The sequence below is a fragment of the Actinotignum urinale DSM 15805 genome, assembly GCF_000420445.1.
Classification (GTDB): Bacteria; Actinomycetota; Actinomycetes; order Actinomycetales; family Actinomycetaceae; genus Actinotignum; species Actinotignum urinale.
Window position 1 is genome coordinate 230,686 of record NZ_ATUY01000001.1, and the last position, 57,671, is coordinate 288,356.

At 51.4% G+C, this 57,671-nt stretch carries 49 protein-coding genes (2 of these 49 only partly in view); 17 read left to right on the forward strand and 32 right to left on the reverse strand.

Annotation, left to right across the window (positions count from 1 at the left end; all coding sequences use genetic code 11):
* A protein-coding gene (locus G445_RS10680; RefSeq protein ID WP_022865722.1) for a M23 family metallopeptidase crosses the window boundary here: on the forward strand, window positions 1–490 show its 3' portion. Its footprint begins 284 nt before the window's first position; only the last 490 of its 774 coding nucleotides appear in the window; the start codon falls outside the window, past its left edge; it ends in the stop codon at window positions 488–490.
* Window positions 491–746: 256 nt separating this feature from the next.
* On the opposite strand, the gene G445_RS0101035 is transcribed toward G445_RS10680, so the two are convergent.
* The 10 genes from G445_RS0101035 to rimM form a co-directional block, all read right to left on the reverse strand.
* Entirely contained in the window at window positions 747–1,709 is a 963-nt protein-coding gene (locus G445_RS0101035; protein WP_022865723.1) for a tyrosine recombinase XerC, read from the reverse strand.
* Window positions 1,710–1,718: 9 nt separating this feature from the next.
* On the reverse strand, window positions 1,719–3,008 hold the full coding sequence (gene dprA, locus G445_RS08995; protein WP_022865724.1) for a DNA-processing protein DprA: 1,290 nt from the start codon (window positions 3,006–3,008) through the stop codon (window positions 1,719–1,721).
* Between the two features lies 1 nt (window position 3,009).
* Window positions 3,010–4,737 carry a YifB family Mg chelatase-like AAA ATPase gene (locus G445_RS09000; RefSeq protein ID WP_169511045.1) on the reverse strand — a complete coding sequence of 576 codons (1,728 nt, stop codon included), beginning with the start codon at window positions 4,735–4,737 and terminating at the stop codon, window positions 3,010–3,012.
* 11 nt (window positions 4,738–4,748) lie between these two features.
* Window positions 4,749–5,141, reverse strand: coding sequence for a YraN family protein (locus tag G445_RS0101050; protein ID WP_211210489.1), 393 nt, complete (start codon window positions 5,139–5,141; stop codon window positions 4,749–4,751).
* Between the two features lie 293 nt (window positions 5,142–5,434).
* On the reverse strand, window positions 5,435–5,755 hold the full coding sequence (locus tag G445_RS0101055) for a DUF2469 domain-containing protein (RefSeq protein ID WP_022865727.1): 321 nt from the start codon (window positions 5,753–5,755) through the stop codon (window positions 5,435–5,437).
* A 36-nt stretch (window positions 5,756–5,791) separates the two neighbouring features.
* Window positions 5,792–6,478, reverse strand: coding sequence for a ribonuclease HII (locus G445_RS0101060; protein WP_022865728.1), 687 nt, complete (start codon window positions 6,476–6,478; stop codon window positions 5,792–5,794).
* The gene (gene lepB / locus G445_RS10685) at window positions 6,478–7,683 is read right to left on the reverse strand and encodes a signal peptidase I (protein WP_022865729.1); all 1,206 of its coding nucleotides are present in this window, start codon (window positions 7,681–7,683) and stop codon (window positions 6,478–6,480) included. The genes G445_RS0101060 and lepB overlap by 1 nt, the downstream gene beginning before the upstream one ends.
* Window positions 7,684–8,104: 421 nt before the next feature.
* Complete coding sequence (rplS, locus tag G445_RS0101070) at window positions 8,105–8,449, reverse strand: 50S ribosomal protein L19 (RefSeq protein WP_022865730.1); 345 nt, start codon at window positions 8,447–8,449, stop codon at window positions 8,105–8,107.
* 116 nt (window positions 8,450–8,565) lie between these two features.
* Window positions 8,566–10,389 (reverse strand): tRNA (guanosine(37)-N1)-methyltransferase TrmD, encoded by a 1,824-nt coding sequence (gene trmD, locus G445_RS11710; RefSeq protein WP_022865731.1) that lies wholly within the window; start codon window positions 10,387–10,389, stop codon window positions 8,566–8,568.
* Entirely contained in the window at window positions 10,389–11,033 is a 645-nt protein-coding gene (gene rimM / locus G445_RS09010) for a ribosome maturation factor RimM (protein WP_022865732.1), read from the reverse strand. Before rimM ends, trmD begins: the two co-directional genes overlap by 1 nt.
* A 248-nt stretch (window positions 11,034–11,281) precedes the next feature.
* On the opposite strand from rimM, the gene G445_RS11345 reads away from it, so the two are divergent.
* The gene (locus G445_RS11345) at window positions 11,282–11,431 is read left to right on the forward strand and encodes a hypothetical protein (protein ID WP_022865733.1); all 150 of its coding nucleotides are present in this window, start codon (window positions 11,282–11,284) and stop codon (window positions 11,429–11,431) included.
* A 41-nt stretch (window positions 11,432–11,472) separates the two neighbouring features.
* Here the strand turns inward: G445_RS11345 and G445_RS0101090 are convergent, their stop codons facing one another.
* Window positions 11,473–11,709: an RNA-binding protein gene (locus G445_RS0101090; protein WP_022865734.1), complete on the reverse strand. Its 237-nt coding sequence runs from the start codon at window positions 11,707–11,709 to the stop codon at window positions 11,473–11,475.
* The gene (gene rpsP, locus G445_RS0101095; RefSeq protein WP_026420834.1) at window positions 11,710–12,159 is read right to left on the reverse strand and encodes a 30S ribosomal protein S16; all 450 of its coding nucleotides are present in this window, start codon (window positions 12,157–12,159) and stop codon (window positions 11,710–11,712) included.
* A gap of 374 nt (window positions 12,160–12,533) precedes the next feature.
* On the opposite strand from rpsP, the gene G445_RS09015 reads away from it, so the two are divergent.
* Window positions 12,534–13,505: a cation diffusion facilitator family transporter gene (locus G445_RS09015; RefSeq protein ID WP_022865736.1), complete on the forward strand. Its 972-nt coding sequence runs from the start codon at window positions 12,534–12,536 to the stop codon at window positions 13,503–13,505.
* Between the two features lie 154 nt (window positions 13,506–13,659).
* Here G445_RS09015 and ffh read toward each other — a convergent pair whose 3' ends face one another.
* The 3 genes from ffh to G445_RS0101115 all read right to left on the reverse strand — a co-directional run bounded on the left by ffh (window position 13,660) and on the right by G445_RS0101115 (window position 17,577).
* Complete coding sequence (gene ffh, locus G445_RS0101105) at window positions 13,660–15,300, reverse strand: signal recognition particle protein (protein ID WP_022865737.1); 1,641 nt, start codon at window positions 15,298–15,300, stop codon at window positions 13,660–13,662.
* Between the two features lie 307 nt (window positions 15,301–15,607).
* Window positions 15,608–16,774, reverse strand: a complete 1,167-nt coding sequence (gene ftsY / locus G445_RS0101110; RefSeq protein WP_022865738.1) for a signal recognition particle-docking protein FtsY — start codon at window positions 16,772–16,774, stop codon at window positions 15,608–15,610.
* A gap of 116 nt (window positions 16,775–16,890) precedes the next feature.
* Window positions 16,891–17,577: a hypothetical protein gene (locus tag G445_RS0101115; RefSeq protein ID WP_022865739.1), complete on the reverse strand. Its 687-nt coding sequence runs from the start codon at window positions 17,575–17,577 to the stop codon at window positions 16,891–16,893.
* A 190-nt stretch (window positions 17,578–17,767) separates the two neighbouring features.
* On the opposite strand from G445_RS0101115, the gene G445_RS0101120 reads away from it, so the two are divergent.
* Entirely contained in the window at window positions 17,768–18,514 is a 747-nt protein-coding gene (locus G445_RS0101120; RefSeq protein ID WP_022865740.1) for an SDR family NAD(P)-dependent oxidoreductase, read from the forward strand.
* Window positions 18,515–18,673: 159 nt separating this feature from the next.
* Here the strand turns inward: G445_RS0101120 and G445_RS0101125 are convergent, their stop codons facing one another.
* From G445_RS0101125 to G445_RS0101175, 11 genes are all read right to left on the reverse strand, one after another.
* Window positions 18,674–19,426 (reverse strand): amino acid ABC transporter ATP-binding protein, encoded by a 753-nt coding sequence (locus tag G445_RS0101125; RefSeq protein ID WP_026420836.1) that lies wholly within the window; start codon window positions 19,424–19,426, stop codon window positions 18,674–18,676.
* Between the two features lie 31 nt (window positions 19,427–19,457).
* Window positions 19,458–20,309, reverse strand: a complete 852-nt coding sequence (locus G445_RS0101130) for an amino acid ABC transporter permease (RefSeq protein WP_022865742.1) — start codon at window positions 20,307–20,309, stop codon at window positions 19,458–19,460.
* Window positions 20,290–20,949, reverse strand: coding sequence for an amino acid ABC transporter permease (locus G445_RS0101135; RefSeq protein ID WP_022865743.1), 660 nt, complete (start codon window positions 20,947–20,949; stop codon window positions 20,290–20,292). The genes G445_RS0101130 and G445_RS0101135 overlap by 20 nt, the downstream gene beginning before the upstream one ends.
* Before the next feature lie 217 nt (window positions 20,950–21,166).
* Window positions 21,167–22,054 carry a transporter substrate-binding domain-containing protein gene (locus G445_RS0101140; protein WP_022865744.1) on the reverse strand — a complete coding sequence of 296 codons (888 nt, stop codon included), beginning with the start codon at window positions 22,052–22,054 and terminating at the stop codon, window positions 21,167–21,169.
* 742 nt (window positions 22,055–22,796) lie between these two features.
* Window positions 22,797–26,378 (reverse strand): chromosome segregation protein SMC, encoded by a 3,582-nt coding sequence (gene smc, locus G445_RS0101145; RefSeq protein WP_022865745.1) that lies wholly within the window; start codon window positions 26,376–26,378, stop codon window positions 22,797–22,799.
* Between the two features lie 233 nt (window positions 26,379–26,611).
* Window positions 26,612–28,048, reverse strand: a complete 1,437-nt coding sequence (locus G445_RS09020) for a bifunctional folylpolyglutamate synthase/dihydrofolate synthase (protein WP_022865746.1) — start codon at window positions 28,046–28,048, stop codon at window positions 26,612–26,614.
* Complete coding sequence (ileS, locus tag G445_RS0101155; protein WP_022865747.1) at window positions 28,049–31,267, reverse strand: isoleucine--tRNA ligase; 3,219 nt, start codon at window positions 31,265–31,267, stop codon at window positions 28,049–28,051. It lies immediately after the preceding gene.
* Window positions 31,268–31,642: 375 nt separating this feature from the next.
* Window positions 31,643–32,341: an AAA family ATPase gene (locus tag G445_RS09025; RefSeq protein WP_169511046.1), complete on the reverse strand. Its 699-nt coding sequence runs from the start codon at window positions 32,339–32,341 to the stop codon at window positions 31,643–31,645.
* A gap of 50 nt (window positions 32,342–32,391) precedes the next feature.
* Window positions 32,392–34,140 (reverse strand): alpha/beta hydrolase, encoded by a 1,749-nt coding sequence (locus tag G445_RS0101165; RefSeq protein ID WP_169511047.1) that lies wholly within the window; start codon window positions 34,138–34,140, stop codon window positions 32,392–32,394.
* A 55-nt stretch (window positions 34,141–34,195) separates the two neighbouring features.
* Window positions 34,196–34,531 carry a hypothetical protein gene (locus G445_RS11350; RefSeq protein ID WP_022865750.1) on the reverse strand — a complete coding sequence of 112 codons (336 nt, stop codon included), beginning with the start codon at window positions 34,529–34,531 and terminating at the stop codon, window positions 34,196–34,198.
* Between the two features lie 275 nt (window positions 34,532–34,806).
* Window positions 34,807–35,580, reverse strand: coding sequence for an SDR family oxidoreductase (locus tag G445_RS0101175; RefSeq protein ID WP_026420839.1), 774 nt, complete (start codon window positions 35,578–35,580; stop codon window positions 34,807–34,809).
* Window positions 35,581–35,822: 242 nt separating this feature from the next.
* Here G445_RS0101175 and proC point away from each other — a divergent pair, with 242 nt between their 5' ends.
* The 9 genes from proC to G445_RS0101220 all read left to right on the forward strand — a co-directional run bounded on the left by proC (window position 35,823) and on the right by G445_RS0101220 (window position 47,795).
* Window positions 35,823–36,665 (forward strand): pyrroline-5-carboxylate reductase, encoded by an 843-nt coding sequence (gene proC, locus G445_RS0101180; RefSeq protein WP_022865752.1) that lies wholly within the window; start codon window positions 35,823–35,825, stop codon window positions 36,663–36,665.
* Between the two features lie 122 nt (window positions 36,666–36,787).
* Complete coding sequence (locus tag G445_RS0101185) at window positions 36,788–38,293, forward strand: ABC transporter substrate-binding protein (protein WP_022865753.1); 1,506 nt, start codon at window positions 36,788–36,790, stop codon at window positions 38,291–38,293.
* Window positions 38,293–39,306 carry an ABC transporter permease gene (locus G445_RS0101190; RefSeq protein WP_022865754.1) on the forward strand — a complete coding sequence of 338 codons (1,014 nt, stop codon included), beginning with the start codon at window positions 38,293–38,295 and terminating at the stop codon, window positions 39,304–39,306. Before G445_RS0101185 ends, G445_RS0101190 begins: the two co-directional genes overlap by 1 nt.
* Window positions 39,303–40,148: an ABC transporter permease gene (locus G445_RS09030; RefSeq protein WP_022865755.1), complete on the forward strand. Its 846-nt coding sequence runs from the start codon at window positions 39,303–39,305 to the stop codon at window positions 40,146–40,148. The genes G445_RS0101190 and G445_RS09030 overlap by 4 nt, the downstream gene beginning before the upstream one ends.
* Window positions 40,145–40,930: an ABC transporter ATP-binding protein gene (locus G445_RS0101200; protein WP_026420842.1), complete on the forward strand. Its 786-nt coding sequence runs from the start codon at window positions 40,145–40,147 to the stop codon at window positions 40,928–40,930. Before G445_RS09030 ends, G445_RS0101200 begins: the two co-directional genes overlap by 4 nt.
* A 5-nt stretch (window positions 40,931–40,935) precedes the next feature.
* Entirely contained in the window at window positions 40,936–41,781 is an 846-nt protein-coding gene (locus G445_RS09035; RefSeq protein WP_084676352.1) for an ABC transporter ATP-binding protein, read from the forward strand.
* Window positions 41,782–41,807: 26 nt separating this feature from the next.
* On the forward strand, window positions 41,808–42,731 hold the full coding sequence (locus G445_RS09040) for a metallophosphoesterase (protein ID WP_022865756.1): 924 nt from the start codon (window positions 41,808–41,810) through the stop codon (window positions 42,729–42,731).
* A gap of 229 nt (window positions 42,732–42,960) precedes the next feature.
* Complete coding sequence (gene valS, locus G445_RS0101215; protein ID WP_022865757.1) at window positions 42,961–45,633, forward strand: valine--tRNA ligase; 2,673 nt, start codon at window positions 42,961–42,963, stop codon at window positions 45,631–45,633.
* A gap of 329 nt (window positions 45,634–45,962) precedes the next feature.
* Window positions 45,963–47,795 (forward strand): AMP-dependent synthetase/ligase, encoded by a 1,833-nt coding sequence (locus tag G445_RS0101220; protein WP_022865758.1) that lies wholly within the window; start codon window positions 45,963–45,965, stop codon window positions 47,793–47,795.
* Window positions 47,796–48,080: 285 nt separating this feature from the next.
* Here the strand turns inward: G445_RS0101220 and G445_RS0101225 are convergent, their stop codons facing one another.
* The 5 genes from G445_RS0101225 to tig all read right to left on the reverse strand — a co-directional run bounded on the left by G445_RS0101225 (window position 48,081) and on the right by tig (window position 53,385).
* Window positions 48,081–48,431: a chorismate mutase gene (locus G445_RS0101225; protein ID WP_022865759.1), complete on the reverse strand. Its 351-nt coding sequence runs from the start codon at window positions 48,429–48,431 to the stop codon at window positions 48,081–48,083.
* The gene (gene clpX / locus G445_RS0101230) at window positions 48,428–49,696 is read right to left on the reverse strand and encodes an ATP-dependent Clp protease ATP-binding subunit ClpX (RefSeq protein ID WP_022865760.1); all 1,269 of its coding nucleotides are present in this window, start codon (window positions 49,694–49,696) and stop codon (window positions 48,428–48,430) included. Before clpX ends, G445_RS0101225 begins: the two co-directional genes overlap by 4 nt.
* Before the next feature lie 357 nt (window positions 49,697–50,053).
* The gene (locus G445_RS0101235; protein ID WP_051126976.1) at window positions 50,054–50,713 is read right to left on the reverse strand and encodes an ATP-dependent Clp protease proteolytic subunit; all 660 of its coding nucleotides are present in this window, start codon (window positions 50,711–50,713) and stop codon (window positions 50,054–50,056) included.
* 116 nt (window positions 50,714–50,829) lie between these two features.
* Window positions 50,830–51,420, reverse strand: a complete 591-nt coding sequence (locus tag G445_RS0101240; protein ID WP_102165697.1) for an ATP-dependent Clp protease proteolytic subunit — start codon at window positions 51,418–51,420, stop codon at window positions 50,830–50,832.
* A gap of 360 nt (window positions 51,421–51,780) precedes the next feature.
* Window positions 51,781–53,385 carry a trigger factor gene (gene tig, locus G445_RS0101245; RefSeq protein WP_022865763.1) on the reverse strand — a complete coding sequence of 535 codons (1,605 nt, stop codon included), beginning with the start codon at window positions 53,383–53,385 and terminating at the stop codon, window positions 51,781–51,783.
* A gap of 145 nt (window positions 53,386–53,530) precedes the next feature.
* Here tig and G445_RS0101250 point away from each other — a divergent pair, with 145 nt between their 5' ends.
* A complete protein-coding gene (locus G445_RS0101250) occupies window positions 53,531–53,998 on the forward strand; it encodes a carboxymuconolactone decarboxylase family protein (protein WP_022865764.1) in 468 nt (155 codons plus the stop codon).
* A gap of 513 nt (window positions 53,999–54,511) precedes the next feature.
* Window positions 54,512–54,997 (forward strand): thioredoxin-dependent thiol peroxidase, encoded by a 486-nt coding sequence (gene bcp, locus G445_RS0101260; protein WP_022865766.1) that lies wholly within the window; start codon window positions 54,512–54,514, stop codon window positions 54,995–54,997.
* 416 nt (window positions 54,998–55,413) lie between these two features.
* Here the strand turns inward: bcp and G445_RS09045 are convergent, their stop codons facing one another.
* Window positions 55,414–56,904: an amino acid permease gene (locus G445_RS09045; protein WP_022865767.1), complete on the reverse strand. Its 1,491-nt coding sequence runs from the start codon at window positions 56,902–56,904 to the stop codon at window positions 55,414–55,416.
* 36 nt (window positions 56,905–56,940) lie between these two features.
* On the opposite strand from G445_RS09045, the gene G445_RS11860 reads away from it, so the two are divergent.
* Both G445_RS11860 and G445_RS09050 read left to right on the forward strand, forming a co-directional pair.
* Window positions 56,941–57,432, forward strand: a complete 492-nt coding sequence (locus tag G445_RS11860) for a hypothetical protein (RefSeq protein WP_306718255.1) — start codon at window positions 56,941–56,943, stop codon at window positions 57,430–57,432.
* Window positions 57,433–57,594: 162 nt separating this feature from the next.
* On the forward strand, window positions 57,595–57,671 hold the start of the coding sequence (locus G445_RS09050; RefSeq protein WP_022865769.1) for an ABC transporter ATP-binding protein. 1,429 nt of this gene lie beyond the right edge of the window; 77 of the gene's 1,506 nt are visible here — the first part of the coding sequence; it begins with the start codon at window positions 57,595–57,597; its stop codon lies off the right edge, out of view.

Consider the following 57,671-nt stretch of genomic DNA (forward strand, 5'->3'; position numbering starts at 1 on the left):
TATCGGTGATGAGATTATGAGCGCTGGAGATGGAATTGTGGTTTTCGCAGGTTTTCTTGTTAATCGTCACGTTATTTCGATTGAGCACGAGGGTGGCTTGCGGACAACATATGAACCTGTTGAACCTCGTGTAACCAAAGGTGATTATGTGACAAAAGGCCAAGTCATTGGCGTTCTGCAGACAGGGCTCCATGCGAGTGGCACGGCGGATAATACTGTAGATTCTGGGACACATATAGGCTCCGAAATATATACAGGTTCCGGGTTATACACAGGCTCTGGGACACACACGGGCTCGGTAACATACACGGGTTCTGGGACACACACGGGCTCGGTAACATACACAGGTACCGGAAAATACACAGGCTCCGAATCCCCTACTGCGGGAAATGTTTCAAGAATGACGGGCTTACATTGGGGAGCTAAACGCGGGGAAACCTACATTAATCCTCTCAGTCTATTGGGCAAACGCAACATTCGCTTATTTTAATGACGTACATACACTCCTCTAGCCTTGAAATTTTACTCATGTTCAAGTTTCAACATCACGAATTATTTAAACATTACTAATTGTTTCGACATCGATAATTATTTCAACATCACTAATTATTTCAACATTACTAATTATTTGAACATCACTATTGCGCCAACACATACGCAAGCTATTCAGTCCACAATCCTTAACGAATTACTTCACCACATCTAGATTCCCATATCGTGAAAAAGCGAACCGCAAGAACATTCAATTAGGCGCGAGGATGAGCCTGGTTGAATGCTTCTTTCAGACGTTCCGAGCTGATGTGGGTGTACCGCTGTGTTGTTCCCAGGGAGGAGTGTCCAAGAATTTCTTGCACAATACGTAAATCTGATCCCCCATCCAAAAGATGCGTTGCCGCAGAATGGCGTAATGCGTGAGGGCTAATATCTGGAACCCCGGCTTGTTCGGCAAGAGTGTGAACGACTTGCCGTATCGTACGCGGATTAACCCGAGATCCGCGAGCGCCCAAAAGTAAAGCCCTGGTTGGTTTCGTAATGAGTTTTTTCCTGTGAGGAAGATAGGCGTCAACAGCTCTCATTGCTGGGACGCCTATAGGAACAACCCGTTCCTTGTTTCCTTTACCGATAACTCGAAGCGTTAAATCTGGGCGAACACTATCAATATCAAGGTCGCACACTTCGCTAACACGCAAGCCAGCTGCATACATGAGTTCGAGCGCCACCCAGTTTCGGTAAAGCACCGCCTGTTGTACAGCAGTTAATGAACATTCGCCTTTCGCGGGCTTTTTTTCGGTGTTATTAGCCTGCTCTTTGGCATAGTTCAGCAGTATTTCCGCCTGATTTTTGTTGAGAACATGAGGGAGTTCATTTGCCACCTTTGGTGTTTTGAGGCGCCTGGCAATATCCGCGGGTGTGTAGTTGTTTTTATACAGCCATGTGCTGAAGGTTCGAATGGAAGCAACCTGACGGGCAACACTGGCAAGCGCTTTCCCTTCCGTCCAAGCTTCACCCAACCATCCACGAAAATCTGCGATATGTAGAGTCTCTAAATGAAGAGGTGCGTCATCGTCGTCGTGAATAAGGTCGGTAAGATAGGCGAGAAAAGATTCGGCATCATGAAGATATGCCCTGACGGTGTGCTCACTTAACCTACGACGAACCGCGAGTTCAGTCCGGTACCGTTGAAGAATATCTGTTCTCGTATCTACCATTCTTTAAGGCTACCCGTTTTGACGGCGCTGTGTGTTCGGGGAAAGCCTCCATCCGCGGATACTTTCTTCAGCGATGCCCGCCATGACTAGCAACCCTAAACCTGAGAGGGCCTCACGTATGCTGACTCCAGCTTCGGAAGCTATTTTGTCTGCCGGCCAGTAAAGCCGAGCGTGTAGGGCGTCTCTTACACGAACAGCTAAGCTATTACCCGCCATGGGGTCGTCCAACGATAGGTGCGAATCAAGTTTTTTCTCATTTGTTTGATTTGTAGGCTCTACTGCTCCTGCGCGCCCAACCATCTCAGCTTGTCCAGTACCCCCAACCATCTCAGCTTTTTTCATAAACGACTGGGATTGCTGGGAAACAGTTTGCCGAACGCCTTGCGTCCAACCACATAGTTCCACAACATCTTCGACGTTTCTTATCAGCGTTGCGCCATTTCTCAGCAGTTTAAAGCTCCCCTGATAGTGTGGATTATCCCAACGCTCAGGCAATGCCCCCACTTCTCTCCCGATATTGAGCGCGTGGTGGGCTGTGTTAATGGCTCCACTTCTGTAGGGAGCTTCAACAATAATGCTTGCCTTGCCAAGGGCGGCAATAATACGATTTCTTGCCAAAAAACGATGTCTATGCGGTGTGCTTCCCGGTGGAGATTCAGAAATAATTGCCCCACCCGTGCTGAGAATATTCTCAAACAATTCCTGATTGCTTAGAGGATAGAATTTATCGGCACCCGAAGCGAACACTGACAGTGTTGGTTTACCAGCTTTTAAGGCTCCCCGGTGAGCGGCGTCATCTATTCCGAAAGCTCCTCCCGAACACACCAGCGCTCCCCGATAAGCTAATTCGTAGGCAAGATCTTCAGCAATATTAAGTCCAGCCTGGCTTGCCTGCCTCGAACCAACCATGCTGACCGTGCTGGCACCCAAAATGTGTGGATTTCCATTGATCCATAACCCCAAGGGTTTCATATTGCCTAAATCCATGAGTTCACGCGGGTAAAACAATTGGCCCGGACGGGCAAAAATTAATCCCGGTTCCCCAATATTTTGGGCAAGACTTTTCCTATCCCTTTCAAAAATGTTCTCGTCGCAACGTAAACTCCACCTGGCAACGCAACGTCGTAATTCGTCAGGCACATCCGCACCTGCCATGGCGTCTTTCAGCCAGGATAGGGCACCTTCGTAACCCAGGTTTTCTGTTAACGCCACAGCCTGTACATCTTCGCCTTCCGCAATGCGTGTCCAAGCCATTGCGGCGAGAGATTCCGCGTCATAAGTTATTGATTCTGCACGCATTTTACATGACCTTCTGACTTCGTAATGTGAGAGCTTCCGAAAAATGTAGTGTTTGAGGGCTGTCCGCGCCGTCTAAATCAGCAAGTGACCATGCAAGACGCAATATTTTATCCGCGCCCCTCATACTAATAACTCCTCGGGTAATCAAAGACGTTAATTGTTCTTCAACCCCCTCAGTTAACCGAATATTTTTGTGCAACCACCCCGGAGGAATTCGGGCGTTAACATTCCACGCAAACTCTTTATAACGACGTGTTTGCCGTTCACGTGCCTCCACAATTCTTTCGCGAATACTCGCTGAACTTTCCGGAATATGGCGATCTTCCAATTCGCGCAGCGTTGGCCGTCGTAAAACAATTCGCAGATCACACCGATCCATAAAAGGACCCCCAACTTTGCCCCAATAATTTTGCCGTTGACGCACGGAACACTCACATTGCCTCTGATTATCAAGGAATTTTCCGCACGGGCACGGATTACCGGCAGCAACCATGTGAAATAAGGCGGGATAGGTGTAGTGCGCTTTGGCGCGATGAATACGTACCATTCCGGTTTCTAAGGGTTCACGTAATGCTTGAAGAGCCCGCCCAGGAAACTCTGGCAATTCGTCGAGAAAAAGGACACCATTGTGGGCCTGGGTAATAGCACCCGGACGCGGAATACTACCACCACCAACAAGCGATGTGGGACTACTTGTGTGATGTGGGGCAGAAAAAGGCGGTTGCATACTCAGCGTCCCATCAAAGGTGCCCAAAATTGATTGGATGGAAGCAGTTTCCACAGCTTCCTCACGGGTTAAAGGAGGTAAAATACCGGGAATTCGTGAAGCCAACATGGATTTTCCTACGCCTGGCGAACCAACCATAAGAAGATGGTGGCCACCAGCAGCTGAAATCTCTACGATTCTGCGCGCCATACCCTGCCCTCGAATATCACTCATATCCGGAGTCTCGTTTGTTTGTGCATGTGAAGATACCGCTAGGTTGCAAGATGTGGGATTAATTTGCTCGGTATCGGGCGAAAAAGTGTCCGAAGCATCAGGCGAAACATCACGTGAAGATGATTGTACAGACGCTTGCGTAGACGACCGCGAAGTCAATTGCGCTGATGACCGCTCAGACGAACTCGCAGATGATTCTGCCACCTTTAACTCGCGGGTATATGCATCTGCCGAGCTATGAGGTGACAAGGATGCGATTTGCCCCGGTTCTGCCTCGCAAAGGAAAGGCTCATCAAAGGGATTGTGGACATAGTGAATATCGGCAAGTTCTTGCAGATTACGCACAGCTCGCACTTTAATTCCCGAAAGCTCAGCCTCGCGACGATTTCCCTGAGCAACAATAAGGCCTTCTAAGCCTAGTCGATGCGCGGCCACGGCTACGGGCAGAACCCCACGAACCGGACGGATTCCTCCGTCTAGCCCTAATTCGCCAATAAAACCTATACCCGTATTCCCCTCTCCTCCTTTCATGGCGCGAAGAATTCCCACCGCGATAGGCATGTCTAAACCTGTGCCACTTTTCGGAATATCTGCGGGCGATAAATTCACCGTCACTTTTCCAACAGGAAAAGGTATATGAGCGGAGGCAAAAGCTGCACGAATTCTCTCTCTCGATTCACTGACAGCCGTATCGGGTAAACCCACAATGGTGAACGCCGGCAAACCCGATAAAATCGCCACTTCAACACGGATGCGAACGCCTTCAACGCCCACAATAGTAAAAGACACAGCCCTCCCAATCATGAAACATTCCTCATGTGGTAGAGATGTAACCAGCCACTAGGGGAAACATCTAATGTCAGGGCATCAATGCAAACATTCTTAACGGATCGCCGCGAGGGATGTTCATTTAACCATTGAGCATACAGTTGGCGTATCCTGTGAAGTTTTTTCCTACTTATCGCTCCGTAAGCGGGAACTGAGGAAAAAGCCCTACGGGTTTTCACTTCAACGGCAACCCCGGTGTCATGTCCGGGTGCGTCACAAATAAAATCCAGTTCGCCGTGGCGTCCGTCGCGCCAGTTGCGCTCAAGAATTGTGTAGCCTTGGCTTTCTAAATATTCCCCCGCAATATCCTCTCCCCATTTACCCACGTCACGTGGCGCGGGAGGGATCGGAGGTAGGGTGCTCAAATGCCTTCGAGCTTTATGTGTTGAACTTCCATATGCCATACATGAAGAATGCCAAAATCAGCACTCCCCTGCCGCTCGAATCCCCATTTCTGTGGATAACCCTCAACCACCGTACTTCTGTGGATAACCTTCAACCTGAGCGCTGTGGATAAATGCGAACCCGACGCTCCCATATATTCTAGTGTTTTGGAGGGAGTTTGCTACGGATAGCTCAAACACGCACCCATCCTCGCACACCCAGCGAGCCATCCGGAAGAAGTTTACCGATAAGCCCGAACACGCTCCAGCGCGTTCTAACCTTGAGGCGGCATATCTAATTCGCGCGTAATATCCGTTTGATTCAACTCTTCAATATTAACGTCCTTAAACGTCACCACTCGCACGCTACGGATAAAACGTGAGGTTCGGTAAATATCCCAGACCCATGCGTCGGACATATTAACCTCAAAGAACACATCTCCACCCGAGGACGCGCGTACCTTAACGTCGACATCATTCGCAAGATAAAAACGCCTTTCGGTTTCCACAACGTACCGGAAAATTTTCACAACATCGCGGTATTCACGGAAAAGGGCAAGCTCCAATTCTGCTTCGTAACCGTCAACTTCGCTCATTCTTTCTCCTTTATGTTGGAAAAGTGGTGAAAATACCTAAACGTCCAGCTTTTTAACGCCGGGAAGTTTCCAAGATACCCGATGGTATGGCGATACCCCATATTTTGCAAGTGCTTCAATATGTTCATTACTAGAGTACCCCTTATTTCTTACCCACCCATATAGCGGATAGTCTGCGTCGAGAACCTCCATATATGTATCTCGATCAACTTTTGCCACAACACTTGCCCCAGCTATTGCCGAACATGCCGTATCGCCCTTAACCACGGTTGTCACGGGAAGTGGGGGTAGAACATCGGGAAGATAGAGCAACGAAACGGCATTCCACCAGTCGTGGTTACCGTCGAGGAGTACCGCGTCGGGCACAAAACCTTTATCGGCGAGTTTCTTCAAAGCATCCCCAGCGGCGCGCCGCAAAGCCTCCACAATCCCAACCTCATCAATGACTTCTGAGGATGCCATTCCGCTTTCTACCGCGAGTGGCCAGGCACGGACAGCATCGTACATAACCTCGCGCTGATGGTGGGATAACAGCTTGGAATCGCGCAAACCTTCCGGAACCGCATCCGAAGTGGTTTCATCAATGAGCGCAATCCCCACACACACCGGACCCGCTAGGGATCCGCGTCCAACTTCGTCGACAGCCGCGAGAATACGTCCTCCACGTCGCTGAATTTCTTCCAGCAGTTGTTTTTCCACTTCACGTGTGGGTTCTACAACCATTAAGAGACCTTCGTTAGCTGTGCGACGGTACTGTATTCGTCGAGCGCGAACCGCGTTATCGGCGCAAGAGCTTCAGCCAGACCCTCAGCATTCGCGATGTTCATATTTTTTTGGGTCGACGACGCGACGTTTTTCGTCGTACCACTGTCTATGGAAGGTTTACGTACGCTAGTTTTATTTGCTGGCTTGGGGACGTTGGCAAAAACGGAACTTTCGTCCTTAATAAAGCCTTTATTGGACCAGGGGGAGAAAATGAGCCACGCGCGCCCGACAACGTTATCGACGGGAACGAATCCGCCCTGCCCGTATACGTGGTGCCAGCGGGAATCCTTGGAATTTGAGCGATTATCCCCCATCATCCACAGGTGTCCTTCGGGAATCTTAACTGAGAATTTTTCAAGACTCGGCGCCACCCCAGGATCTAAATAGGTTTCAGTAATCGGGGTTCCGTTCACCGTGAGTTTTCCACCCGCATCACAGCATGTGACGGTATCGCCGCCTTTGCCAATAATACGTTTGACGAGGTAGTGCCCCGAATCGCCTGGCACTAGTCCAATGGCTCGTAGAAAACGTATTCCTGTTTCGGCAACGACTCCGTAATCGGGTTCCTGGAAGTTTAGCCACCCGCCCGGATCGACAAAGACGATAATATCTCCTCGGCGAAGTTTACCTTCCGAGGTTGCCATGCGGTTGACGAAAAATTTATCTCCGGGCACAAGAGTAGATTCCATGGAACCTGAGGGGACACTAAATGCCTGGATAACGAAGGTTTTTAGGAGAGATGAGAGGGCTAAAACAACACAGATGGTGACGAAGAAATCAAGAATGTTGCGCCATAGTGAACGTTTTTTCGTTTTCGTTTCGTCGTCGGTTTCTTCTTCATTTTCTTCGCCGTGAGCGTCCTGAGAATCCGAGTTGTAATCGTGTTGTGTTGCGACGTGTACGTTGTTATTAAATGCTTCTAGTCGGCTGGGCGGGTTGACGGGAAGGAAACTCGGGGGAAGGATTTCCTCAGGGCTGGGAGCGCTGACCGCGCTTTCGGATGTGACTGCGCTACGAGCGACGTCGGGCGTGTTGTCTATCTCGTTTGCATGGTGTGTTTCTTCTAGGGATGCACCCTGGGATGTTTTGTTGGTATCGGAAACTTTGTTGCCAGATACTTCTTCAGGGTTTTCCCTTGTTGGCACGTCACTATTTTGTGCCACATCCCGTCCTTTCGTGGGTTCCAACTCCCCGTGGATAACAATAAACTCTATGAATTTTATCAGGTTCTTTCTCTTAAGGGGCTTATTAACGGATTGTGTCTATATTTTGTGGAACCTGAAATTTTGACGTCGTATTGTGTGACGCCTGAAATTTTGACGTCGTATTTCGTGGTATGTACGCGGGGCTGTTGAGGTCATGGAGATGTCGACGGCGGATTTGGAGCCTCTACGAAAGGTCTTTTATCACTAACTTCACATGTGGAGGAACTCGTGCTTCTTGCGCCTCTGAGACTATAGCCACAATCGGAGCATTCACGCTAGCTCAGCTCTGCATCGAGCGGGGAATGCGGTTCAGGACATAATAAAAACGGGCTCGAACTCGAACCCGTTTTTATTATTACACAGTTTATGTGTTGTGCGATTAGTCGCGACGTTCGCGAATACGCGCAGCCTTTCCGTGACGGTCACGCAAGTAGTAGAGCTTGGCGCGACGAACACGGCCACGGCTCACAACTTCGATGGATTCAATGGATGGGGAGTGGAGTGGGAATTTACGTTCCACGCCAACACCGAAGGAAATCTTGCGAACGTCGAAGGTTTCACGGATGCCGTCGCCCTGGCGAGCGATGACGACGCCTTGGAAGGCCTGGGTACGTGTACGGTTGCCTTCAATAACTTTCACGTTGACGCGCACGGTGTCACCGGGGCGGAAAACGGGAATGTCGTCACGACGCTGAGCTACATCGATAAAATCAAGAGTCTGCATTTTTCTTCACTTTCCGTTCTGCACGCAGGCCAGAACGATTAAACGTACAAAAACTCGCCTATGTGGTAGATCCCCTGCGGCAGATTCTACTCACCAAAAAGCGAGAAGCTCATCTATTATGCCATATTTATGGGGCGTGCGAGAACTACATCAACGTTGTCTACCTCACCTACGAGGAAGTGGCGGCGCGCAAGGCGCTGAAAACCATATTTTTTGTAGGCTTTTTGGGCGCGTTTGTTGCCTACGTTTGTGGCCAGCCACACCCATGCCGGGAGCTCTGAGGTGTTTGCACTACTTGCGATGAGTTCCTGCTGCGCTTCGACTTGTAGCATGTTTTCTGTGGCTTCCCACAATAGTTGTGTGATTCCGCGCCCGCGCCACCGCGAATCTGCATAGAATTTCGAGAGCTCGGCAGCCCAGCGTGCGCCCTTTTGCACAATTTTTTTCACGGGCGCCCCATCTGTTCTTCCCGCAATAAGCGCGCCATCCTCCCCCGAGTCGCTTTCTTGCGGAAGTAGGGTAAGCGTATAGGCCACAAATGTCCACGGTTCGTGCGCTTCGCACTCCCCACCTGTTGTCCCGCTACTGGGTGTTGTGTAGTTTTCGTCGTATATTTTTTGTGTTTCGACGACGACGATACGCCACGATTCATCTTTCAAATATGTTTCAAAACTCTTTTCGCTGAGGTTTTGAGAAATGAATACGTCAATATCGTGTGGGGTGAGGAAATCCGGGCAGGCGTCTGGGAAGGTGTTTGCGGCAAGTTCGGCGAGTTTGCGGGCTAAATCCGGTTGAGTTTCTGCATCTTTCGCGTTTACTACACGGCTACGCACCCGGTGCAGTTCTCCTAGGGTTGCCTTTGGCAGGTTACTTTCGCGTGCTACTTGGACATTTTCGTTTGGGTTCGCTTGTTCCGTTTGGCTGGTTTGTTCTGTGTGGTTGGCATGTTCTGTATGGTTTGCTTGCGCTTTCGAAACCCCGCATGTTTCATGAGGCAATTCAGCGCGAGACTCAACCTCTGAATTTTGGCAGGAGCCTTGGTGAGGAACGACTCGGGGCCAAGCGAATCCACATCGCGCCAGCTGGATAATATCTTCTGCGTCCAGAGCATCCACATCAAGTTTTTTCACCATGTCTGGGCGTCGGAATGCTGTTTTTACGAGGGCTTCGTCGCGCCTCAAACGCGCAATTTTTTCGTGGTTTCCACTCAATAGCACAGGATCGACCTCTAATCCTCGCCATGACGTTGGGCGGGTATACACATTGTATTCGAGTAGCCCTGCTTCTCCGTGTGATTCTTCTTTGAGAGATTCCGGGTTTCCCATCATGCCGGGGATGAGGCGAGTGACGGCTTCCACCAGTGTTATGGCCGCGACTTCCCCGCCGTTCAACACGTAATCTCCGAGGGAATATTCCGCTACGTTCACCCCACGCTCGCGGTAATGTTCTGCGACTCGCGAATCTATACCTTCATAGCGCCCGCAGGCAATAAGAATCTGGTTTTCGTGGGACAGCTCTTCGCACATTTTTTGGGTGAGGGGAATTCCCGACGGCGTAGGGATTGCGAGCGTAATTTTTTTCTTCTGAGTTGTGGGTAGGGTTTTATCCTGATCCGGGCCTTCGCCATGCGGACAGAAAACGTCACTATTCTGTGGTAAGTTTCCTTTGTTTTGCCCTTGGTTTCCTTCACTTTCATGCAAGGACGCATCCGTCCATCCCAGGAGCTCGTCAATACAGCGCCCCCACACGTCGGGTTTCATGACCATTCCGGCTCCCCCGCCGATGGGGGTGTCATCCACGGTTCGGTGTTTATCGTCCGTCCAATCACGTAAATTGTGTTCGCGTATATCAACGATTCCTTTTTCGCGTCCTTTTCCGACGAGGGACAATTTCAAAACATCGAAGAATTCTGGAAATACCGAGATGAGGTCAATACGCATTATTTATCACTCTCCTCGTCCACATATACATTGTCTGAAACCGAATGTTCTTTTTCAGTCACAACTTCGCAAGTCCCGCCCTCCTCGTTTACCGACATACCGGGTTCTTTCTTGTCTGTATCTTCATCAAGCTCTATTTCGTCGTCGGAAAATAATCCTCCGGGGGCGTCCACAACAATACAGTGGTCCGCAATATCCACGTCTGTAACAATTTCCTTAACAAATGGAACTCGGGTGATCCGCCCATCGCCTTCACGCACAACAATGAGATCTTGCGCCTCTCCGTATTCCAATCCGGCAATAATCCCGAGTTGATAGCCTTCCGGATCGAGAACTTCCAGCCCCACAAGTTCGTGGGCATACCAGGCGTCCTCTTCCACCTCAACTTTTTCCGTGTCAATAAGAAGTTCCGTGCCACGCAAATTTTCCGCGCCCGTTCGATCCTTAATCTCCTCGAATTGTAGATACGTGTGTGTTTTGTAGGTGCGCATACGCTCAACCGTAAGGTTAGGATAATCCTGCGAATCTGTAAGAAGGCGTGATCCGCGCGCAAATCGCTCCTCGGGCGAATCGGTACGTACGTTCACGCGTACTTCACCTTTGAGCCCTTGAGCTGCTCCAACAACAGCAACGACGAGTTTCATTCTTCCTCCATACAAATTAATCAACAGTGTTCACGAACTCTGGGCATACACCAAAATTCACAAACACGTATCGGTTCATGGATATGGCGCACTATGTGTTCTTCTTTCGACGCTACTTATGTTACCCGGTAGCTCCCGCATTAAAATCGCGTCGAACTTTGCACGCGGGTTCTAGGGATACGAACTTTGCGCACGGGTTCTAGGGATACGAACCATGCTCACAGATTCTAGGCATACAACATGAAAAAATGTCCTCTAGCCCAAAAACTGGTTCCGAAGAAAACAGGAGCGAAAAAATTGAGCTAAAAAATTTAGCCGAAAGAAAAACTGGACCAAAATATTTGGCCAAAAAACTAAACCTAAAAAACACGAAAAAACTAAGAGGAAAGAAAAACTGACCCGGAGAATAATTTCCGGGTCAGTCATACAACATTAAGGTTTAGCGATCGGTTTCAATAACATCAACACGAACGCTACCTTCATCAGAGAGCGCATTAATAACGTAACGTAATGCCTTTGCTGTGCGTCCGCCACGTCCGATAACACGTCCTAAATCATCGGGATTAACACGAACTTCCATAAGTTCTCCACGACGGTTACGGGTGGAGGTAACCTCCACATCGTCCGGTGAATCTACAATTCCTTTTACCAGATGTTCGAGTGCTTCCGTTAACATTTAGGCTTCCTCGGTTTGCGTTGCTTCTTCAGCTTCTTGAGCCTTGGCTTCAGATGCAGCCTTTGCCTTTGCTTCGGCTACTTCTGCGCGCGTCTTTTCAGCCTGGTTCTGCACCTTTTCAACGGCTTCCTTGCGCGCAGCATCCTTATCGACAGTTTCGACAACCTTAAGGCGTCCTTCCTGTCCGGTAGGAATACCCTTGGCTTTCTGCCAATCACCTGTAATCTTCAGCTGTGCAAGAACGGGTTCCGTGGGTTGCGCGCCAACACTGAGCCAGTACTGCGCACGATCGGAATCGATGCGAATTGTGGATGGTTGCGTATTGGGATCGTAGTAACCGATCTCTTCAATAACACGACCATCGCGCTTCTTGCGAGAATCAACAACAACAACACGGTACTGTGCGGCACGGATCTTACCCATGCGCTTTAAACGAATTTTGACTGCCACTGTAGTGAGCATGCCTTTCTTACATTGGGGTGAATCTTAACGCGCGACTGGGGGATGCGCCCGTTAACATTCTGGACAAAGAACTCCACAGGTTGAGAGGGTCCTGCTTCGTTCAAAGTACAGTTATTAATTCTGGCACAAAAAACTGCCGATTCGCAAGACTTTATAGCGCGATATGCGCCACCTCGCGCACACACCTCAACCCGCCACATCGCGCATTACACCTCGCGCCTACCTCCTTTCGTCCTTTCACCCGCACCCCGCTTTCACCCGCACCCAACCTTTCCCCGCCCCCAACCTTTCCCCGCCCCTCACCCTATATTTCGCCACCCTAAAAAACATATCCGCCTGGCGAACCTGGCAGAATATACATCATGAACAAACAAGCTCAACTACTGATTCGCTGCGCCTGGCTCTCTATCGCCACCGCAATTTTCACGATTGCCTTCAAAGCATCCGGATACTACCTCACCGCCTCGGTCAGCCTTCTTTCCGACGCCACAGAATCGCTTGTTAACCTTGTTGCCGCGGTTGTCGCCCTTCTTGCCTTAAAAACCGCCTCCAAACCTGCCGATAAAAACTTCACTTACGGGCGCGGAAAGGCCGAATATTTCTCCGCAGCCATCGAGGGCGCCCTCATTTTCGCAGCCGCCGCATTTATTCTGTTCTCCGCGGTGAGCCGTATCCTTCACCCCCAGCCTTTGGAAGAATTAGGCCTCGGACTCATTATTGTTCTTATTGCGACGACGATTAACGCAACAGTCGGCATCTTCCTCATTCACATGGGCAAAACACACCGTTCACCGACGCTTCGCGCAGATGGAGCACATTTATTAACCGATGTTGTTACATCTATCGGCGTGATTATTGGTATCGGGCTTGTGTGGTTGACGGGCGAACCTGTTGCGGACTCTATCGTCGCAATTATTTTGGGGCTAAATATTTTATGGACCGGGTATGTTCTTGTTCGTGATGCTTTGGCCGGGCTCATGGATGCGAGCCTGCCTGAGGACTATATTCGGATAGTTGTGGAGACGTTAAATTCTCATGCTCGAACAGATTTGCGTTTCCACGGGCTTCAAACGCGGGTCTCGGGGCGTGAATCGTTTTGTAATTTCCATATGCTTGTGCCCGGAAGCATGACGGTTGCCGATGGGCATGAACTCGCTGAGGATATTGCCGACGAACTTGCGGAGAAAATTCCGGGTTTAAGCGTACATATTCATATTGAGCCATTGGAGGATCCACGTTCCTATGAGGATATTCCCGAGGGGCATATTCCACTCGGTGGAATTACGGACGCTATTCCCGATGTGGTTGTGCGCGCACTGACCGAAAAGGAGTGATTTTCAGCGTAAATATTGCGTAAATATTGGGTGGATCCCCGATTTTCGGGGACCCACCCAAAAGATGTAACGCAGGAAACTTCATGTTTTCATGCAAAATAATCGCTTTCTAGCACAGGAAGTGCTTCAGGCTTTCATGCAAAATGCTCACACTTTAGCGCAGGAAACGCTTCAGGCTTTCCATATCTACGCCGTCTAAATCAGGGGTTTGAGCAACGCCACCCGGATAACCGGCGTTGCCCGTAGCTCCTGGAAGGCTCGCTCCCCCGCCGAATGCGCCGGCGCCTTGCCCGGAAGGCGCACCGAAAGCACTACCTTTCGTGGCTTTCTCAGCCTGCTGTGCACGTGCCGCTGCTTCAGCTTCCTGGCGTGCACGTTTCGCGGGATTGCCACTCCGTCCTTTTTTACCACCGGATTTGCGTTTATTCTGGGCGCGCTTTTGCCTGCGTCCACCGCCACCCATGCCTGGCATACCGGGCATTCCCGGCATTCCACCACCGCGACTCATCTGTTGCATCATCTTTGCAGCCTGCTCAAAACGCTGAATCAACTGGTTGATTTCCTGAACGGTTGTTCCCGAACCGTTCGCAATACGGGTACGTCGGCTTCCGTTAAGAATCTTGGGATCCCTGCGTTCTGCGGGGGTCATGGATTGAATAATTGCTTCAATCCGGCTCATGGAGCTTTCATCCCAATCATCCAAAGCCTGGCGATATTGAGCCATACCGGGAAGCATTTTCATGAGCTTCTTCAGCGAACCCATCTTTCGAATTTGGTTAATCTGCTGAAGGAAATCGTTGAGGTCGAATTTCCCGGCTTCCATTTTGTCCGCAAGCTCTGCTTGCTGTTCGGCCGTCCATGTTGCCTCGGCACGCTCAATAAGGGACAAAATATCGCCCATATCGAGGATTCGCGAGGCCATACGGTCCGCATGGAAGCGTTCAAAATCTTCATATTTTTCGCCGGTTGACGCGAAAAGAATCGGCTTACCCGTCACGCCACGCACGGAAAGAGCCGCACCACCACGTGTGTCGCCGTCGAGCTTTGTTACCACAACGCCGGTGAAATCAACGCCGTCCTGGAATGCCTTCGCGGTTGCCACCGCATCCTGGCCAATCATGGCGTCAATAACGAAAAGTACTTCGTCGGGCTGTACAGCGTTGCGAATATCGGCGGCTTGCCGCATAAGGACTTCGTCAATACCGAGACGACCAGCCGTATCGACAACAACCGCTCCGTAACCGTTTTCTTCAGCGTAACGAACACCTGTTGCGGAAACCTGGATGGGATCGCCCACGCCGTTTCCGGGTTCAGGCGCCCACACGTCAACACCCGCGCGCTCACCAACAACCTGGAGCTGCTGAACAGCATTGGGGCGCTGCAAATCGGCGGCAACGAGAAGCGTTTTGCGCCCACCTTTTGCGAGCCAGCGCCCGAGCTTACCCGCCAACGTGGTTTTACCTGCACCCTGCAAGCCCGCCAACATAATGACGGTTGGCCTGCCTTGAGCAAAGTTAATCTCGCGCGTCTTGCCACCGAGAATACCAACGAGTTCTTCGTTAACGATTTTAACGATCTGCTGGGTCGGGTTGAGTGCCTGGGATCGGATCGCACCCGTCGCCTTTTCGCGTACGTTCGCGGTAAATTCGCGAACAACAGGGAGCGCAACGTCCGCATCAAGGAGTGCGCGACGAATATCGGAAATGGTTGATTCAACATCGGTATCGGTAAGAATCCCGCGTGAACGCAGGTTCTTAAACGCACCGGTTATACGATCAGAGAGATTGTTAAACACGTGTCATGAGCCTTCTGTTTGTACAAACTTTCACTATTGTAAGCCACCTATCGCTTCATTGCGATATTTTTCCTCATATCGTTAGGAATTCCACGTAAAAACAGGCTAGCCTGGTAAAACTTTCCGTTGCGGGTTTCACCAGGCTAGCGCTTGTATAGGTTATTAATATTTTTCGGTTGCGCATCAAAGCTAAGCATTATTTTTGTACGACGAATACTTCCCGTCCAGCTCACAGCTTTCTACACTCTTAGAGCCAATAAGCCCACCTAGCAGAACGCCATTAAAGAGCCAAAAGGCTCACCGAACACTACGCCACCAACGAGCCAACAAAGTTCTCGGGGTCGAAGGGTGCCAAATCGTCGGCGCCCTCACCCAAACCAATAAGTTTGACCGGAACACCGAGTTCACGCTGTACGGAAATAACGATGCCGCCCTTAGCGGTTCCGTCCATTTTTGTTAAGACAATACCCGTCAGCCCCGTTACTTCCGCGAAAACTCGCGCCTGCTGCATACCGTTTTGCCCGGTTGTTGCATCCAAAACAAGGAGAACTTCGTTCACGGGCGAGGTGCGTTCCATAACGCGCTTGATCTTCCCAAGTTCGTCCATTAACCCGGCTTTGTTTTGCAAACGTCCGGCGGTATCAACAATCACCGCGTCAACCTTTTGTTCGCTCGCTTTCGCAACCGCATCGAATGCCACGGATGCCGGATCGGCTCCTTCTTTATCGCTACGTACAACGTCCACGCCCACGCGTTCACCCCATGTTGAGAGTTGATCTGCGGCCGCGGCTCGGAAGGTATCGGCTGCGCCCAACAACACGGTTTTCCCATCGGCACGCAACAGACGCGCAAGTTTACCAACCGTCGTTGTTTTACCTGTACCATTCACGCCGACCATGAGAATGGATGCCGGGTGAATGGTTCCGTCTGCATCTTCCTTCGGTGTGAGGTTGACGCTTCGGTCCATCTCCGTACCGACCTGCTTCAACAGTTCCTCGCGCAGCAACTCCCGGATACGTTCAGGATTGTTTGTGCCTTCAACCTTCACGGTTGTGCGCAGATTTTCCATGATTTCGGTGGTGGCGTCCAGCCCGACGTCAGCCATGAGCAGGGTTTCTTCGAATTCTTCCCAGTCGCTGGCGCTGAGGTTCCCGCGCGAAAGAATGGAGAGGAGCGTCTGCCCAAAACCGCCGGATTTCGCAAGGCGCGCACGCAGGCGTTGCATACGGGAGGGAACGGATTCCGGTTGTTCGATCGCCGGAACCTTGATTTCCTCGGCTTGGGCGGCCTCGTCAAGAGCCTCACCCTCCTCACCGGCTACACCTTTTGTGTCCGCTCCTTCGAGAACGGGTGGCGTGAGCGCGACTTCCAGTTCTTCCCTGCGCTTGAATTTGCGCGATAGGGAAATAAATAAAGGTATAAGTATAAGAGCCGCTATAACGGCAACAATTATTCCAACAGTTTGTTTATCCACTATTTCAGTGTGTCAGATGTACTTAGCCTTATGCCACTCTATTTCTGTACGCGAAACATCCGGGAGTGCCATTCGGGTTGCATCGGCCACTTCACCCCTTAAGGATTATGTGAAGTTTATGCAGTTTTGCGGTCGGGGAATTGGATGGGAGTCGAAAATGGTGAGGATTGTTCAGCGCCCTCTTCATCCGAAAGCGTATCGGTTTCGTTAACCTTTTCGGAGGATGTTGTTTCTGTTTTTTCGACGACGGAGCCCGAAGCTACAGTTTTCTTGGCTTTTGATAACTTCTTGCTTTTCTTGCGCTTCTTGGAACGAGACTTCGTGGAGGATTCTTTATTATCAGCCGGGGTATCTGCCGAAGCGTTAACCGGAGCATCTGCCGGAGTATCTGCCGAAGTATCGGCGGATGCATCAACCGGAGTATCCGTTGCTGTATCTTCGGGTTCGCCGGCGCTGTTCTTCTTTGCCGGCACAATACGCGCACGGATTTTATCCGTAGATTTCTTCACCTGAGCGGTGATTTCACGTTCACTTTCGCGCACAAGCCCGAAGCGTTCTTCCACATCTTCCGGGCTAACATATGCTTCGCTCACGCTCGGGAATGCGTCGAAAACATCTCGCAATGGCGTATCGTGGACGACTACATCGTACCCATCAACATCGAGGCCATCTTCTTTCCACTGGATGTAGGATTCAGAAACCCATTCTTTTGCATCTTTGCCATTTCGGCGCACAAAAATCAATCCGTAGACCCCGATAACGGAGCCCAGGATTGCCAATGATGCAATGATAATAAGAAGCACCTAACTATTATCTCCATTTTCCTTAAAAAATTCCACGCAAACACACACTGCAATCAAAGTGTTACCTACAGCAACTTCTGCGCCACTTGTGGAGACCTTAGCTATACGCGCCATACGTCTAAAATCCCCTCACATCGACACTCCGAGTAGACTAAAGGTGACCTTTCCCAACACAATCAAAGGAGAATGTATGTTGCTCGAAAATAAGGTTGCTCTCATCACCGGCGCCGGCTCAGGATTCGGCAAAGCCACCTCACTTCTTTTTGCGTCGGAAGGCGCGCGTGTTGCCGTCGTCGATATTGATAAAAATGCTGCCGAGGCCGTTGTAAAAGAAATTACGGATAAGGGTGGCGCGGCTATCGCCATTGCTGCGAATGTATCGAAGGACGACGATGTTCGGGTTGCCGTTGAAGCGACCGTTGCTGAATTTGGTCAACTCGACATCCTTTTCAATAATGCGGGCATTTACCGTTATGGTAACGCCGAGCAGACGAGCATACAGGACTGGCACGCCTCGGTTGAGGTCAATCTTTCCGGTGTTTTCTATGGGATTAAGCACGCGATTGAGCACCTAAAGAAAACTCACGGGAACATTATTTCTACCGCGTCGGCTGGCGGGATTATTGGTTTCCCCTCAGCTGTTTCTTACGCCGCAACAAAGGGTGGGGTGATTTCCTTAACGCGCGCCGTGGCTGTTGACTACGCGGCGGACGGGGTGCGCTGTAATGCCATCGCTCCCGGAACCGGGGTAACCGGCATGACGGAAGGACTTCTCCAGGACAAGGCTGTTCTCGACGCTTTCCTCGCGCCCATTCCTATGAAGCGACTCGGCCAGCCGGACGATGTTGCTAGGGCTGCGCTCTTCCTCGCATCCGACCAGGCAAGCTATCTCACCGGCGTTGTTCTTCCCGTTGACGGCGGCTGGACGATGTCCTAACCGCACGCAGTGAAACATTATTTTTGTGGGGCGCTACTGATTAACGTAACGCCCCACAAAAGTTATTGTTGAAAAACGAGTGATTTACGAGATTTAATCAACGGGGATGATTTTGATGGGGTCTATCGATGAAACAATGCAACCAGGACAACACGCCCTCTAAAATACAAACGTGTTGAGGAATTCGCGAGCGCGCGTGCTACTCGGGTTCTCGAAAAACTCTTCGGGCGTGGCAGTTTCCACGATACGCCCACCGTCCATAAAAATAACTCGATCAGCAATCGCCCGAGCGAACGCCATTTCATGCGTCACCAACACCATTGTGAGCCCTTGTGCTGCAAGCTCTAACACCACATCCAAGACTTCACGCACCATTTCCGGGTCCAGCGACGCCGTGATTTCGTCAAGAAGTAGCACCTCAGGTTGCATCATTAACGCCCGAATAATAGCTATACGCTGTTTTTGCCCGCCACTCAGCTCGCGAGGCAAAGCCTTTTCCTTCTCGGCAAGCCCCACGCGTTCCAACAATGCCCGCGCACGAACCAGCGCCTCCTCTTTATCTGCATGAGCCACAACCTTCGGCCCCAACAGCAAATTATCTATCACCTTCAAATGCGGGAACAGCTCATAGGACTGGAATACCATCCCGATTTTTTGGCGCACATCTTCCCATGTTGTGCCCGGATCGGTAATAGTAGTTCCGTTAAATTCAATCGTTCCGCCCTGAATGCTTTCCAAGCCGTTAATTGTGCGAAGCAACGTCGATTTTCCGCAACCGGAAGGCCCAATCACGGCAATCACTTCACCTTTATTCACCTCAAAGCTCACGCCATCAAGCGCATTCGACACGCCATCATAGCTTTTCACAATATTATTGAGCTGTAGTACGGGTTTCACTGTTAACTCCTGTATTGTTGCGGTTTCCTTTTTGTCAATTCTTTTTTCACAAAGCCCACCTTTTCTCCAACCGACGCGAAGCATAAGAAATCGGGAAACAGACAATGAAATACAGGAAGAAAATCGCCCCGTAAATCCAGAGCCCCGCATCCGGGTGCGTAAAACGATTCGCGTCAATAATTTGTTGCCCCACCTTCAACACTTCCACAACACCTATAAGGACGACGAGGGACGTCGTCTTAATCATACGTGTCACAAGATTCACGGTTTGCGGAAGTAGCTGGCGCACCGCCTGTGGCAAAATAACGTACCGCAGTTCTTGGCGTCGATTCATGCCAAGCGCCCGTGCGGACTGGAACTGATGCGCCGGTATGGACGTTAAAGCACCACGCACCAAATCCGACATTTCCGCACTCCCCCACAGGGTAAACACAATAACCGCGGCCACCTGCCCATCAAGATTAATTCCAGCGGTTCGGGTCAAATCGAAATAGACAAGGAAAAGAAGCACAAGGGGTGGCATAATCCGAATAAATTCAAGATACACTCGCCCAATAATATTGCTGATTTTCCCTCCATTAACGCGCCACGTACCCAACAGCAACCCGAAAATAATGGACAACACCATAGAAATCAGCGCGATCTCCACCGAAACCCATAAACCTTCAAGGAGTCGCAGTATCGTATTCTGGTCAAGAAGAAGCTCCCATCCGGGACTTTGCTTGGAGCGCATCGGGTTATCCCCATCTGTGACGAAACGGATAACCTCATTGCTACTCGCGTTCGATAGCGTGCCAGCAGGCCCATGAACACCAATATTCCACAACACCGACTTCACGGACTCAGCAATATTCTCCGGAAAAACCGTCGCCACACTATTAAACACCAAGGCTTGCATAACGTGCCCTCCTTTCCAATCTGCCCGCAGCCAAAGAAATCGGTAGCAAAATCAGCAGGTAGTAAAAGACGAGGAGGAACAGAGCCTCTTGCGTATTGTAGGTGTTTCCGATTTGTTCTTTCGCCACATACACGAGATCAGGGAGAGCAATAATTGAGAACACCGACGTTTCCTTAATCAAGAAAATAACGTTGGCGCTCAACGCCGGAAGAGCGGTAGCAAAAGCCTGGGGTAACACAATGTAACGGAGCGTCTGGGTTGAGGTAAAGCCGAGAGCCAGCGCGTTTTCCTTTTGCGATACGGGAACGGCGTCCAGGCCCGAGCGCAGAGCCTCAGCCATATAGGCGCCTCCCAGGAACGTCAGTCCAATAATGGCGCAGGTCGTCGAACTCCATGTGATACCTATTTTGGGAAGTCCAAAATACAGGAAGAAAAGTTGCACAAGAAGGGGCGTATTGCGTGACAATTCCACATAAAGCGCGACGCATTGGCGGGCTATCTGCACACGATAGTGTTGCACCGCCGCGCAAACAATCCCCACAATCATAGATAAGACGATTCCAATCACCCCGATAGTGAGCGTGAGCAACGCGGCCCAGCCATATAAAGGCAAGGAATCTCGAACAATATCCCAGTTCACCAATCCTCCTCATTTTTCCGGCGCACCCCGGGGCCGGGTTTCCCCACACATCTATTACACACATTTTTTTTCGACGCGCCCCGGGGCCGATTACCCACAAACATTTTCCGGCGAGCGCCGCTCCGGCCACCCTGCCCCACAGCAAGTGTTACCGAATACATGCGAAACGCACTGTTGCTGAGAGGCCGGCCACCCAGCCCCACAGCAACAATTACTCCTATTTCGTGACGACCCCGCCCTCAACAACGAGTTCGTCGGGATTAACGGCCGTGCCGTACACCGGCTTAAGCGTCTTTTCGTAGTTTTTATGGAAGAAGTTTTCCTTACCCAAGGTGACAAGGTGATTGTTAATCCAGTCCTTGAGGTTGGTATTTCCCTTCGCAACAGCGGCCGCAATGGTGTCCGGGGTGCCGAAGCTCGGAATGGATGTAGTGAACCCGGGGTTATTTCCCGCCCACGCAAGAGCTTCCGTATTATCCGTTACCCACGCATCGCCTCGCTTATCGCTCAACGCGGAGGTCACTTCCGTATACTGTTCAAACTTTTGAGCCTTCACCTCGGGAAGATTCTTGGAAAGATAGGTGTCTGCCGTCGTACCTTTAACAATAATAACCTTGCGGTCCTTCAAATCTTTCGGATCTTTCACCTGGTTATCGGTCGGAGAAACAACGCCTAAGGAAACCTTCATGTAGGGGTTCGCAAAATCAACTTTTTCCGCACGTTCCGGGGTGACGGTGAAGTTGGCGAGAATAATATCGACCTTATTCGTTTCCAAGAATTCCACGCGGGAGGCCGCCTCAACGGGAACATATTCGACCTTCACGCCCAAATCTTTGGCAATCCTGTTGCCGTATTCAATATCGTAACCTGCGTAATTTCCTTTATTGTCGACGTACCCGAAGGGAGCTTTATCGGAAAACACACCGATTTTAATGGTTCCCGCTTTTTTAATTTCTTCGACGGTGCGCGTTTTTCCAAGGGAGGCCGTCCCCGCTTTACCGTCACCCGCGCCCGACGCGTTCCCGGCTTTTGAGCAACCAACAAGAACCAAGGCTAGGGCGAGAACGATGCCGATAATAACCGAATATGCACGTTTGGAGAACATATTTTTCCTTTTCTTTATGTGGGTGTGAACCCGTGGTGATGTGAATGAATCTTGTGTGGTGGGCGTCCCTTGTGGGATGTCCTCCATATGGGTGATTTCGCAAAAACCGTTTCCTGTGGCGTAACCTGACACGCCCTAAAAAAGTTGTGGTTTGCTGAAAAATGAGAGGCAGATTTAGAAACGATGCTCGCTATTAGCCTCATGTGGGGAAAACGACGTATGTTTTGCGTCTACTTGTGCGATAAACTTCGCTACACGATATGAAAGGGAGGCTATTTTAATGGTGCCTCATGGAAATCCGTATTATGCCAAAACGAGGTTGTGGCTATATTTTTAGCGACAACAGACGGAACAACACATACAGCTCATGACCATCGCAGTAAGAGCACATGCGAAGCAATACTGTGTGTTTTTCTTTTCCATGCCTTAAACTGTAACCTAAATTCTCACCACATGGATTTTTTTGTCCGCTTTGTGAACACAGCGTCAGATATATTATTTTCGACGACGGTATGCGCTTCGTCGAAAAAAGATTCGGGCCTGGTGATATAGGCCCGCGCAGCCACAAACATTACATAAGACCACAAATTCTTGAGCGCTAACCCGTCAACTGCTCAGCAATAACCCACGAACTTCTGGGCAAATACACGCTTCTAGACAAGTGCATGACCACATTTCCACTCTAATAGCACACCCCGCCACAAAAATGCGCAAAATGTGCAAACAGCACGAAAATACACAACTAGGCTAAATCCGACATTTTTTGGGAAATCACCGATGTTACGCCCTTTTCACGCATAGACACCCCATAGAGAACATCCGCAATTTCCATGGTTCGCTGCTGGTGAGTAATCACCAAAAGCTGCGCGCTTTGTTGCAGATCCTTGAAAATATCCAGCAAACGTGAAAGATTCACGTCGTCCAAGGCCGCTTCAACCTCATCCAAAACGTAGAACGGTGAAGGACGCGCCATAAAAATCGACACGAGGAAAGCAATAGCCGTCAACGAGCGTTCCCCGCCCGACAGCAAAGATAACCGCTTCACTTTCTTTCCCGGCGGGCGCGCCTCAATTTCGATACCCGTCGTCAATACGGAATCGGGTTCCGTCATTACAAGTTTTCCGTGCCCTCCCGGGAAAAGGCGTTCAAAAACCTTACCGAACTGCTGGGAGACGTCCCGGATAGCTGATTCCATCACCTGCGTTACTTTTGCATCCAACTCACGCACAATTTCCAGCAGATCCCTGCGCGATTTCTTCATATCCTCAAGCTGCCCGGAAACATAGTTGTGGCGTTCTTCCAAAGCTGCGTGCTCTTCGAGCGCGAGAGGATTAATTTTCCCGAGCCTGGCAAGCTGGCGTTGCGCTTTAGCCAGGCGCTCTTCCTGCTCCTTACGAACATACGGAACAGTTTCGCCTTCGGTGTCTGTTGGTACGGGAACCAGTGGCCCATATTCTTCGACGATGGTGCGGGCGTTCATGCCTAGCTCGGCTTTCGCCGTCGTCTCCAACTGTTCGAGACGAACTTTAAGTTCTGCCAACATCAGTTCACGACGGTGTGTGGAATCTGCGAGCTCGCGTTCTTCCTTCGTCAACTCCGCTATTCTTACCTGGATGGTGTTCTGCTGAGCCTTAAGAATCCCCATCTCCGTTTCGGCATCTGTTCGTTCCTGGGTAAGGGCTTCACGCAGACGATGGGCAAGATTCAAGGCCTGGCGTGCTCGTTCCTCAACTTTAAGCGCTTCTTCTCTAGCTTTACTTGCACGCTTGGCACTGCGCACTTCACGCTCTAAACGTTCTTCTTCCGAACGCGCTCGCCGATCCAAAGAATCCGCTTTACCCACGACGCTACGCAGGCGTTCTTCTGCTGTTCGGACAGCAAGACGCGCCTGAGTTTCCGCCTCGCGTGCCTGGCGTGCAGCGGTTCGAGCAGGTTCACGACGCGATTCAAGTTTCGTCAAATCCGCTTCCCACAGCGCGGGTTGGGCCGCGAGTTCTTCATGCTGTTGGCGAAGAGTCTCAAGCTCTTCAGAATGTGAAATTAGCTGTCCTTCAACATGCTGAGATCTTTGAGCAATACGATCCATATCTGCCTGTGCAGATCGCACGCTATCCCTGGCAGCACCCAACTGGGCTGTTATTGCGGCAAGTGCAGAATCGCGTTCCTTGAGCTTTGCACCCGTTACATCCTCACGGCTACGTGCATCCTGGAGGGCTTCCTCAGCCTGGCGTAAGGATTCTTCACATTCTTCCACCTCGGTTTGTGCATGGCGCTGGTTCTCTAAAGCATCCGTGTAGGCGCGCTGTGTAGCCAACACTGATTGGGCGGTAGCCTGCCCTCCGCTCACATCGTGTTGGGTAAGAACATCACCGTGTGATGTAACGACGCGAAGAGCGCCACATTCAACAAGCTCCCGAGCCACCTCTAGGCTGTGGCAGAGCACCGTCCCGGCAAGTTTCCCCGTAAAATCTGCACCATTTTTCCCGGAAATAACATCCGTTGCGCACACCGCCACATTATTCTCATTCTGTGAAAAACGGCTCAGCGCTCGTCGAGCGACACTATCAAGAAAAGCACTGTGATCTTGCGAAGAATCTTTTGTGGATTCGCGGGCAACACCATTGAGAACCCACGCAGCCAACCGCCCGGTTTTCTGGCTGGCAGCCTGACGCAACATCTCAATACCATCATCAATATTTTCGACGACAACACCGCCAGCCAAACCAGCTAAAGCATTTTCCGCAGCCGCTTCCCAACCACGTTCGACATCAATAAAGTCTTTCACTGAACCTGTAGCCCGCTTGCGTGCCCAAGCATTAGCATCATTCGGTTCAATACTTTTTTCTAAGGTTCGCGCAACAGCCGTCAAACTCGCCACATTCTCTCGCGCCTGGCTGAGTTTCTTGCGGGCCTGGTGAACAACGTGATTCGCATGGATACGTTCCTGCGTGTTCTTCGCATGTTCGGTAGCCAACACGTCCTCACCAGTTTCTCCCCCGCCGTGCCTCGCCACCTCCTCTTCGAGCTTCGCAACATTGTGTGATGCGTCCTCATGACGCTTCGACGCAACTTTTTCGTCGTCCCCTAACCGTGTTTTTTCTTCACGCAAAGCCTCCACACGGGACGTCGCAGCAGCAATTTTCCCCGCAACCCGTGCGGTACGTTCACGATGTTCAGACTGTTGGCGAACCAGGCGCCCGTAAGCAACCGTAATATCACGTTCATTTTCCTCCGCAACACGCCGTGCTTGCGTTGCCTGCGTCAAAGCGTCCTGCGCCTCGGTTGCTCGCGCCTTTAAGCTTTCCTCTTCTTTGCGGGCGCGCTGGGCTCGTCGTCGATATTCCTCGGGAAGATCCGTCCCGGTTGGCTCCCCCACACGCGCAAGGCTCCGCGCACGTTCCGCCGCGAGCTGTTGCAAAGATCGGAAACGCTCCTCCAAACTTGCAATACGTTCCAAGGACTGCCTCGAACGGGCAAGGAGAGGCTCCAAATCCGCCTGCCCCGCCAGCAGGGCATCCATCTCCTCCTGGGTTTCGCGCAAACCGCGCGCATTGCGTTCCTGAAGCTCCTTCAAACGCGCTTCATCATGCGAATCTGTTTCGAGGCGAGCGAACTGGCGGGCAATATCGTCGGCGAGGAGCCGCGCGCGGGCATCACGCTCCACAGCCTGAATCACCTGCGCTTTTCGGGCATTATCGGCCTGCCGTGCGAGGGGGCCTAGCTGGCGGCGAAGTTCAGTTGCGAGATCCTCAATACGTTGCAGCGTCCCCTTCATGTTCTCCAGCTTGCGCAACGCTTTTTCTTTACGACGACGGTGTTTGAGCACACCGGCAGCTTCCTCAATAATTCCGCGCCTGCCTTCCGGGGAAGAAGTGAGGACCTCGTCAAGGCGCCCCTGGCCGATAATGACATGCATTTCTTTGCCCATACCGGTGTCGCTCAGGAGTTCTTGGACGTCTAAAAGGCGCGCCTGATTGCCATTAATGGCGTATTCGCTACCCCCGTTGCGGAACAGGGTGCGTGTAATGGTGACTTCCGTGTAGTCGATGGGGAGGGTGGCGTCGCTATTGTCGATGGTGAGGGAAACTTCGGCGCGTCCAAGCGGGGAACGTGTGGCGGTTCCGGCGAAAATAACGTCGCTCATTTGGCCACCACGCAGGGTTTTTGCTCCCTGTTCTCCCATCACCCAGGCCAGGGCATCCACGACATTGGATTTTCCTGAGCCATTGGGGCCAACGATGGCGTTAATGCCCGGCTCGAATTTCATCGTCGTCGAAGAGGCGAAAGATTTAAATCCACGCAAATTTAGCGATGTTAAATACATTCGGGATATCCTTCCGACAATGTTCGGCTCATTCCCGGCGGTCTTTTAGCGAAGGTGAAACGAGAGCTACGCGCGCATGTCACGAACATAGCTCGCTCACGGCGCATGTCCGATAATGGTTCGCCTATCCGAGACGAATTCTTACACACCGTAACACACCCTTAGTAGCCTTGCGGTAACGCGACACACAATCGGAACCTGCCATCACACAACATAACGCACATATAGGCATCCTATTCGGCTCCGTCCGGCGCCTTTTTCCCCATGAGGGCACGCGTCGCGCCAATGAGCTGAATGGATCCAATAACCACCACGACTGGCGCAACTAAGGCTTCCGTGTTCTCGCTTTCCGCAATGCTTGCTGCCGTGTCGATTGCCGTAAGCAGTTGACGTTCTACCTTAACGCGATCTTCACCGAAAACATCTCGCGCAATTTCAGCGAGATCTTCGGCATCCATGGCACGATCAGTGTCCATATCGGTGATGACAACATGGTCAAGAACTGGTTCAAGCTGCCCGAGGGTTCCTTCCACGTCCTTATCCGCCATCATAGCAATCACGCCAACACGGTTGCCCGGATAGTATTCTTCCAAAGCCTGCGCCGTGGAGGCAGCAGCGTGAGGATTATGGGCGGCATCAATAATAACCGTGGGAGAAGAACGGACAACTTCGAGCCTTCCCGGTGATGAAACAGCCATTAACGCATGTTCCACTACACTTCCGTCAAGCGCACCTCCGCCGAAGAATGCTTCCACAGCTGCCAGGGCAAGTGCAGCGTTTTCTGCCTGGTATTCTCCTCGCAAGGAAAGCGGAATATCTTCGTATCGCGCTGCCGGGGTGTTGATGCTCAACATTTGCCCACCCACCGCGGTTTCGCGATGTAAAACACGCAGTTCATCACCGTATGTGATGAGGTGGGCGTGATTCTCCCGGGCAGAATCGGCAATAATGTGGGCAACAGAATCGTGCTGGGTGGCGCTCACAACCGTACAGTTCGGTTTAATAATGCCCACTTTTTCGCCGGCAATGGATTCCAAGGAGGAACCCAACCAGCGCTCATGGTCCATGGCGATCGGGGTCAGGATAGCAACATCAGCGTCAATAACGTTCGTTGCATCCCAGCGTCCGCCCATACCGACTTCCATCACAGCCACATCGACGGGAGCCTGGGCGAAAGCCTGATATGCCATCACCACAAAAACTTCAAAGAAGCTCATACGTGGCCCGTCGTTTCGTGCCGATTCACGATCAACAAGTTCGACGAAAGGCTCCACATCGTGCCAGGCTTGAATGAAATCTTCACGCGAAATTGCTTGGCCGTTAATGCTCATGCGTTCACGGACAGATTCAAGGTGCGGGGATGTGAAACGTCCCGTTTTCAAACCTTTTTCACGCAGGAGAGATTCGACCATGCGCGCGGTTGAAGTTTTACCGTTGGTCCCTGTGATATGAACCGTGCGGTAGGCGCGTTGAGGATTACCCATGTAATCCAGGCAATCCTCAACGCGCTGAAGAGAAGGCTGAACCTTGTGCTCGGGGGCACGGGTGAGGATCTGGCGGTAAATGCCCTCTACTTCAAAATCAAGGGCAATATTTTCCGCTAACTCCTGGGTTGCGTCGCCACTTTTCTGTGGAGAAGCATCACGCCCCCCAGCATTGTTGTGATTCATTTATTCCGTTTCTACTTTCTTGACGTTCACGGCGAGTTCAGCTCCGGCTTGGACTGTGGCTTCAACCGCAAGTGTTTCACCCTTAATGAGATCCAAGAATTTCTCGGTTGCCTCCACGCGCTCACTAGGAACCGTTAGGGCAAGAACGATGCGATCTGCCACGTGAAGATCCTCTTGCTTACGCGTATCTTGAACGGCACGCACAATATCACGGGCATAACCTTCGGCAATTAAGTCCTCGTCGAGTTCCGTATCGAGAGCCACAAAAGCACCAGAGTTCAATACGGTTGCGACGGTTCCTTCTTCAGCCTGCACACTCACAGACTTCGTGAACTGACCGGGGGAAAGCACAACGTCCGGGTCGGCGTGAAGAACGATTGCGCCGTTCTCGCCATCCTCCCATGCTCCGCTCTTAGCTGCCTTAAACAGTTTCGAGGTGAGTTTGCGCATTTCCTTGTCAAGTTCGCGTGGTTGGACTCCAACCTCAAATACTGCTTTCATGCCGGATTCTTCAGGTGCAACAACATGGACATCTTTCACATTCACTTCTGAAGCAATCAGCTCGGCGAATGGTGTCAAGTCCATCGTCGTGACGATAGAGAGGGAACGCAAAGGCTGGCGTACACGCAACTTGTGTGTTTTACGCAGGCTGTGCGCTGCGGACACAACGTCACGCACCTCATTCATGGCGTTGCGCAACGGTTCGTTTGCCCATTCTTCGGGCAATACCGGCCAGTCCTCCAGGTGTACGGAGCGTCCACCCGTCAATCCCTTCCAAATTTCTTCCGTGGCAAGTGGAGCCAAAGGCGCCATCACGCGCATCAGCGTTTCGAGTGCCGTATAGAAGGTATCGAAGGAGTTTTCGTCCTCATTCCAGAAACGATCCCTCGATGTGCGGATATACCAGTTGGTGAGTAGGTCGAGGAAGCCACGAACCTCTTCACATGCGGCGGGAATATCGTAGGCATCGAGCTGGGTTCTCACCGTATCGGCAAGGTTTTTGACGCTCGCCAAGAGGTAGCGGTCCATGACGTCGAGCCCTTCAACGCGCTCCACACGCTTGGCAAGGTAGCCCTCTCCTCCCGCGCAGGTGCTGGCATAAAGCGCAAAGAAATACCAGGAGTTCCACAGCGGAAGCAAAACGTGGCGAACCGTGTCGCGTAAACCTTTTTCTGTAACAATAAGGTTTCCGCCTCGCACAATGGGGCTACTCATGAGGAAGAACCTCATGGCATCGGCGCCAACCTCGTCGAACATTTCATACACATCGGGGTAATTGCGTAGGGACTTGGACATTTTCTGCCCATCGTCACCCAGCACAATTCCGTGAGAAATACAGGTGTGGAATGCGGGACGGTCGAAGAGTGCCGTCGCCAAAATGTGGAGGGTGTAGAACCATCCGCGTGTTTGCCCAATATATTCGACGATGAAATCGCCCGGGTAGTGATCCTCGAACCATTCCTTGTTTTCGAAGGGGTAATGAACCTGCGCGTAGGGCATGGATCCGGATTCGAACCAGCAGTCCAACACGTCGGCAATGCGGCGCATTGTTGATTTTCCGGTCGGATCGTCCGGATTTGGGCGCGTCAATTCGTCAATGTAGGGGCGGTGGAGGTCCACTTCGCCCTGTTCGTTGCGTGGTAGGCGCCCGAAATCGCGTTCGATTTCCTCAAGGCTGCCGTACACGTCCTCGCGCGGATAGTTCGGATCGTCGGAGCGCCACACCGGGATGGGGCTTCCCCAGAAACGGTTACGGGAAATGGACCAGTCGCGAGCGCCAGCAAGCCATTTGCCGAACTGTCCGTGTTTAATATGGTCGGGTGTCCATTCGATCTCCTCGTTCAATTCGACCATGCGATCACGAATCGCGGTGACTTTCACGAACCAGGAGGACACTGCTTTATAGATGAGTGGTTTGCGGCAACGCCAGCAGTGCGGGTAGGAGTGGACGTAGCTTTTTTCTTGGACGAGGACGGCGCGTTCTGCTTTGGGGCGACGCGCCAGTGGCCCAGATCCGTCGCGCAGGTCGCGAATTACGAGTTTGTTGGCGTCGAATACCTGGGTTCCTTCGTAATCATAAACTTCTTTGGTGAAGCGTCCGCCTTCGTCGACGGGTACAACCGCGCGAATTCCAGCGTCCATACAGATAAACATATCGTCTTCACCGAAGGCGGGAGCGATATGAACAAGCCCGGTTCCGTCTTCTGTGGTAACGAAGTCGCCGGAAATAATGTGGTAGGCGTGCGGGCCTAGTGCCTCATTATCCGGGCGGTTCATGAAGTAGTCGAATATCGGTGCGTATGCTCGCCCAACGAGGTCGCTACCTTTGAGCTGCTGAACTGTTTGAGCATCTTCCCCCAGTTCTTTTTCGTAGGAGGAGACGAGCGCTTCGGCAATAATAACGCGTTCTCCGGCGAGTTTTCCTTCTTGTGGTACGACGACGGAGTACGTGATATCCGGCCCGACTGCAATAGCTAAATTGGAGGGCAAGGTCCACGGGGTTGTTGTCCAGATGAGGGCAAGCTCGCCAGTTTCTAGGCGCAAACCGACGGTTACTGTTTGGTCTTGACGATCCTGGTAGATATCGTCGTCCATTTTGAGTTCGTGGTTGGACAGCGGCGTTTCGTCGTTCCAACAGTATGGGAGAACGCGGTATCCGTCGTAGGCAAGCCCTTTATTGTAGAGGGTTTTGAATGCCCACAGCACTGATTCCATGTAGGTGGTATCGAGAGTTTTGTAGTCGTTGTTGAAATCGACCCAGCGTGCCTGTCGGGTAACGTAATCTTCCCATTCTTTGGTGTAGCGAAGAACTGAGGAGCGACATTCCCTGTTGAATTTTTCAATGCCCATCTCTTCGATTTCTTCCGTGGAATCGATTCCGAGGAGGCGTTGCGCTTCAAGTTCTGCGGGTAGTCCGTGGGTATCCCAGCCGAATCGGCGTTCGACGCGGCGCCCCAGCATGGTTTGGTAGCGTCCAACAAGGTCCTTCACGTAACCAGTGAGAAGGTGGCCGTAATGTGGCAGGCCGTTGGCGAAAGGCGGGCCATCATAGAAAACGAATTCGTTGGAGCCGTGTGGGCCTGATTCACGGCTATCAATGGACGCTTGGAAAGTGTTGTCTTTTTTCCAGAACGCGAGTGTTTCTTCTTCAAGTTTGGGGAAATTGGGTGAGGCGACGATATTGCCTTCACGGTGAAGCGGATATGTTTTCTTATCCACGCGGTTTCTCCTCTTGTATTCCACTGTATTGAAGAGGACGACGCCGAATAACCGGAACCGCGGTACCACCTCGTTTGCTCCACACGGGTTGATGTGTAGCCACTCATTGGGGACGTAACGTGTCCAGACGTTCGGTTCTACTGGGGTTTCGTTATTGTTGCTGAAGATTCACACGCCACTAGGGCACGTGCGAAAACTCGCAAAACACGACACGCATAGATACCATGCGCGAATAACGCTGACCTGTTCTTCCGAAAGCTCCCCGGTGATACCCCGGTTAATGTAAGGTGTTTCCGCACAATGCCACGGTTGAATAACCGCGAGGTTGCGTGGAACCTTTCGCATTAACGCAGGCCGGTTCATAGCCAATCATCGCTAATGATAATGCCCTGACTGTGATAAATCCAGTTTTGCGGGTGTGAAACACCAGTCAGCCCTGTCACGTGAGGTGGCGATACGTTGTGCATTTGGCATATCAACTGTGGCACACCAGTCACGCGCCTGCGCGGAATCCATGTTTTCGTGGGCATGGCGGGCAACAAGGCGTTCTTCAAGAATTTGTGGATCTGCGTCAAGGAACCAAATTTCTTCGAACACATTAACCAGATGGCACCACGGTTCGGAGGCATCGAGTAAATAGTTGCCTTCGCTCACAATCAGGCGGGTATTCCGGTTAATGCACAGCCCGGCAGCAATGGGTTCATGAACAATGCGCGAATATATGGGAATGAAAACATCTTCTTGCTGGTAGGCGTTAGCAATTCTGCGCCCACAGGCAAGATAACCGTATGCGTCGAAGGTATCGATTCTACCTTTATGTTGGCGTTTACCAATGCGTTCTAGCTCTGCATTGGATAGGTGGAAACCATCCATAGGGAAAAGTTGAGCGCTTGCCTCTTCTTCCTCGTTGAGAAGATTGACGACGGCGTTAGCAAATGTTGATTTTCCTGCCCCTGGTGCCCCCACTAGGGCGATAATAACGCGAGAATTTTTCCGTCGTTCAGCGAGTTCTTTAATGCGTTGCATAGCCTCAGCTGGAGTAACTGCGCGCTGTTCTTCCTTGCCTGTAGCCATACAGATAATTATAGAAATCTCGCACCGCATTGTATATAAGGGTTAGAATTCTACTTCCTCCTCCAGTGGCGAGGCGGCGCGTCGCGCGTCATAATATCCACGAAATCATTGGTTGCGACGGTGTGATGCGGTTGAACATAGGCTGAATGGTTTTTTACGGGCGTACCCAGACTTACTCCTCCTTGGGAAGGGTAAGTATGGTGATCAAAATGGGGATCGACACGCGGGTTATATCCTAAAATATTGTATTCTTCCCCAAGATTTCCCCCGTTGACCGCATTAGGAATGTCAATAATATCCCCGCGAATAGAAAGCACATGGTTACTTTGTGACGTTCCGGTTGCTTCCATTCCCGTATTGAGATCCCAACCGGCACCCCTCATTCCGGGGGTTCCATACGCGATATAGTGACGCACAATTCCTGGTTTTACGTCCATCATTGCTTGGGAGGAAACCGTACTGCCTTGCGAATGCCCCGCAACAATAAGGTTCGTGATGGGAGCGCCCGTGGACATTTTTCTTTGCGCATCGAGTCCTTCCAGAAACGACGCCAAATCCCGCCCTCCCTCACGTATTCTTGAATCTCCGAATCCCGTAAGATCCGTGACATTCGATGCGGGGTCGTAACCCAACCAGGCTACCATCGCCACCTCGTCTCTTTTGCCAGTACGGATGAGTTCCTTTTCCACCCGTGAATGCATGTATGCCGCATTCGAGGTATGCGAAACAAGTTCTCCGGATACCGTCGTACCCATTCCTGGAACAAAAACCCCAACCGTCTGCGCGGTATCGAGGTTCCCCACGCTTACAACCGCCTGTGGGCGACGAGCACCTGCTTGCCCGACATCTTTAAAACTCACCAGTTGGCGTTCAGGGCCTCCCTTTGTTACGTCTTTCCAATTTTTGTCAAGCCCGATGCTGTCGCGTATGGCAAGGTATGCATCGCGGCGTTGTTGCAAGGACGTGTACAGAGCACTCGCCTTTCCCCACTTCCCAGCTATGTCGGCGTAATCCCTGCTTGTTTCGGGCGTCTCTGATAATTTCTTGTTTAATTCTTGATATTGTTTGCGCGCCTTGGGGAGTTCCCGTTCTACCTCATCTATTTTTTTCTTTAATACACGACGATTCGCGCTATCTCGAATATTTGCGGGTATTCCTCCTAACAAACCGAGGAATTCCGGATACGAATGAAGCAGTTTTTCCTGTTCTTCCGAGGTTTTACTCGCCCACCAAAATGCCGCTTTTTCCGGGCTCATAGATACGACGCCAAACATCCGTTCGTGTTCTGGTAGCGATGTAGGCGTGGCAGATAAACCGAAGATGGAAAGAATCGACGGGTACTGTGCGCCGACTTCGCAAATCGCATCATAATTTCCGCGAATCAACGCCTTAGATTCATCAATCGCACACTGTTGGGCTTGCCCTGCTTGACGAAGGGCTGTGTCGACGAGAACCTGGGTTTCTTTGAGCATTTGTTTTCGATCAATACCGACAACTGCCTGCACCTGCGGTGCTTGTCCCTGATCAAACATGTCCCGGACTCGCCCCGGGTGATCAACGGTAAAACCGTTAAGAGCGATACGTGTTAAAGCCTCATCACGAACCGCGCAGACCTTGGATAAACGGTAGTGGAGGTTCGTTAAAATCTTGCCGAAAAACTCCCACGCTTCATTCACATAAGAAAGGCTCTGCTCCACCTTTTTCATACGTCCACTACATGCGATGCCACCTAGCCCCGTCCACAGTGGTTTGCGCATATCGTGTATTTCTTTGCGTAGTTCGTGGCTTTTTCGAATCATGGTGGCACACTGTGACAGGGATGAAGCCAAGAATGCAGGTTGAATTGTCCTTATATCATCCCAGGAGAGCATACGCCACCCCCTCAATAAGTAGCTGTAGACGATGGAAACTTTCGTGACTACGCATATCTGCATCCTCATACAGTTTGAGAGCTTCGCTCATATTCTCGGATGTTTGGTGAAGAAAACGGGCACATTCGACGGATTTTTGAGAAAGGTATCCGCATGCCTCATTGAGGGCCGCACCCACACTTGGGGAAAAATTCAGACCACTTGAACCTATAGGTAGCACACTCGGATCCAGGGCTTTCACCTGGTGTGCCACTGCTTCGAGCGCATTTTCCACTCTGGCAACATCGGCGGGTTCAATATCTATACTGCCGGCACTCATGATTCCTCCTTCGCACACAATGACATGTGGGAGGGACAACTTTCCACTCAAGGCATAGCCTTTCGCATGTTTTCTGCCCGGCTGTTCGTATGGATTGCTCCTCCTTCGTCGTGAAATCAAGAATAACGGTGCAAAAAATGACCCCGTGGACGTATCCACAAGGTCATTGTGTTTCTAAATTTTTCCACAGGATGTGCATACGATACTATCCACAAACTGTGCATAACTAAGGTTCCTACCTCGCCGGCAAGGCTCCTACATCGTCGTTAAAGTTCCTACCTCGCCGGCAATTCTTTATCCTTGTGTCCTTCACGCGCAACCGTCCACGAATTTGCCTGCATCACCGGACGAACAACCACACTGTCCACATTCACGTGCTTCGGTGCGCCCACAACCCAGCCGACAATATCCGCAATATCCTCAGCCAGAAGTGGCTCATCCACGCCCGCATACACGGCTTTCGCGGCCTTCCTATCCCCTAAACGGTTCAAGGAAAACTCTTCCGTCATCACCATTCCGGGACGAATCTCCATAAGACGCACAGGCTCACCCAACAACTCCAAACGCAAGGTGTCCTTAATCATGCGTTCAGCATGCTTGGCGGCAGTATATCCTGCCCCACCCTTATAGGCTTCCTGAGCTGCCGTCGACGTAATAAACACAATATCTCCGGCACGTTCACGCAACTGTGGCAAAAATGCCTGCGTCATCCGCAAGGTTCCCACAACATTCAACTCATACATAGCGCGCCAATCGTCGATTTTTCCCTCGGCAACGCTATCAACTCCGCGAGCGCCACCCGCGTTATTCACTAAAACGTCAAGCCCGCCCAGGGAGTTCACCCTACGCACACATTCCGCCACAGATTTTTCATCCGTAATATCGACGACGACATATTCGCACCCGGTTTCTTCCGCAAGCCGTGCAAGACGTTCTTTGCGACGTGCCGCCGCCACAACTTTCAAACCGTCCTTACATAGACGACGAACCGTTGCCGCACCAATCCCTGTTGATGCTCCTGTCACGAGCGCAATCCTTTGCTGTGCCATCATACCCCTTTCGTTATACGTGAAGGTATTGTCCATAGACCCTATAGATTAACCATATTGCGCGACGAACCATCAGGGCAATGACGGAACAGCCTTTCACACCAGGAAATAGTATAGAAGTGATGAAATATTAATTATTTTTTCCTTAGATGGCATTATTTGGCAACCGGATACTTTTGAGTTCACTTTGGCGCGGTAGAATATTCACCGAATATTGAGGGACACGTGGAGGGAGACAAGCCATGACAACAGTAGCAACACCCTTAACTACGCCAACGGCGCCAACAATCGGTTTCATTGGAATTGGGCATATGTGTAGCTCTATTGTTGAAGGCCTCATTGCTTCGGGAACAGATCCTCGCACCATTATTATTTCCAATCGAACCCTGGCGAAAGCTGAAGATTTCGCCACCCGCACGGGAGTTCAAGTAGCGGAAAACAACACGGATCTTATACATGCTGTTGGTTCAGGAATTGTGATTCTTGGGGTAAAACCTCAACAAATGGAAGCCCTCATGGAAGAAATACGCGAAAGTGCAACCCAAGCCTCCTCCATCATCGTTTCCATCGCCGCAGGAATTAGCCTTATAACACTCGCTCAGTGGGCACACTCCTCACAGCCAATCGCCAGGGCACTTCCCAATGTTGCAGCATCTGTCCGCCAATCCATGACGGGCCTGGCTTACAACAGCAACGTCACCGAACAAGCCCGCAACCATATTTCACAGTTGTTCACAGCTATTGGACGCACACAAGATATAGAGGATTCCCAATTTTCTACATTTAGCGCCATTGCCGGATGTTCGCCGGCCTTCACCTTTGAATTTATTGACAGCCTCAGCCGGGCCGCGGTAAAGAATGGCCTGGCCAAAAAAGACGCCAATTTTATTGCCACCCAAGCGGTGTTCGGTAGCGCCCTTCTTGCCCTGAATTCCGAATTATCCGTCGCCGATTTATCTAATACTGTGCAGTCACCTGGTGGAACAACGGTTGCCGGCGTGGTGGAAATGGAAGAATCCGGATTCCGCGCCGCCGTGTTACGTGGCGTTCAAGCAAGTATTAATCGCGATAAGGAACTTGGATAGATACAAAATAGCCTTTCAGTCTCACCATGTGCACTATTTTTCATAACCACCGAATAAACTCACAACCCATGATTAGAATAAATTAGGGTGAGATTCGCTCCCCACGGATCGATTGGAATCTGATGAAGAAAATTGCAGGTCTTTCATTCCTTATAGTCGCAGCATTATCTTTTGCAGGCTGTTCCGGTTCAAGCCCAACATCTCAAGGCCCGGCCGATACAAACGCAACAGTTCATGTTGGCTTCCGCCTTGAAACCGGTGGGCTTAATCCCACAACAACGGGTGGAGCGGCATTCCGACAGCTCGGTATTGACAACGTATATGAAGGACTCACCCGTGTTAACCAACAGGGTGAAGTTGTCCCCTCACTAGCTAAAAAGTGGGACGTTTCAGACGATGGCTTAAAGTACACCTTCCATCTTCAAAAAGGCGTCAAGTTCCACGACGGAAGCGATTTCGATTCCGAAGATGTTGTTGCCAGCTTGAAGGCGGCCACCGCACCCGATTCGAAGAACCCGGGCGCAAAATCCTTGAAAAAAGTCAAAGATATTACGGCTGAAGGTAAAGAAACCGTCGTCGTAACTTTAAATGAACGTGACACAACGCTTCTGGATTCGCTCGGAAACAGCGCTGGAATGATTATTCCTTCCGATAACAACAAGGATTTGAATAAAGAATCCAACGGTACCGGCCCCTACACCTTCGGTGAATGGAAAACCGGGGACTCCGTTACCCTCAAGCGCAACGACAACTATTGGGGTAAAAAAGCAAAAACCAAAGAGGTTGTTTACCACTACTACAAGGATCAGAAAGCCGCGGCAGATGCTCTGGCCTCCGGTCAAATTGACATCCTCACCGAATCCGACAATGACACCAAGCAGCGTTTCGCAAATGACGCCAAATTCAAACACTACGAAGGTAATGACACCTCGTGGATGACGCTCGGTTTCAACCACAAGAACCCGGCTCTGGCAAACGACAAAGTTCGCCACGCTATCCGCCAAGCAATAGATAAAGACGGGCTTGTTAAGGCACTCGGCGGAGATATTTACCGTGTGGGATCCATGGTTGTTCCCGATACACCACAGTGGAGCGATAGCCTCACGCAGGTTGACCCCTATAATATTGAGGAAGCCAAAAAGCTTCTTAACGAAGCTGGCGTCAAGGATTTGAAGCTCAACTTGCGTGTTGCTAACACCTATGACAGCGCAATGTCCGAATATATTGCTGCCCAGCTGAAGAAAATTGGTGTTGACGTCAAGATTGACACCATGGAATTCAGCACTTGGATGCAAGACGTCTACAAGGGCGGAAACTACGATATGACGATTGTTCTGCACGTTGACCCCTGGACGATTCTCAACTATGGCAACCCGAAGTATTACTGGAACTATGGTGATGCGAAGTCTGCCGATTTTGTGAAGGAAGCAACCGGCGCGAAAAGCATAAAGGAGCGCGACGAAAAACTCGCTCAGCTTGCCACGCATATTAGTGAGGACGCCGCATCCGACTGGCTCTATGCACGCAAGTGCATAACCTACGCCCGTGAAGGTGTGAGTGGATTCCCGACGAACCGCACTGTTTCGCGCTTCTACGTTCCAGAAATCGAAGTGGCAACAACGAAGTAATGTCTGTTCACGTCACTGCACCCAGCCATGCGCAGGAACAATTTTTAGCTCCGGAGAAAACCCGGACGCTACGAATTATTCTTTCCACAATTGCATGGTCACTTGTAGCATTGGCTGCGGCATCAGTGATTATTTTCTTCTCACTCCATATTCTTCCCGGCGATCCGGCAACACTCATGGGTGGATTTGATGCCACACCAGAACAGGTTGATTTGATTCGCCACCAATACGGATGGGACCGCCCAGTCATTGTTCAATACGTACAATGGCTGGGCGGTGCCCTAGGTGGAGATCTTGGAGTGTCCCCCTATAGCAAGAACAGTGTGACCTCAGAGCTTGTTCAAAAAATGCAGGTCACCCTCCCCCTTGCCATTTTCTCCCTCCTCCTTGCCCTCGCTTTCGCCCTGATTGTTGGGGTATATGCGGCCGTTCGCTCCCACACGAAAATGGGGCACCTGATTTCTTGGCTGAGCCAGCTCGGGATCGCCGTTCCGTCCTTCGTCGTCGGTATGCTCCTCATTATGTATGTGGCCGCCCCTTTCGGGTTACCCTCCACGGGTTTCCCCCGCGCTGGTTGGGAAGCGCCACAGGAAGCCTTCCGCTCCCTTATTCTTCCCACGATCACTCTTGCCATCCCTCAAGGCGCGATGCTCACGCGTTTTGTCCGAAGCGCCATGCTGGAACAACTCAACCAGGATTATGTTCGCACAGCCCGCGCTCAAGGCATGGGGTATATGCGAACAATTCTTACTCAAGCTCTGCGAAATGCATGGCTACCCCTGCTGTCTGTTATCGCCCTTGATGCGGCCAGTCTTATTATGGGAACCGTTGTTGTCGAACAAGTTTTTGCCCTCCCCGGAATTGGGCAACACCTCGTTGCGAGTGTAACGAAACGCGATATTGTGATGGTTCAAGGCTTCCTCATGGTTCTCTCCAGCCTGGTCATTCTTATTATGTTGCTCTCCAACCTGGCATCTCGTCTCCTTGACCCGCGAATAAGGGTGGCAACATGATTTCTTTCAAAACACGTTTACGCCAATTATTACGCAACCCTTCCGGGCTTTTCGGGCTTATTATCGCCACCTCTCTCCTATTCCTCTTCATTCTGTCCTACATCTGGGTTCCCTACCGTATCGAGGATGTTAACCCCTCGCATTCGTGGGCTCCTCCCAGCGCAGAACACTGGTTTGGCGCAGATCAGCTCGGTCGCGATATTTTTACGCTATTCGTTATTGGCGTGCGCGTCACCGTGAAAACAAGCGTGGGCAGTGCTCTCATCGCATTGATTCTCGGGCTCACCTTAGCCTCCCTCATCGTGTACGGGCCGCGCCTCATTCGCCGCCTCACCGAACGTTTGAGCGATATTTGGACAGCCTTCCCCACCCTCATTATTGCCCTCATTTTGGTTACTGCTTTCAAGGGCTCCACATTCACATCCACTCTCGCCATTGGTTTGGGAGCCGCCCCCGGCCTTGCCCGCACGGTCCTTCCCGAGCTTCGTCGCGCCACCGTATCCGATCACGTCCTCCTCGCGGTAACTAGCGGAGCGCGTTCCTGGTGGCTCCTATCGCGCCACATTATTCCCGCGGTCATCCCCACACTTCTCGTTCGAGTCACCCAAATTATGGGAATTAGCGCACTTACGGAAGCCGGCCTATCCTACCTTGGCGTAGGCACCCCACCGCCAACCCCCAGCTGGGGACGTATGCTCGCTACCTATCAAAACGTCATGTACACGCACCCCACCGTTATATTTATTCCCATGATTGCCCTGGTGCTAACTATTGTCGGCTTAAATCTTCTCGGTGACGGCCTGCGTGATGTCCTCGATCCACGCCGGGAGGCAGATTCATGACCCTACTTAGCGTTAAAAATCTCAGTATTTCCTTCGGAAACACCATCGTCGTCGATAATATTTCTTTTGATATCGACGAGGAAGAACGAGTCTGCATTATTGGCGAATCCGGTAGCGGGAAAACCGTCACTGCACTCGCCATTCAAGGCTTGCTCCCCCGTAATGCACACGTCACCGGCTCCATTCTTTTCGAAGGCAAGGAACTTGTGGGGCTGTCGGAAAAAGAATTTCGCAGTATTCGAGGCCTGCGCATCGGGTGCGTTTTCCAGGAGCCTCAAACTGCGCTCAATCCCGTCGTAAAAATTAAACATCAACTGGTGTATGCAACTCGTGCCCATCTGGGTTTAAAGAAAAAAGATGTGGCCATGCGCGCCGAGGAACTAGCACGCATGGTGGAGTTGCCCCATCCCACGGATATTATTAACCGCTACCCGCATGAGCTTTCCGGCGGGCAACGGCAGCGCGTGGTGATTGCGATGGCGTTGAGTTGCCGGCCTGCGATTCTTATTGCCGATGAACCGACGACGGCATTGGACGCCACCGTGGAAAGGCATATTTTGAAACTTATGGACGATAGGGCGCGTCAAGATTGCGCCTCCGTTCTCATGATTACGCACGATATGGCGGTTGCATACACGACGAGTCAACGCGTTATTGTGATGAAGGACGGGAAAATTGTGGAATCTGGTGCTACGGAGCAGATTCTGCGCAAACCCCGCCACCCCTATACACAAACACTTGTGGATGCCGCCCGCAAGACAAGTTTGCGCAAGGAGGGATAGGCGCCATGACAACGGAGCAGGAAAAAGAGCGGGCACTCGAACACGCGGGCAAAAACGAAAACGAGCAGACAACCGAACACGCAGGCGAACACGCCACCGAGCTTTTCCGCGTCCAAGATATTACGAAACGCTACCGGGACACGGTTGCTCTCGCCCCCACAAGCTTTACCCTCAATAAAGGCGAATCTTTGGGGATAATTGGCGAATCCGGGAGCGGGAAAACAACGCTAACCCGCCTCATGCTGGGGTTGAGCGAACCTAGTGGCGGTAGCGTCACGTATCGCGGCGAAAAGGTTGTGGCCGGCAAACGTGGCCTTAATAGGTTGCGCCGAGAAGTCCAACTTGTTCTCCAAGATCCATTTGCTTCGCTTAATCCGCGCATAACGATTGGGCGCATTATCTCTGAACCTCTCCAACTCCTTCATACCCCTGGAGATCATCGCGATATGGTACGCCAGGCTCTGGAGAAGGTGAGAATTAATCCCGACTGGGCCTCACGCTACCCGCACCAGCTTTCGGGTGGGCAGCGCCAAAGGGTGGCTATTGCTCGCGCGATTGCGAGCAACCCCCAGGTGATTATCGCCGACGAACCGGTTTCCGCGCTGGACGTGTCGGTGCGAGCCACGGTGATTGATTTGCTCGCAGATTTGCGACACCGCCTCGATTTAACTCTCGTTGTGGTGTCTCACGATCTTGGAATTGTCCAGCAACTGTGTGAAAACATCATGGTTTTGCGTAGTGGAACTGCTGTCGAATATGGGACAACCCAACAGATTCTGCTTCATCCCCAGCATCCAGCCACGCGCGAACTTCTCGACGCGGTTCCCACTCTCCCATTGGACGACGAGTGAAAAAATCGCCTAGCAAAGGACTCTCAATGGCAACGCCCACTCTACAACCACCACATATCCGCCTTCTCCACATTTCCGACACGCACCTATTCGGGGACGGTTCCCTTCACCGTGGCGTGATTGATACGACGGAGCGCCTCAACAAGGTTCTTCACCATGCCCAAAAAGGCGAGCCGTGCGCAGCAATTATTGTGAGCGGAGATATTTCCGACGACGGCACGGTTGAATCGTACCGCTTGGCGGAGGAAAAGATTGGCGCCTTGGCACGTACATGGAAGGCCCCTGTTGTGTGGGCGTGTGGAAATCATGATGCACGACGGGGAATGCGCCAGGCTTTCGCCTTTCCAGGAATGCCCGATGATCCGATTTTGTCTATCGCGGAGATTCCCGACTTGCGCATTATTGCCGTCGATACGAGCGTTCCGGGGAAGGGTTACGGTTATCTTGGTCAGCAAATTCAGTGGGCGATTGACGCCCAGGCAGATGATCGGGCGAATGTTTTTGTTCTTCACCATCCTCCGCTACCTGCCCCCACTCTTCTCCATGAGGCTCTTCGTTTAAGCGATACGGATGAGTTGGCGGATGCCTTGGAGAATATTCGTCCAGAAAATGGTATGCCTAAGCCCGTCGCGATTATTGCGGGGCACTACCATAGGGCAACACAAGGAACCGTTGGTGGGGTTCCGGTATTCGTTGCACCCGGCGTCGCCAATATTACTGTGTTGGATCGAGGGTATGAATGGGAATCGTCGGTAGCCGGGTCGGGATATGAGATTGTGACGCTCTCCCCTTCACCCGATTCCCCACTCCAGGCAAGCTGCTCTGCCGTCGTCTATGAAACACATGTGGCGGAAGGTGCCACTGAAGTTTTCCACTTCACTCCTGAACAGACTCGCGCCATTGGGCGAGAGGCAGGGCGCCCCGGGTGGGATCCCGATTGCCACCAATGAAACCCGAACAGAACCTACACCGCGCGCCTCCCGCACACAAGGCAACACTACGTAGAACCCGCGGCGCTTGCGCACAACCCAACACCGCATAGAACCCGCGCACAACGTAAAATCCAACATTCGAGAACCTACAATCTCGACATACACATCCGGAAAAACCCCACAAACGTGACGTAAGCGAAGATTTTTCACCTCTGTTCAACCAAGCCCACGCGATAGAATAGGTAGCATGACTCATTACAACGAAACATCCGAACTCCTCGATCACACGGAGGTACCGGAACGCGCAAATCTTGAAGGTCTCGAAAATAAGTGGGGACACACCTGGGAAGAGGAAGGCACCTACGCCTTTGACTCGAGTAGCCCACGCGAAGAGGTATATTCTATCGATACACCTCCGCCCACGGTGTCCGGTTCCCTCCATATTGGCCACGTTTTTTCCTATACACACACGGACACGATGGCGCGCTACCAGCGCATGAAAGGCAAATCCGTGTTCTACCCGATGGGCTGGGATGATAACGGGCTTCCCACCGAGCGTCGCGTCCAAAATTATTATGGTGTTCGTTGCGACCCATCCCTCCCCTACGAAGAAAATTTTGTTCCCCCGCATGATGGTGGGGACGGCAAATCCATTAAATACGCCGATCAGAAACCGATCTCTCGTCGCAATTTTATTGAACTGTGCGTCAAGCTCACCGAAGAGGACGAAAAACAGTTCGAGGCGCTGTGGCGCTATCTCGGTTTGAGTGTCGATTGGAAACAGCAGTATCAAACAATTGGCGCAAAGGCGCAAAAGGTTGCCCAGGCGGCGTTCCTCCGCAATCTCGAACGCGGGGAAGCCTACCAGGCTCAGGCCCCCGGCCTATGGGATGTTACTTTCCAAACCGCCGTCGCCCAGGCAGAGCTGGAAGCACGTGATTATCCCGGTGCGTATCACGCCCTCGCCTTCCATGCCGATAATGAAGATGTGGTTATTGAAACGACCCGCCCGGAGCTCCTCCCCGCATGTGTTGCCCTGATTGCCCACCCGGATGATGAACGCTACCAGCATCTTTTCGGTAGCGCCGTGAAAGTTCCCGTGTTCGGTATGGAGGTTCCGGTTCTTGCCCACCCCATGGCGGAAATGGACAAGGGCGCCGGTATTGCCATGTGCTGTACGTTTGGTGACACCACGGATATTGTGTGGTGGCGCGAACTCGGGTTGCCGTTGCGTAACGTGCTCGGCAAAGACGGTCGCATGGTTCGCGATATCCCAGAATGGTTGAATAACGACGAAGCCCGCGAACTATACGCAGATCTCGCTGGGAAAACCACGTTTACTGCACGCAAGATTCTCGTCGAAAAACTTGGGGAAACCGGCGAAATGATTGGTGAACCCAAACCAACCAACCGTAAAACAAACTTCTTTGAAAAAGGCGATAAGCCCCTGGAAATCGTGACCTCGCGTCAATGGTATATCCGTAACGGTGGACGCGCATATACGCAAGCCAACGGCAAGGATTTGCGCGACAACCTTCTTGATGCCGGGCAAAAACTTCAGTTCCATCCTGATTTCATGCGTGTTCGTTACGATAATTGGGTTAAGGGCCTGAATACAGACTGGTTGATTTCGCGTCAGCGTTTCTTCGGGGTGCCTATTCCCGTGTGGTACAAGGTTTCCGAGAATGGTGAGGTTCTTTACGACGAAATCCTGGTTCCTAGCGAAGATGTGCTCCCCATTGATCCTTCCTCCGATGTTCCTGCCGGATATACGGAAGATCAACGCGATGTTCCCGGTGGTTTCTCCGGCGAACAGGACATTATGGATACGTGGGCGACCTCCTCGCTCTCCGCACAGATTGCCGCCGGTTGGCTGACGAATAGTGATGTTTTTGAGCGCGTGTATCCCATGGATTTGCGTCCTCAGGGTCAGGATATTATTCGTACCTGGCTGTTTAGCTCTATGGTTCGTGCACATCTTGAATTCGGGGATTTGCCGTGGAAACACGCGGGTATTTCGGGTTGGATTTTGGATCCGGATCGTAAGAAGATGTCCAAGTCGAAGGGTAATGTTGTCACCCCAATGGGTCTGCTGGAAAAGCACGGGGCGGATGCTGTTCGCTACTGGGCGGCAGCTGCGCGTTTAGGTGTGGATGCGGCGTTTGAAGAAAAGCAGATGAAGGTTGGGCGCCGCCTTGCCATGAAGGTCCTCAACGCCTCCAAGTTCGCTTTCGGCATGGCTGGCAGTGGGGAGCCTATTGATCTTGATATGTCTCAGGTTTGCCACCCGATTGATCAGGCAATGCTTGCCTCCTTGGCGAATGTTGTTGATACGGCAACGGAGTCTTTCGAAAAATATGATCACGCACATGCCTTAGAAGTTGCGGAAACCTCCTTCTGGAATTTCTGCGATGATTACCTTGAGTTGGTCAAGGATCGCGCATACTCTGATGGGGCGGGCGCGAAGAGCGCGCAGGTCACCTTAAATGTGTGCGTTGATACGTTCCTAAGGCTCCTCGCCCCCTTCATTCCGTATGCAACAGAAGAAGTGTGGAGCTGGTACCGTACGGGTTCCGTGCATCATGCGCAGTGGCCTGTATCTGAGCCGTTACGTGAAGCATCTCAAGGTGCGGACGCTGAATTGCTGGATCTTGCCGGGCAGGCGCTCGCCGTTTTGCGTGGCGTAAAATCCGCAGCGAAGGTTTCCCAGCGCACCAGCTTCAAACACGCCGAAATCATTGCTCCTCGTAGCGGTGACACAAACGGTAAGGAATCTTTGGAAGCCGTTGCAGACGATTTGCGTGGCGCCACACATATTGAAGGCGAGTTCACCATTACAATTCCCGACAACGACACAGACGCTGTTAGCGTTGGTGCTTGTGAATTGAACGAACCGGAACCGAAGAAACCGAAAGCATAGAATAAGCACTCATCGTGTGGCTGAGACTAAAGGTCTCAGCCACAAGGCTTTTACCCAGCCGTCATAATGTGACATTATGACCACCGCCCTAACCCATAATTATTTTTCAAGAATTAAGCCATTATTGATATTTTATTGATAGTCTGAATAACGTATGTTTGTCCGGGGTAAATATCTCGGCGTAAGTAACCTCAGCGTTTCTTTTTCGTCGTACATACGACATAGTATGGAACCACTGTTTCGACTATGAAAGTGGCGGAAAATTTGGCGTGAGGCAAAAGGTTTCGCACACGCGGAATCTACAGAAACTGTGGCAGATAAGGAGAGTCATGGCAGATATTGAGGATAAAAAGAACCCGACATTATTCACGCCGGGTAAAATTCACATTACCGAAGAGATGACAATCCCTTGGCTTATCCGCAATATTGCCCAGGAGCAACCGGAAAAACCCACATTTTCTCGCAAATCTGCGCTCGGTTCCTGGCTCGATATCACGTGGGGTGCTTTTGAGGCAGAATATCGCAGGCTCGCCCGCGGTTTTATTGCGCTCGGCATTGAACCGGGTGAACGTGTGGCGCTCATGTCCCACACCCGCTACGAATTCACGCTCATTGATTTTGCCCTGTGGTCTATTGGCGCAATGGCGGTTCCGATTTACGAAACGGATTCAACTTCGCAGTCCGAATGGATTATCCAGGACGCCCATTGCCGTTTCGCAATTGCCGAAAATGCGCAACTGAAAGCCACACTCTTGCCCATTATCGATTCCGTCGAACATTTTGAACACATTTACGTGATTGAAAATAACGATCTGGAAAATATTGCGGCGAAGGGATCCATGGATACGGATCCGGAAATCGACCGACGCACGAATGCGCTTAACGCCGATGATCCCGCCACCATTATTTATACTTCCGGATCCACGGGATGTTCCAAAGGCGTTATTCTTTCACACCGTAACTTCCTTCACGTGGTGATGAACGGAACCTTGGATGATGAGTTGAGTATTGTGCTCACGGGGAATAATCGACGCACTCTTTTGTTCTTGCCCATGGCTCACGTTTTTGCTCGCTTCACCAACATTTTGGCGATGTATGCGGGTGTAAAGATTGGATATTGCCCGGATACGAGCACTCTTGTGAACGATCTTCAATCTTTCAAACCGCATTTCATGCTTGCTGTGCCCCGCGTTTTTGAAAAAATCTATAACGCGATTGATGCCCGTTCAACGGGTGCGAAACAGAAACTTTTCCGTTATTACGCAAAGGTTGCCATCCAGTATTCGCGTGCTCTCGATACGGAAACTGGGCCAAGTGTGGCTCTTCGTATGCAACACAAAATCGGTGAACGCCTCGTGTATTCGAAAATTAAGGCGCTCACCGGTGGGCATTTGGAATGGGTGATTTCTGGTGGCGCGCCACTGGGTGCGCGTCTGGGGCATTTCTTCCGCAGTATTGGTATTAACTGCCTTGAAGGCTACGGTTGCACGGAAACATCCGCCCCAACCTGCGTGAACCGTCCTGGGTTCCAGCGGATTGGTAGTGTGGGGCCGGCATACCCCGGATGCCATATTTCTATTGACGACGATGGTGAAATCCTCGTGAAGGGCGATCACGTCTTTAAGGAATATTTGAATAATCCGGAAGAAACGGCCGCGTCGTTTACGCAGGACGGCTGGTTTAAGACCGGTGATTTGGGCGAGATTCGTGATGGTGTCGTGTATATTACGGGTCGCAAGAAGGAACTTATTGTGACGGCTGGCGGGAAGAATGTGTCCCCCGCGATTCTTGAAGATGCTTTGCGTGGGCATCCGCTCATCAGCCAGGTCGTTGTGGTTGGCGATAAGCGTCCATTTATTGGCGCGTTGATTACTTTGGATGCGGACATGCTGCCACTGTGGTTGAAAAATAAGGGGCTTCCTGAGATTCCGGTGGCTGAAGCACGGAAGGATCCGCAAATTATTGCGGCGATCGATCGTGCAGTGAAACGTGCCAATTCGCAGGTGTCGCGTGCGGAGTCAATCCGTAAGTTCGTTATTCTTCCGATTGATTTTACGACGGAAAATACGTATCTCACGGCTTCTATGAAGGTTCGACGCTCCCGTGTGCTTTCTGCCTTCGCTGATACTATCGCGAACGATATTTACGGAGATACTAAGTAGGTCTAGGCGGGTCTAGGTAAGTCCTATGTAGGTCTAAGTAAGTCTTAGTAGGCAATACGGTTTTTCTCTACACAGAGGGTGGGTGCGATATTAAATGTCGCACCCACCCTCGCTCTACGCTTATATGTGCTTTATACGCGCTTGATACACCCGATAACGCCTTAATCGCCCTATACGCGCTTGATACGCGCCCAGCAGTGTACAGACGCAAATGTTGTTGCACCCACCGCTCCACGCCCTATACGCGGTTTTTACAGTTGTTTTCTGCGGTTTTTACGGGTTGTTTTAGATTCCGGTGCTATCTTCCTGCAATTTCCGGTGGTTATCCGTCGCGTGGTTAACAATCATCATATGAACCTCGTGGGCAAAGTCCGGTTCAATTCCCGCTTCTTTCGCCAGTGTGCGAATCCTTGCTTCCTGTTCGGATTCGCGTTTAATATCTTGTGGCGGTAGCTGAACCCTTGCCTTCAACTCTCCCACACGATCCGTGACCTGTTTACGTAAGGCGAGAAGGTGAATAAGTTGTGCGTCGTACACATCAAGTTGGGCACGGTATATTTCAAGTTCGTGAGGAATCGGTGCGGAAGCGGGTTCGTTCATCCCTGCGCCCGTATTCACCGTATTGTGTTCGCTCATGCTGTTTTCCCTTCGCGCACTTCACCTTCATACAGATATTGCACGTCTGCTGTCCCTATCACTGCAGCATCCGTCACAATAACTTCTACGATTTCTTCCCGTGAGGGCACTTCAAACATTGCTTTACTCAGGACGCGCTCCATAATGGAACGCAATCCCCTAGCGCCTGTTCCGCGCGTCATTGCTTCATGCGCGATTTCTTTTAGGGCTTCATGGGTGAAAGTGAGGTCAACGCCGTCGAACTCAAAAAGTTTCTCGTACTGTTTAATAATGGCATTTTTTGGTTCAGTGAGGATACGAATAAGATCGTTTTCCGTGAGGGCCTCAACAGTCGCAATCACGGGTAGGCGCCCGACAAGCTCAGGAATTAACCCGTATTTGTGTAAATCATCTGGGGTGACATCCACAATCGCGTCTTTCACCTTATCGAGATCGTGGAGTTGCGCCCCGAAACCGATTCCGTGCGTGCCCTGACGCGAGGAAATCATTTCTTCAAGCCCCGCGAAAGCCCCCGCGCAAATAAACAGAATATTGGCGGTGTTAATGTGGACGAGTTCTTGTTGCGGATGCTTGCGTCCTCCCTGAGGCGGCACGGCAGCTGTTGTCCCTTCAATGATTTTGAGAAGAGCTTGTTGCACGCCTTCACCGGAAACGTCGCGCGTAATGGACGGGTTTTCCGATTTGCGCGTTATTTTATCGATTTCGTCAATGTAGATAATACCACGTTCTGCTTTTTGAATATCGTTATCGGCAACCTGGATGAGGCGAAGAAGAATATTTTCGACGTCCTCCCCCACGTATCCGGCTTCTGTAAGCGCGGTTGCATCCGCAATGGTGAAGGGAACATCTAGCATGCGGGCAAGAGATTGTGCAAGATAGGTTTTCCCGGTTCCTGTTGGGCCGAGGAGAAGAATATTTGATTTCCCGAGTTCCACGTGCTCGTCGTCGTTTTTCCCGTTGTTGTTCTGCGCAAAAAGACGTTTGTAATGGTTATATACGGCAACGGAAAGGGTTCGTTTCGCGCGGTCTTGCCCCACCACGTAATCGTTGAGGAAGTTATAAATATCCTCGGGGACGGGGAGTTTATCGAAGTTCATTTCGCCGGATTGGGTGCCGAGTTCTTGTTCGATAATTTCGTTGCAGAGTTCAATGCATTCGTTGCAGATGTAGACGCCTGAACCCGTCACAAGTTTTTTCACTTGCCGTTGGGTTTTTTGGCAGAATGAGCATTTTAACGCTTCTGCCGCATCCATCGTGGCTGCCATTTTTCTCCTCATGCATTGTGTGCGTGTTTGACGTACCAGTTTATTGTACCCGCTGTGGCGCAGTTTATTGTTAGGCACGTGGTACTTGCGGAGTCGCTTTTTCCTTTATTTTGTGTACGACGACGATGGGCGGGGTATTCCTACCCCGCCCATGTTGACAGCTTAAGCTACCTTTTTATGATTGAGTAATTCTTGCGCACGAACGCACCAGGCACAGGATTACATTTGCCACAACCTCTTATTAACCATTCGCATTATCGGGGTTTCATCTCGCATCCGTCGAGAATCAGCCCCGGTAATGTTGCTGTAGCGAAAATGTACTGAGGTTGCCGCAGCGAAAAACTATCGTGCGTAATGTTAACGAGCCGATTCTACCGGCGCTTTGCGCGATTCGAGGACCTGGTCAACAATGCCATATTCTTTAGCTTGTTGTGCGGTCAAAATTTTATCGCGCTGAATATCCTGGTGGACACGTTCGCGTGGCTGACCGGTGTGGCTTGCAAGGGTGTCAACAAGCCAGTCCGTCATGCGGTCGAGCTCGTCGGCAACGATACTAATATCTGTTGCCTGGCCTTGCATTCCTTCCATTGCCGGCTGGTGAATAAGGACGCGCGCATTGGGTAATGCGAGGCGACGTCCAGGCGTTCCTGCCGCAAGAAGAATCGCTGCGGCGGAGGCTGCCTGCCCGAGGCACACGGTTTGAATTTGTGGCTTAATGTACTGCATGGTGTCGTAAATTGCCGTCATTGCCGTGAGGCTACCACCCGGAGAATTAATGTACATGGTGATGGGCGAGCTGGGATCCATGGATTCCAGGACGAGGAGCTGTGCCATCACATCATCTGCGGATGCGTCATCCACCTGGACACCGAGGAAAATAATGCGGTCCTCAAAGAGTTTGGTGTAGGGGTTGGAACGCTTGTATCCGTAGGGTGTGCGTTCTTCAAAGTCGGGAAGAACGTAACGGTTGGTGGGCATATTTCCTGCCTTGTGCGTGGGCATGGCGTTCGCGTGCATCGTGGCGCCCGAGTTTACAGAACCAGCGTGCATGGCGTTCGCGCCGTGTGAAGTATTTCCGCCCGTCATTCCCATCATGTGGGGAAGGTTCCCGGCAGCGTTGAAGTTTATCGACATTAGTTACCTGCCTCCGTGTTGTCGCTGGTGGTTTTCTTCAGCATTGTTTGCGAGTTCGCAATAATATGATCGACGAAACCGTATTCGAGGGCTTCTTGTGCGGTGAACCAGCGATCGCGTTCTGAATCTTCAAGAATTTGTTCCACAGTTTTTCCGGTGTGCTGTGCGTTGAGCGCGGAAAGTTCCTGCTTCATCTGCAAAATAAGGTTGGCGTTAATACGAATATCTGCCGCCACGCCACCGGCTCCGCCACTGGGCTGATGCATGAGGACGCGCGTATGCGGTGTAATGTAACGCTTTCCAGGGGTTCCTGCGGAGAGGAGGAACTGACCCATGGATGCGGCCATACCCATGGCGACGGTAACAACATCTGGTTGGATGTACTGCATGGTGTCAAAAATCGCCATACCTGCGGTAACGGAGCCACCCGGTGAATTAATGTAAAGGTAAATATCGCTTTCGGGATCTTCCGCCGCAAGAAGCATCATCTGTGCGCAAATCTGGTTAGCGTTATCGTCACGGACTTCAGATCCGAGCCAAATGATTCGTTCCTTAAGGAGACGTTGGTAGACAGCATCACCAAATGCCATAGGCTGTTCGCCAGCCGTTGCCAGAGGAGCAATTGTAGTCACGTTTTTCCTTCCTTGAATCCCGTGCGGATTCTTTGTGGGCATGACAGGTATTTTTGCCCACTACCACATGCAAGCGTAGTGGGACTTTCTTTCGTGTTCACGAATGAGCGGTTGTTTTTCGCTGATGGCGCATGGTGTGCGCTGTAGCGGGTGGTGGGTAGGTAAAGCGTGTGCTTTACCTACCCACCACCCGATGTAAATATGTTTGTTTGCGTTACTAGCATCTTAAATTCATCGCTTATCAGGGCGTTTTTTCAGTTTGCCGTTTAGGCATTGATTTACCCCGAGCTTTGAATTTTGCCGGCTACCGCGTTTTGTTTAGGCGAGAGCTTCGAGCTTGGAAATCAGTGTTTTACGGCCTTTTCCAGCCTTTTCTGCTTCGAGAACGCGGGCAACTTCTGCCTTATCTGCACTTTCGGCGTAGGCAAGAACTTCGTCGACCTTCTTGGTGGAGGGGTCGAAATCGCCGGTGTTGCTAGCCTTATCGGCTTCCTTTTCGCCAGCGTCGTTCTTTGCGGCTGCCTTCTTTGCAGGCTTAGCTACAGGTTTTGCCGTCGCTACACCAAATTCGGGTACGAGCTCATTTTCGGGCTTTTCACCAACGGCAGCAATAATATCAACCTTGTTGCCATCCTTATCCACAACATTGGTGTAACGCAGTGCCGCGATTAACGCCTTGCCCTGGCGAAGCTGGTTAGCGAACGCCGGAATTTCGTTGCGCTGAGCAACCAAGCTAATAAACTGCTGGGGATCCATGCCATACATCTGAGACTGCTGGATCATAAAGTTGAACAGTTCGTCCTGCTCAACGTTAATGCCGAATTTTTCGGTAAGAACGTCAAGAATGATCTGTTCACGCAAGCCGTTAGCAAGATCGTCGCGAATATCCTTGGCGTGTTCCAGATCGCCTTCCTTGCCTTCGCTTTCCAAGTGTGCATCCACCTGTGCGTTAATAATGCGATCCGAAAGCGGAACGTCAATAACTTCACGGAACTTTTCGAGCATAAGGCTACGCGCTTGAGTTGCCTGGGCCTGAATGGCTGCTTCCTTTGCCTTCTTCGCAAGATCTTCACGCAGTTCTTCGATGGTGTCGAATTCGGAGGCTTCCTGAGCGAAATCGTCGTCGGCTTCCGGAAGTTCAGATTCCTGAACCTTATTCACGGTGACGGTGACGTCAGCGTCTTTACCTTCGTGTTCCCCGCCAGCAAGCTTGGTGGTAAACGTTACGGTTTCCCCGGCCTTCTTGCCCATAATGGCATCATCGAGGCCGTCAAGCATGTTTCCGTCGCCGATACGATAGGAAATACCGGACGCGGAATCCACCTCTTCACCGTCAATAGTGGCGACTAGATCGATGGTAACGGTGTCCTTTTCGCCAGCTTCGCGTTCAACATCCTTCAATGTTGCGAAACGTTCCTGAAGTGCAACGAGGCGTTCTTCAGCAGCCTTTTCGGTATCGACGGCGTTCTCAACGGTAAAGGTCATGTCCGCAGGGTTCGGGATAACAATCTCGGGGCGAACATCGACGGTTACGTTAAAGGTTAACGGCTTATCTTCACCCTTTTCGTAGGGGCCTTCAATATCGGTTACTTCAGGGCGTCCAAGCGGGGTGAGCTTGTTTTCTTCCAGGGCAACACGGTAGTAATCGTCCATAGAATCATTGATTGCCTGTTCGACGATGGCTCCGCGGCCAAACTGTGCTTCAAGCACGCGGGCAGGCACGTGCCCACGACGGAAACCGGGGATTTGAACCTGGTTGCCGATTTCTTTAGCAGCCTTGTCAATCTGTGGCTTAAAATCTTCAAAAGGAACCTCGACGGCAATTTTCACACGTGTTGGTTCGAGCTGTTCGTAGGAGCTCTTCACATTTTCTCCAGTCATATAAACAAGGGGCACATGCCCGGTTAAGGGCGTTGTGCCCACTGACATCACCTTTCACTCACGTGAAGGCATACCCACCAATTATACGGCTTCGACTCAGGCTAACGCGAGATTTTTACGCTAAGAGAACGGTGAAAATAGACACGGGACCTTCGAGCAGGAATAAAATAGGTGGCACGCATGTTTTATGAACATGAGTTCACGTAAACCCTATTTAGATAAAATTTCACCCGATACTTTCAAGGCTTTACTCGCGCTATCCGCGAACGTCACATCCGAAGCAATTGCGGCTGGTTTAACGCCCGAAGAAACCGAACTTATTAAGGTTCGCGCCTCGCAAATTAATGCCTGCGCCTACTGCCTCAATGTTCACACCGCAGATGCCCGCAAAATCGGTGTTTCGGGGCAAAAGCTGGACCTCCTCGCCGCGTGGCGCGAGGCAACCATTTTCTCCGAACGTGAGCGCGCCATTATCGCCGTCGCGGAAACCGCAACACGCACCCCACTCACGGCCGAATCCCACCGAGAATTAGACGCAGCTCAAGAAGTTTTGGGTGACGAACAATTCGCCTACGCCCAATGGCTTGCCGTAACAATTAACGCCTTCAACCGCATCTCCATTTTGAGCGAATACCCCGTTCGCGAACGCAAGTAAACACCACACCCGCGCACCAAGGCGAACAGGCAACACCCCGTGCGCACCACACCCGCAAACTAAAATCCCACATCCCCACCCAACACAAACAGCAACTCCCCAACCCCGCCCGCCACAGACCACGCGGACGCCTAACAAGACATAAAAATATGTGGCGCCCAAGGTTCCAGCCGGTTATCAAGCCCCCGAATTACCTCTCCAATTAAGGGGAAAATTCCGCCCCGGATTCATGCTGATCGGACTCGTCGGATTCGCACTCCAATATTGGATGTTCCTGGAAGGCAACATAGAATTGGAGAATACGCTCTACATTATTCAATCGTGTCGCCTGCGCTACTGAGAATAAACTATTAGGTGGTACATTGCCTTACTCAATCTCTACGCCGCGTAATGCGTTGCGTACCGTGAGTGTAAAAATGTACGACGACGGTGACGCGTATCGTCGTCGTACAAAAGAGAAGAACGCTACCCTACATAAAACAGGGCGATTTTTTTGGAACTGGAGGTTACATAATGGCTGAAAATAAGCGTTTGGGCGTGGGCGAGGAAGCCCCTGATTTTACGCTTTCCACCCCGGAAGGTGACGTGACGTTGAGGCACGCCACCCAGCAAGCAGAGCGGGGTGTTATCGTGTATTTTTATCCGCGAGCAATGACGCCCGGGTGTACAACGCAGGCCTGCGATTTTCGGGATAATCTGAATTCGTTTGCGTCCACGGGGTACACGGTTGTTGGGGTGTCCCCGGATTCGGTCGAGAAGCTGGTGTCCTTTGCCGAAAAATATTCCTTGAATTACGTGTTGGCTTCAGATGAGAACCATGAAGTAATGGACGCCTGGGGTGCATGGGGGACAAAAAAGAACTATGGCAAGGAATATGAGGGCGTTATTCGTTCGACGATTGTTGTGGGCAAAGACGGCCGTGTGGTAGCCGCTCACTACAATGTGAGGGCGAGAGGGCATGTGGCGCGCTTGAGGCGCGAGTTAGGCATTGACGGGTGAATCGGCCAAATGGGCTGGCGTGCTTGAGGCGCGAGCTGGGGATTGATGCGTAACGTGTGAAAACCGTGTGGCGAGCGTTTGGAAATATACGTGGTAAAGCGATGTTGCTTAGGTACGGAGTGGTGTGCTCTTGGCCGACACCTGACTTCCACAAGTTTTTGGTTTTTGTGTTGCGGAAGCTTGTTTTTGTTGATTTTCCGGGGTTTCGTTTCAAATTTTGGGACACTGCATTTGGGACACTGCATTTGTGGAAGTCCGCACCGATAAAGAAAACCCGCTACTGAAAAGTAGCGGGTTTTAGCATTACTAGCCAATCCTTAGAAGTGGTCAGTCCAGTACCAACCACCCCTTAATGGCGGTTAGTCCTTTACTAGAAATTCCTAGTAGCGGTTAGTCCATTACTAGCCAATACCTTACTAACCAATCCGTGGCAGTTCTTCAGGCTTGACGGCCGGAGGTATGTTCCCAAACCGTCGTGCCAACCAGTAGGCGCCAAAAAGAATCAACAAATAGGGCGGCCCCGCAATCCACACATTGGGCATAAGCCAGTAGAGGGAAATAAACACGGCAAGGCAGGCCGCAATTCCGAACCAGGCGGTAAACGGTGCGCCCCACAGGTGGGCTTTGGGAATGCCCAAGCCGGTAGCTTTACGCACGGCACGGAAACGAATATGCGTCAAAAACACCACAATCCAGGTAATCAAAATAGCCAAAATAACCGCGCCCATTAGGTATCCAAACGCTACCTTCGCTGAAAAAATTGCGATAAGGGAGGCGGCCACCATTCCTATCGACGCAAAGATAACCGCCCCGCGTGGTGCCCCGCTGTGGCTAGTTTTGCCGGCAAAAGCAGGGGCCATACCGTCCAAGGCGAGTGAATGGAACATTCGTGAGGAAGCATAGAGGCATCCGTTTGCAGCTGATAGCGCCGCCGCGATCAAAATCGCATTCATAATGTGACCAGCCGCGTGGATCCCGGCGCTGTCTAGCGCCTTCACGAAAGGAGAAGATTCCAGGGTGGATCCTGATGCTGCCGTTTGCGTCCAGGGCTGCATCGTCACAATCACGCCCACTGCCAGGATGTAGAAAATGAGCAGGCGCCAGATCATGTTTCTTGCTGCTCTCGGAATGTCGCGTTCAGGATGCTCGGATTCGGCAGCGCCAGCCGAAGAATTCTCAATCCCGCCAAAGCTAAATACGGCTATGCAGGCAGCCAGTAGCACGCCAGTAAAACCGTTCGGGAAAAGCCCGCCGTAAGCAATCAGATTATGTGCACCCGTGGGCGGATTTGAGCTAGGCCAGCCGAAGAAAATCAAAGAAAGACCCAACAATATGAATACGACGATGGAAACCACTTTAATCATGGAAAACCAATATTCGCTGGTGCCATACAAACGCACAGTAGCCAAATTCAGGCCCACAACGAACAGGGAACACAACACGGTTCCTGCCCCTAGCGAAAGTCCGGGGAACCAATGCTGCAGGTAGGTAGCGGTAGCAACAACTTCGGCCCCCACGGCCACGAAAGACTGGATTCCGAAATTCCATCGGGCCACGAAACCGCCCAATCGTCCCAGATATGCGCCAGCAATTGCGCCGTGCCCGCCGGGTACCGGATGTACAGACACCATTTCCGCCAGCGCCCACACGATTCCAAGCGCTAGTGTGCCTGCCAGAATGTAGCTTATTACGGTGCCTGGCCCGGCGAGGGAAATTGTGGAGCCGGAGCCTAAGAACAGTCCCGTTCCCAGCGCGCCGGAAAGGCCAATCATCGACACCTGTGCGCTGGTGAGTCTCCGATGTAGTCCGGTATGTTCCGAGCCATGGCCTTGCGCCACCTGGCCAGTAGCCTTCTTCTCAGTTGGTTCAGTTGGTTCCGTTGGTTCCGTTGATTCCGTAGCCACCATAAATCCTACTTTTCGCTATTTTCTCGAGGGGGCTTGATGCAAACCCCGCTTAGTACCTCAATCATTGCCCTGAAGTATACGGAGGGCGAGGATTATTCCGGCGTTCTGCCCATACCGTGGGCTCTGCCGAGGATTTTCCGGCGTTCTGCCCATACCGTGGGCTCTGCCGAGGGCTTTCCACATGAACATTTGCGCCATCGACTTTTCCACCAATCCTATCCCCCTCACAATATTCCTGGTCACCTCACAATATTATCCTGCTCGATTCATTCCTTGCCTATTGGGACGACGAGCAATGCACCACCCGAGCGGAAAATACCCCAATACTACGTAACAGGTAATCATGAGCCGATTATTGCTCCGCGCATCTGGGATCAGGTGCAATACGAGCTCGCCACCCGCCATGGCAACATTTCTTCAGCGAAGGTCGGCTTGTTCTCCACCCGGCTCAAGTGTGCTCGGTGTGGTGCATGGTATGGGCGTAAAACGTGGGCGGCGAACACGAAATACAAATACACAGTATGGTAATGCAACCACAAATACGCAGACGAACATCCCTGCAGTAGCGCGACGGTGAACAGGTGAGGATTGCCCTGAAAGTGTGATGCTCGTATCGGTTGACGTGCGCGGTTAGGCACACTTCCCAGAAATAAAGTAAGGTTAGCCTTATCTAATAAGGATGGTGTTTACGTGAACGATAGTGTAACGGATCAGGTTGTTGAAGGCGAGTATGGATCCGCGAAGGAAAAATCTGTCGCTGGCCAGAA

What these genes read in the sequence shown, in the direction of transcription:
- valS (WP_022865757.1), top strand. Translation starts at nt 42,961, where the DNA reads ATGACTCATTACAACGAAACATCCGAACTCCTCGATCACACGGAGGTA.
- G445_RS0101035 (WP_022865723.1), bottom strand. Translation starts at nt 1,709, where the DNA reads ATGGTAGATACGAGAACAGATATTCTTCAACGGTACCGGACTGAACTC.
- G445_RS09020 (WP_022865746.1), bottom strand. Translation starts at nt 28,048, where the DNA reads ATGAATCACAACAATGCTGGGGGGCGTGATGCTTCTCCACAGAAAAGT.
- bcp (WP_022865766.1), top strand. Translation starts at nt 54,512, where the DNA reads ATGGCTGAAAATAAGCGTTTGGGCGTGGGCGAGGAAGCCCCTGATTTT.
- G445_RS09025 (WP_169511046.1), bottom strand. Translation starts at nt 32,341, where the DNA reads ATGGCTACAGGCAAGGAAGAACAGCGCGCAGTTACTCCAGCTGAGGCT.
- G445_RS11350 (WP_022865750.1), bottom strand. Translation starts at nt 34,531, where the DNA reads ATGAGTGCCGGCAGTATAGATATTGAACCCGCCGATGTTGCCAGAGTG.
- G445_RS0101090 (WP_022865734.1), bottom strand. Translation starts at nt 11,709, where the DNA reads ATGTTAACGGAAGCACTCGAACATCTGGTAAAAGGAATTGTAGATTCA.
- dprA (WP_022865724.1), bottom strand. Translation starts at nt 3,008, where the DNA reads ATGCGTGCAGAATCAATAACTTATGACGCGGAATCTCTCGCCGCAATG.
- G445_RS11345 (WP_022865733.1), top strand. Translation starts at nt 11,282, where the DNA reads ATGTCCTCTAGCCCAAAAACTGGTTCCGAAGAAAACAGGAGCGAAAAA.
- G445_RS0101240 (WP_102165697.1), bottom strand. Translation starts at nt 51,420, where the DNA reads ATGGCATTTGGTGATGCTGTCTACCAACGTCTCCTTAAGGAACGAATC.
- trmD (WP_022865731.1), bottom strand. Translation starts at nt 10,389, where the DNA reads ATGCGTATTGACCTCATCTCGGTATTTCCAGAATTCTTCGATGTTTTG.
- G445_RS0101225 (WP_022865759.1), bottom strand. Translation starts at nt 48,431, where the DNA reads ATGAGCGAACACAATACGGTGAATACGGGCGCAGGGATGAACGAACCC.
- G445_RS09040 (WP_022865756.1), top strand. Translation starts at nt 41,808, where the DNA reads ATGGCAACGCCCACTCTACAACCACCACATATCCGCCTTCTCCACATT.
- G445_RS09015 (WP_022865736.1), top strand. Translation starts at nt 12,534, where the DNA reads ATGAACAAACAAGCTCAACTACTGATTCGCTGCGCCTGGCTCTCTATC.
- G445_RS0101055 (WP_022865727.1), bottom strand. Translation starts at nt 5,755, where the DNA reads ATGAGCGAAGTTGACGGTTACGAAGCAGAATTGGAGCTTGCCCTTTTC.
- G445_RS09045 (WP_022865767.1), bottom strand. Translation starts at nt 56,904, where the DNA reads ATGGTGGCTACGGAATCAACGGAACCAACGGAACCAACTGAACCAACT.
- G445_RS0101250 (WP_022865764.1), top strand. Translation starts at nt 53,531, where the DNA reads ATGAACATGAGTTCACGTAAACCCTATTTAGATAAAATTTCACCCGAT.
- G445_RS0101165 (WP_169511047.1), bottom strand. Translation starts at nt 34,140, where the DNA reads ATGATTCGAAAAAGCCACGAACTACGCAAAGAAATACACGATATGCGC.
- G445_RS0101235 (WP_051126976.1), bottom strand. Translation starts at nt 50,713, where the DNA reads ATGCACGCGAACGCCATGCCCACGCACAAGGCAGGAAATATGCCCACC.
- clpX (WP_022865760.1), bottom strand. Translation starts at nt 49,696, where the DNA reads ATGGCAGCCACGATGGATGCGGCAGAAGCGTTAAAATGCTCATTCTGC.
- G445_RS0101120 (WP_022865740.1), top strand. Translation starts at nt 17,768, where the DNA reads ATGTTGCTCGAAAATAAGGTTGCTCTCATCACCGGCGCCGGCTCAGGA.
- G445_RS11860 (WP_306718255.1), top strand. Translation starts at nt 56,941, where the DNA reads ATGCAAACCCCGCTTAGTACCTCAATCATTGCCCTGAAGTATACGGAG.
- rplS (WP_022865730.1), bottom strand. Translation starts at nt 8,449, where the DNA reads ATGCAGACTCTTGATTTTATCGATGTAGCTCAGCGTCGTGACGACATT.
- proC (WP_022865752.1), top strand. Translation starts at nt 35,823, where the DNA reads ATGACAACAGTAGCAACACCCTTAACTACGCCAACGGCGCCAACAATC.
- G445_RS0101130 (WP_022865742.1), bottom strand. Translation starts at nt 20,309, where the DNA reads ATGCAAGCCTTGGTGTTTAATAGTGTGGCGACGGTTTTTCCGGAGAAT.
- rimM (WP_022865732.1), bottom strand. Translation starts at nt 11,033, where the DNA reads ATGAAACTCGTCGTTGCTGTTGTTGGAGCAGCTCAAGGGCTCAAAGGT.
- G445_RS0101200 (WP_026420842.1), top strand. Translation starts at nt 40,145, where the DNA reads ATGACCCTACTTAGCGTTAAAAATCTCAGTATTTCCTTCGGAAACACC.
- smc (WP_022865745.1), bottom strand. Translation starts at nt 26,378, where the DNA reads ATGTATTTAACATCGCTAAATTTGCGTGGATTTAAATCTTTCGCCTCT.
- G445_RS0101185 (WP_022865753.1), top strand. Translation starts at nt 36,788, where the DNA reads ATGAAGAAAATTGCAGGTCTTTCATTCCTTATAGTCGCAGCATTATCT.
- G445_RS0101190 (WP_022865754.1), top strand. Translation starts at nt 38,293, where the DNA reads ATGTCTGTTCACGTCACTGCACCCAGCCATGCGCAGGAACAATTTTTA.
- G445_RS09035 (WP_084676352.1), top strand. Translation starts at nt 40,936, where the DNA reads ATGACAACGGAGCAGGAAAAAGAGCGGGCACTCGAACACGCGGGCAAA.
- G445_RS0101175 (WP_026420839.1), bottom strand. Translation starts at nt 35,580, where the DNA reads ATGGCACAGCAAAGGATTGCGCTCGTGACAGGAGCATCAACAGGGATT.
- G445_RS0101060 (WP_022865728.1), bottom strand. Translation starts at nt 6,478, where the DNA reads ATGGTTGTAGAACCCACACGTGAAGTGGAAAAACAACTGCTGGAAGAA.
- G445_RS09030 (WP_022865755.1), top strand. Translation starts at nt 39,303, where the DNA reads ATGATTTCTTTCAAAACACGTTTACGCCAATTATTACGCAACCCTTCC.
- G445_RS0101220 (WP_022865758.1), top strand. Translation starts at nt 45,963, where the DNA reads ATGGCAGATATTGAGGATAAAAAGAACCCGACATTATTCACGCCGGGT.
- G445_RS0101140 (WP_022865744.1), bottom strand. Translation starts at nt 22,054, where the DNA reads ATGTTCTCCAAACGTGCATATTCGGTTATTATCGGCATCGTTCTCGCC.